Source organism: Nocardia vaccinii NBRC 15922 (genome assembly GCF_001613305.1).
Classification (GTDB): Bacteria; Actinomycetota; Actinomycetes; order Mycobacteriales; family Mycobacteriaceae; genus Nocardia; species Nocardia vaccinii.
The window spans coordinates 1-50,855 of the sequence record NZ_BDCC01000080.1; the positions used below are offsets into that span (position 1 = coordinate 1).

Here is a 50,855-nt window from a genome sequence, read left to right on the forward strand (position 1 = left end):
ACTAGCCGCGGGCACACGTCCACTCAGGACACCGGGGATCTGGCGTAGGTGAATCGCGTGTCGACCGTGACGATGTCGGCCAGCGTCAACAGCGACGCGGGAACCTCCTCGGCGGTGACGAAGTGCTCGAGGCTCGGGACGAAGACCGCGGTCGCGCCGATTCGCCCGACGACGTTGCAGAGGCGTCGGTGCGGTTCGTCGGTGTGGTTGGAGAATGCGACGATTCGCGACAGGTCGTAGCCGAATCGCCGTGCGAGAGAACGGATCTGTTCCTCGTCCCACGGTTGCCGGGTGCCCGATACGTCCCGGCGCAGGTATCCGATCGCAATCGGACGGCTCATCGGGCCGCCCACCCCTCGATGTCGTCGCCAGCCGGTCTGGACAGCCGCTCTCCACCGGCGGCGACGAACGATCGAACGACCTCCGCGGGAAGTAGATCCACCGTCGCTCCCGAAGCGAAGTGCGGACACCTGTGCTGACCTGAAAACCGTTGTGGCAATTCGTACATCACAACCTTCGCTCTCGTGCGGCCCCCTGGGCTGAAGGGCGCCCCGACCACGCATGACGAGACAGGCCGTGAACGGCCGGGGAGCCTGTTCTATGTTGCCGATGTCCCATGGTGCATTCAAGGCGTTTCTATGATGCCTTCATGCGACGCGAACGACTCATCGACGCCCGGAAAGCCGTCGGGCTCAACCAAGAACAGATTGCCGAACTGGTCGGTGTGGACCGCACCACCATCGGAAAATGGGAGCGCGGCGACTCCACCCCGCAACCCAACCAGCGCGGGGCATACGCCGAGGCCCTGGGGGTGGAGCTGCAAGAGCTCAGCGCGATGCTGACCAGTATGCCGCAGGGCGACGGCGAGATGCCAGCCTGGTTGAGCACCTATCTCGGAATGGAGCAGTCCGCGACCAGGATCGCCTCCTACGAACCACGATGCGTTTACGGGCTGCTGCAGACGCCCGCGTATGTCGAGGACATCGTCAGCCACGTCAGCTACAACGGCGTGTCCGCGGCATATATCGCCCGAACCGTCGAGACCCGGCTGATCCGGCAGAAGCGTGTCCGCTCCGGCGAGGTGCAGCTCAGCCTGGTACAGCCCGAGTCGGCGCTGCGCCTACGGATCGGCACTCCCGACGTTATGGCGGAACAACTTTCGACCATGGTGGAACTGTCCCGGCTGCCGAACGTCACCCTCCGGATCACCCGATACGAGGCCGGGCAGTACGAAGCGCGGCGGCTGGGCGCGTTCTGCGTCATGTCCCACCCCTGGGGTACGCCGCAGGTTCACATCGAAGGCTACGGAGGCGGACGCTTCATCACCGACGCCGAGGAGGTTCAGTACTTTCAAGGTGTGTACGACCATGCCGCGAACCGAATCGCACTGTCCCCCAGTGAATCCCGGAAGTTCATCACTGGCCTGGCAAAGGAATGGAGCAATAGACGATGAACAACACCGATCTGACCTGGCGGGTATCGACCTTCTCGGACAACGGAACCTGTGTCGAGGTGGCGGTGACCCCCGACGGCGGTGCGCTGGTACGCAATTCGAACGCGCGTGAGGCCGGGACACTCACGTTCACCCAGGCAGAGATGGCCGCATGGGTCAAGGGAATCAAAGCGGGCGAGTTCGACGACTGGGCGTAGGTTCCCCCGCCCATGGGCTGCGCCCCGGCGCGCCGGGGCACCATCGGGCGCCGGAACCCGATGCACGACGGTGGGCCACCTCACACCGGAACCGGTACGTATGATCCGCATCCGCCCGACGGCGACCGCGCAGCAAGCCGAACACGACGGTTCACCCACGCACGCCCGCTCGATCGGACGCCCGCACACGTTGTGATCCGGCTTTCCAGGCCCCCCGGGATGTGACACGCATTGCAGGCCCGTAACGAGGCCGGGCCCAGGAAACATACTGTCCGTGTGGACCAGGACGGGAATGCGGAGCCACGTGGTCGCGCGACCACGTCCGATTCCGGCATTCGGGGGGACCGATGACACCGAATCGCGAACGCACCGCGCGCGCTCCGCGGTGGCGGCGGCTGGCCGGGATGGTTACCGGATTCGCGCTGCTGGCCGGCGCGGGGCTCACCGCCGCCTGCGACGCGACGAGCACCGCGGAACCGCTCGCGCAGCCGGTGTGGCTGTGCCGACCGGGTATGGCCGACAATCCCTGCAACCAGGACCGGTTCGGATCTCCGCAGGTGCCGGGACAGACGTTCACGGTCCGGCGTCCGCAATCGCACACCCGCACCGATCTGGACAGCACGGTCCTCGCACGCGAAGGCGGCGCCACGGTCGAACAGCTGCCCACTCCGAGCCGTCCGGCGGTGGACTGCTTCTACGTGTACCCGACCGTCGATCCGGTGGCGAATCCGCTCGACCAGAGCGGGAATCAGCCGCCGAAGCCGACCGATATCGAGATCGATACGACCTTTGCGCAGGTCGGGCGGCTGATCAGCGACTGCCGCATGTTCGTGCCGAACTATCGGCAATTGCCGATGCCGCAGGTGTTCGGCCGGAACAGCGGTGTCCTGGACTTCTCACGCGGGGCCGGGGACGTCGAACAGGCCTGGGACCAGTACTGGGCGCACGACAACATCGATCCCACCACCGGCCGCCACCGTGGGGTGCTGCTACTGGGCCACTCCCAGGGCAGCTATGTCCTGCAGACCCTGATTCAGCAGCGCATCGAGGGAAATCAGCGGATGCGCGCACACCTGATCAGCGCGATCCTGCTCGGCGCGAACACCATCGTGCCCATCGGCCGGGACCGCGGCGCGAACGATGCCGGCTCCACCTTCCGCGACCTGCCGATCTGCACCCGCAGTGGGTCGACCGCGCCGCTGCCGACCGGTTGTGTGGTCGCGTTCTCGACCTACCGCCAGTCGCCCGGGAAGCTGCTGCCCACGACCGCCCGGTTCGGCCGCACCGACCGCACCCACCAGGTCGCCTGCGTCAACCCCGCGGCCCTGCTCCGCGGCGCACCGACGTCCGCGACGACCCCGGTGACCGCCGAACTGCCCACCACGACGGTGACCCAGCACTGGACCGGGCGGCCGTTCGACACCGGATTCGCGCGTTATCCCGGTGCGCTGACCGCACGGTGTACCGGCGGCATGGACGCCGAGGGCACCGCACACTGGCTGCAGATCGGCGGCGACACCGGACTCGCCCGCCCGACCAGCGGAGCCGGCCTGGGGCTGCACATGGACGACTGGCAGTTCGCACAGGACGACCTGGACGCGCTGGCGGTGGCCCAGAGCAAGGCATGGCTGGCGACCCACACCGGCCCGCACGTCTAGCCCGATCCTGTTGCCGTACCGGCATTTCGGATATGCCGACTCACTCGGCGAGCGTCTCCCACTCGAAGCCGTCCGGATCGGTGAACGTCCCGAGCCCGCCGCCGAGGACCACCCGATGCGATCCGGAGCCTTCCGGGGAGACACCCGCGTCCTTGGCGGCGGCGCGCCGCCCGTAGAGGGCCAGCTTGATGGAGGATGCCGGGGCGGCGAACTCGACGTATTTACTGCCGAATCCCTTCGCGACCGTCAGACCGCGCTCGATGTAGAACTGCTTGGTCGCCTTCACGTCGTCGACGCCGAGCAGGACGACGAAATCGTCCACCGTGCGGGTGGCTGTGCCGGAGTCCTTCTTCGCGGAGGTGGCGATCTTCCAGAGCGTCCCGTCCGGAGCCTGCACAACCCCGCCGTAGCCCCAGAAACTCTTCTTCGCCGCCTTCACCGTCGTCGCACCGGCCGCGAGCGCGGACTCGAAGTAACTGTCCACCGTGCTCGGTCCGGAGACCACCAGCGAGAGGGTGAAACCGCGGAACCCGCTGGTCGGCGCGTCGGAGACGCGTACCCGGAGCCGGTCGCCGAGGCCGAAGGCGGCATCGTAGAACGCCGTGGCCGCCGCGGGATCGGGCGCGGTCAGAATGACGGATTCGATACCGGTTGTGTTCGTGGTGATGTTCATATCGATGACGCTATTCGCGGACCTGTGACCAGAGCTTCTCGATTCCTGACCGGTCCGCGCGGGACGGGCGCCGGATCCCGGCCCAGCCGGGAACCGGCCACTACGGGTTAGCATCCAGCCTGTGCCCAGCATGCCGCAGTTCCCGTTCCGAGGTCTCCGACGGACCATCCCCGCCGCACGCCCCCGGATCCCGGTGCCGACGGCGCGGGCCATCGTGGACTGCGCGGTCTATCGGGACGGACGCCGGCTGCCGGGCCGATTCACCCACGCCGCGGCGCTGGAGAACGTGCGGGAGAAGGGTTCGGGATTCGTCTGGGTGGGCCTGCACGAACCCGACGACGCGCAGATGGCCGACGTGGCGCACATCTTCGGCCTGCACGAACTGGCCGCCGAGGATGCGGTGCAGGCGCACAACCGCCCCAAACTCGAACGCTACGACGACGTGCTGATCCTGATCCTGCGCACGGTGAAGTACGTCGAGCACCAGCGCAACGCGGTCAGCGAGATCGTGGAGACCGGCGAGATCATGGTCTTCCTCGGACCCGATTTCGTGATCACGGTCCGACACGGCGAGCACACCGGCCTGGCCGGGGTTCGCCACGACCTCGAGGACCGGCCCGAGCGGCTGGCGCTGGGGCCGAGTACCGTCCTGCACGCGGTCGCCGATCACGTCGTGGACTCCTATGTGGTGGTGACCGGGGAGATCGAGGAGGACGTGGACGAGATGGAGGAGGAGATCTTCAGCCCGCGCAGCCGCGTCACCATCGAGGCCGGCTATCAGCTCAAACGCGAGGTGGTCGAGTTGCGGCGCGCGGTCGCGCCGCTGGCGCTGCCGCTGCAACTGCTCAGCCACGAGTCGAATCTGCCGCTGCCCAAGGAGATTCGGCGTTATTTCCGGGATGTGGCCGATCACCACACCGCCGCGGTGGACCGCATCCGCGACTTCGACGAATCGCTCAGCGCATTGATCAACGCCGCGCTGGCGAAGGTGGGCGTGCAGCAGAACACCGATATGCGAAAGATCTCGGCTTGGGCAGCGATCGCGGCCGTGCCGACCATGATCGCCGGAATCTACGGCATGAACTTCGAGCACATGCCCGAATTGCGTTGGGTCTGGGGCTATCCGGCGGTAGTCGGGATCATCCTGCTGATCTGCACCGGATTGTTCGTCAACTTCCGGCGCAACAACTGGCTGTGAGCAGCGGGAGATGTCGATGACCGAACCCCGCCCGGCCGCGCGGCGCTCGGACGCCGAACGCAACCGCACCCGCATCCTGGACGTCGCGCGCGACGCGCTGGCCACCTCGGGCGATGTCAGCCTGCACGCCATCGCCAAACGAGCGGGCGTCGGGCAGGGCACGCTGTACCGGCACTTCCCGACCCGGGAGGCGCTGGTACTCGCGGTCTACCGGCAGGACGTGGGCGAGCTGGTCGACGCCGCGGACGCGCTGCTCGCCGAGTACGAACCGTGGGATGCGTTGTCCCGCTGGCTCGTTCGCCTCGCCGACTTCGGCCGGGTCAAGCACGGCCTCGCCGATGTGCTGCAGACCGCCACCCGCGCCGCGCTCTCGGACGAGCACTACCAACCGGTGATCGACGCGATCGACCGGCTGCTGCGCGCCTGCCGGGCGGCCGGGCGGGTGCGCCCGGACATCGAGGCCGAGGAACTGCTGCTCCTGGTCGGATTTCTGTGGCAGAGCCAGCAGGACGCCGCGTGGGAGCAACGCTCCCGGCGCATGCTGGCCGTGGTGCTGGACGGTTTGAACACCCTGGGGTGAAATTCTGCCCACCCTCAGGGCGCGGGAGTCATCACGAGGGGTGCTGTCGACGGGGCGTCCGGCCGAGGAGATTGGAGATATGCACTCCGCTCCGTCCCAGCCCAGAGGGGAATCGACCATGCCGACCAGGACCGCACCGCACGCCGACCACCCGCACATCGTCCCCGTGCCGCGGGCCGTGCCCGAGGTCGATCCGAACGCTGTCGTGCGGTCCGGGGGCGGCTGCGATCTCACCGTCGGCGAACTGGACAGCTGGTCCAATCGCCTGGCCCGACTCCTGCTGCAGGACGGCGCGGGACCCGGCACCCGCATCGTGATCGCCATCGACGCCCCGATCGAGGAACTCGTCGCCGAACGTGCGGTGACCAAGATCGGCGGCATCGCGGTGCACGACAGCCAACTGCCCGCGTGCGGGACGCATCGAGGAATCACCACCCGGCAGTCCCGACGCCGAACGGACAGTATAATCGAGTGGCTGGTCCTCGATGACCGCACGACGCTGCGACGCTATCTGTCCGGTTCGGACGCGCCGCTCGGTACGACCGATCATCCGGTGCTGCGCCGGACCGCCTGACCCGGCCCTCTCGGATGCCCCAACCGAATATCCGGGGAGGTGCAACCGAACCACATCCACCGCACATCTCTTGCCGCGCAACGATTCCCGAGTGACTCGTCGCGATGCGAACACGCCGCGCCGCGTCCCGGCATTCATCCCGTGACCCGGCCGACGGCAGAATCCAGGAACTCAGCATGCAGCAGATTGCCGCCCCGTCCGTCGAACCGGCCACACCACCGGGAACCTTCGAACTATCGGCCGCCCAGCGCGGCATCTGGTTCGCCCAGCACATCGCGGGTGATGTCCCGATATCGATCGCGCAGTACGTCGAGCTGATCGGCGAGGTGGACATCGAGCTCCTGGGGCGGGCAGCCCGGCAGGCCGGTCGCGAATTCGGCACCGGCTACCTCCGGCTGGTCGAGGTCGAGGGCCGCCCGCTGCAGCTGGTCGACACCACCCTCGACGACCGGCTGGACACCGTCGACCTGCGCGCGGAATCCGATCCGGAGGCAGCCGCGCAGGCGTGGATGCGCACGGAGTACCGCGCACCGCTGGACCCGCTCACCGATCGGCTGGTCAACGTCACGATGCTGCGCCTGGCGCAGGATCGCTGGTTCTGGTATTCGCGGATCCATCACATCGTGCTGGACGGCATGGGCGCGCTGAGCCTGGTGCAGCGCACCGGCGAGCTCTACAACGCGGCCCTCGAGGGCAGGCCCGCACCGGCGTCGAGGGCCGAGGATCTGCGCGCGGTCGTGGAGGCCGATCGCGCATACCGTGATTCGCATCGCTTCGCCGCCGATCGGGCGTACTGGCTCGATCATCTCGACAATATTCCCGATCCGGTGAGCCTGGCGGGACGGCTCGCCGAGGCCGACGCCCACCCGAGCCGGGTCACCAGCGCGCTGCCGAAAAATACCGGGGCACTGCTGGATTCGGTCGCGCAGGCGACCTCCTCCGGGGTCGCGCCGACCGTGGTCGCGGCCTTCGGGGCGTATCTGGCCGCGATGACCGGCGCACCGGAAGTCGTACTGAGCCTCCCGGTTTCGGCACGAACCACCGCGGTCCTGCGCCGCTCGGGCGGCATGATCGCCAATGTGGTCCCGCTGCGTCTGGCGATTGCGCCGCAGGCCACGGTCGGCGAACTGATCGGCGCGGCACAGCGCGAACTCACCGGTGCGCTGCGCAGGCAGCGGTACCGCCAGGAGGACATCTTCCGCGATCTGGGCCGGAAGATGGACGAGGCCGCATCGTTCGGGCCGACGGTGAATTTGATGATGGTGGACACCAGGATTCAGCTCGGCCCGGTCACCGGGCGACTGCACGTGCTGACCTCGGGGCTCATCGAGGACCTGTTCCTGAATCTGTATCCCGGCGTCGGCGGCGAGAGTACGCATATCGACTTCCAGGGCAATGCGAATCTCTACAGCGATACCGAACTGGCTGCCCAGCACCGGCGTTTCCTGGGCTTCCTGCACCGGTTCCTCGCCGCCGGGCCGGACGCGCCGCTGTCGGCGGTGAGCACGCTGTCCGAGAGCGAACGCGCCGAGTTGGTTCCGGTGCGCGGCGAGCGGGACGCCGTGATCCGGACGTTGCCCGAAATCCTCTCCGCCGGTGCGGCAATCGACTCGGAGGCGGTTGCCCTGGCCGATGCGGACACCGAGTTGAGCTACGCCCGGGTCGAGGAGTCCACGAACCGGCTGGCCCGGATGCTGCTGGACGCCGGGGCCGGGCCGGAGCGCGCGGTCGCGATCTCGATTCCGCGCTCGGCCGAATCGGTACTGGCCACTGTCGCGGTGGCCAAGACCGGCGCGGCATTCGTGCCGATCGATCCGACCTATCCGGCGGACCGGATCGAGCACATGGTTCGCGACAGCGGCGTCGTCGCGGGTATCACGATCGAATCCGCCCGAAAGTCGTTGCCGGACACGGTGGACTGGCTGATCCTGGACGATCCCGCCACCGAAGTCGAGACGGCCGCCCGGTCGGCCGCGCCGATCACCGATGGCGACCGGCCACGACCGGTGCGCCCGGACCACACCGCGTACATCATCTACACCTCCGGCTCGACCGGGTTGCCCAAGGGCGTGCTTGTTCCCCACCGCGGGCTGGCGAACCTCGTCGCGGGCTCCGGCGACCGATTCGGCATCGACGCGAATGCCGTTGTCGCGCATGCGGTGTCACCCAGTTTCGACATCTCCGTCGAGGAGATCCTGGTGACCCTGGCACGCGGTGCGACGCTGGCCGTTGTCCCGCCGACGGCGTACGCGGGCGAGGAGATGACACAGGTGCTGCTCGCGCACCGGGTCACCCATCTGGATGTCACCCCGGCGGTGGCCGGTTCGCTGCACCCCGCCGAGTTGCCACGGCTGCGCACACTGGTCGTCGGCGGCGACGCCTGCCCGCCCGAACTGGTGGCGCGCTGGTCCGGTCGCACCGTCCTGAACGGCTACGGACCGACCGAGACCACCATCACCACCACCCTGAGCGAGGCGCTGGTTCCCGGCGGCCCGATCACCATCGGCGGACCGACGCGCGGGGTGTCGGCGGTGGTTCTGGACCCGTGGCTGCGTCCCGTGCCCGCGGGCACGACCGGCGAGCTGTATCTGGCGGGTGCGGGTCTGGCGCGCGGCTATCACCGCCGCACCGGGCTCACCGCCGAACGTTTCGTGGCGAATCCCTACGCCTGCGGCGAGCGGATGTACCGCACCGGCGATCTGGTCCGCTGGTGTGTGCACGAGGGTCGCCACGAGCTGCGATACCAGGGCCGCAGCGATTTTCAGGTCAAGATCCGCGGTTTCCGTATCGAACTGGGCGAGATCGACGCCGCGCTGCTGAGTCTGCCCGAGATCGAATTCGCGCTGACCCTCGGTGCGGAAACCGGTTCCGGGGCGACCGTGCTCGTATCGTACGTACTGCCGCGCCCCGGCGCCCGGGTACATCCCGCAGAGGTGAAAGCCGCAGCGGGACGGTCACTTCCGGCGCATATGGTGCCCGCGGTGGTCATGGTCATCGATCACGTCCCGCTGACGCCGCTGGGCAAGGTGGACCGAAGGGCACTGCCGGCCCCGGACTTCCGTTCCGAGACAGGGTCCGGACGCGCACCCGCCACGCCGCGTGAGGAGGTACTCGCCGGACTGTTCGCCGATGTACTCGGCCTGCCGGCGGTGGGTGTTGACGACAGTTTCTTCGCTCTCGGCGGCGACAGCATCGTGTCCATCCAGTTGGTCTCCCGCGCCAAGGCCGCCGGGCTCGGATTCAGCGCACGGGATGTGTTCGAGCGCAAGACCGTTGCGGCGCTCGCCGCGATCGCCACGGATGTGACCGATGCCGGTGTGCGCGAACTGCCCGGCGGCGGGGTCGGCCCGATCGAGCTCACCCCGATCGTGCACGCGATGCTCGAACAGGGTGATACGTGGCGGCGGTTCGGTCAGGCCGTACTCGTCGGTCTGCCCGGGGATATGGACCCGGCACGACTGGCCGGGGCCGCGCAGGCCCTGCTGGACCGGCACGACATGCTGCGTTCGACACTTCACCGGACCAGCGGCGGCTGGGAATGGCATGTAGCAGAGAGGGGTTCGGTCGATGCCGCAACCCTGATTCAGGTCCTGCACGCGAGTTCCGGGGACGAGGCGGCGATTTCGCGCGCACTGGACGAGGCCGCCGACCTGCTCGATCCCGAGGCGGGTGTGGTGGCGCGCTTCGCCCTGATCGAGCGGACCGGCTCCACGCCGCTGTGCTGGCTGGTGCTGCACCATCTGGTCGTCGACGGGGTGTCCTGGCGCATCCTGCTTCCCGATCTGGCCGTCGCCGCACAGGGCGGGAACCTCGACCCGGTCGGAACCTCCTTCCGGCGCTGGGCACACGGGCAGGTCGCACAGGCGGGTCAACGGGCGGGTGAACTCCCTGTCTGGCAAGGTATCTCGACGCACCTGCCGGACTCCGACCGGCTCGATCCCGCGCTGGATGTCGTGGCGACCATGGCCCAGCGGCACACGGTCCTCGAGCCCGGCCTCGCCGATGCCGTCCTGGGCACCGTCCCGGATCGATTCCATTGCGGCGCTGACGATGTCCTGCTCGCCGCGCTCGCCCTCGCGGTGAGCCGCTGGCGACGCCGCACCCGCACGGTGTTCACCCTGGAGGGGCACGGTCGCGAGGAGACCGTGCTGCCCGGCGCGGATATCGCCCGGACGGTGGGCTGGTTCACCAGTGTGTACCCGGCCGCGATCGATCTGTCCGACATCGATCCGGACGACGCCTTCGCCGGTGGCGCGGCGGCGGGAACACTGCTCAAGACGGTGAAGGAACAGCTGCGTGCTCTGCCGGACAAGGGCATCGGCTACGGCATGCTGCGCTATCTGAACCCCGGAACCGCCGCTGCCCTGGCGGCGGACCCCGTCCCGCAGATCAGCTTCAACTATCTGGGCCGGGCGATCACGACGACCGACGAAAACCCCTGGGTCCCGCGGCGTTTCGCGGCCACTCAGGACCGACGCGCCCCGCTGGCCGCGGCGGTCGATGTCAACGCGGTCCGCACCGACGCCGGACTCGAGGTGACCTGGGCATATGCCTCACGCCTGTTCGGCGCGGACGACCTGGACGAACTCGCCGGGTTGTGGCACGAGGCGTTGCGCGCGCTGGTCGCGCACGCGAACACCGCGCACGCGGGCGGGCGCACGCCCTCGGACTTCACCCTGATTCCGGTGCGGCAGCGCGAGATCGACCGTTGGGAACGCGAATATCCCGAGCTCACCGACATCTGGCCGCTGTCTCCGCTGCAGTACGGACTGCTGTTCCACGCGGTCTACGACACCGACACCGCCGACGGATATACGGTGCAATCGCTGCTCACCCTCTCCGGCGTCGTCGACGCGCACCGCCTGCGCGCCGCGGCACAGGCCGTGGTCGACCGGCACGAGAATCTACGCGTCGCATTCGTGGAGACGGACGACGGCCCACGTCAGATCGTCTCCGCGCGCGCCGGAATTTGTTGGCGGGAGGTCGATCTCACCTCGATCACCGATTCCGGGTCGCGCCGGCGGGAGCTGGACCGCATCGTCGCGGTGGACGCGAACACCCGGTTCGAACTGACCCGTGCGCCGCTGCTGCGATTCACCCTCGTCCGCATCGATGCCGAAACCTACCGTCTCGTGCTCACCAACCACCATCTCGTGCTGGATGGCTGGTCGACCCCGCTGCTGGTGCGCGAACTGCTGATGCTGTATGTCACCGGCGGCGACGCCTCGGCGCTGCCGCCCGCCCATTCCTACCGGGAATTCCTGGCCTGGCTCGATGCCGCCGATGACGCGCGCTCCCTCGCGGCCTGGACCGACTACCTCGCCGGTGTGGACAGTCCGACGCGAGCCATGCCGAGCCTGGCCGATATCGAATCCCCCACAACCGGCATGGTTTCCACCGATCTGTCCCGCGAGGTCGTCATCTCGCTGGAGAAGACCGCGCGGGAGGCCGGGGCGACGGTCAACACGCTGATCCAGGCCGGATGGGCGATGGTGCTGGCCATGCTGACCGGCCGCACCGACGTGGTGTTCGGCGCGACCGTGTCGGGACGTCCGCCGGAGCTGGCGGGCGTGGAGGAAATGATCGGCCTGTTCATCAACACCGTGCCCGTGCGAGTCCGGCTCGACCCCGCCGAGCGGGTGGTCGATCTGCTCGCCCGCGTGCAGGCCGAGCAGGCGCGGCTGATGGACCATCAGCACATCGGACTCGCCGCCATCCACCAGGCGGTCGGACTTGCCGAATTGTTCGACACGCTCACCGTTTTCGAGTCCTATCCGATCGACCGCGAGGCACTCACCGCATCGCTGGACGTCGCCGGCATGCGGGTGCTGGACGTCGAGGGCACCGACGCGACGCCGTATCCGCTGAATCTGATGATCGTGCCGATTCGCGAGGACGACGGCGATGCGTTGCGCATCAGCCTGAAATTCCTTAACGGACACCTCGATTCAGCGGCGGCGAACACCTTGCTCGAACGTTTCGTGCGACTGGTGACCCAGCTCGCGCAGGACGCGCACCTGCCGGTCTCCCGGGTGCAGTACTGCGACGAGGCCGAACGTCTCGCGCTGCTGCCGGTGCGCGGCCCGGAATCGGTGCCACCGCGCACCATGCCGGAGATCCTCGTCGGCGGCGCGAACATCGATCCGTCCGCCGTCGCGATCACCTCGGGCGAATTCACCATGACCTATGGTGAGCTCGACGCCTGGTCGAACCGGTTCGCGCGAATGTTGTTGCGGCGCGGCATCGGTCGTGAGGTCTTCGTGGTGCTGGCGATGACACGGTCGCTGGAATCCGTTGTCGCGGTGTGGGCACTGGCCAAGACCGGCGCCGCCTTCGCGCCCCTGGATCCGAGTCATCCCGTCGAGCGGATCGAGCATATGCTCGCCGACTCCAAGGCGCCCATCGGCGTCACCGTGACCGAAACCGGAGAAACCCTGCCCGGCACCATCGATTGGCTGCTACTGGACGATCTGAGCACGATCCGGCGCGTCATGACCGTTTCGGACGCGCCCATCACCGATGCCGAGCGCGGCGGGCCGATCGACATCGAGCAGACCGCCTACCTGATCTACACCTCGGGTTCCACCGGCAAGCCCAAGGCCGTCCTGCTCACCCATCGAGGTATCGCCAATCTGGTTGTTTCCCAACATGACTCACTGGATGCCTCACCTCAGGCGGCGGTATTGCAGGTGGCCTCCCCCAGCTTCGACGCCTCGGTCTTCGAACTCCTCACCGCGCACGGCGCGGGCGGCCGGCTGGTGATCTCGCCGCCGGAGGTCTACGGCGGAGCCCAGCTGGAGCAGCTGCTGCGCGCCGAACAGGTGACCCATGCGGTGATCACCCCCTCGGCGCTGGCCACCATGGAACCGGCCGGTCTGCCACGATTGCGGATGCTGTCGGTGGCCGGTGAGGCGGCCACACCCGAACTGATCGAGCGGTGGTCACCGGGCCGCCGGATGGTGAATCTGTACGGCCCCACCGAATTCAGCATCTGGGCGACCGGACCCGCGGAACTCGTCGCGGGCGAACGAATCACCATCGGCGAGCCGATCCGCGGTGCGGCGGTCACGGTGCTGGACACCTGGCTGCGGCCCGTGCCGATCGGGATTCCGGGCGAACTCTATCTGGCCGGGCCCGCCCTGGCGCGCGGCTACTTCAACCGGTTCGCGCTGACCGCCGAACGTTTCGTCGCCGACCCGTACGGCGCGCCCGGCGACCGCATGTACCGCACCGGGGACATGGTGCGCTGGGTGCTCGACGCGGACCATCGGCCGGTTCTGGAATACCTGGGACGCAGCGACTTCCAGGTCAAGATCCGCGGCCTGCGGATCGAACTCGGGGAGATCGACGCGGTGCTCTCGCGCGAGGAGCAGATCGACTACGCGGTGACGATCGGCCGCGCCGGTCCCGCCGGCGCGACCGTGCTGGTGTCCTACGTGCTGCCCGCCGAGCAGGCGCGGCTGGACACCGATGACGTGCGGCAGCGGGTCGCCGCACAACTTCCCGGATATATGGTTCCCGGATATATCGTCGTGCTGGAGTCGATTCCCCTCACTCCGGTCGGCAAACTGGATCGCGCCGCCTTGCCGATCCCCGATTTCTCCGAGACGAACCGGCCCTACCTCGCGCCGCGAACCCCGAAGGAGGACAGCCTCGCCCGGGTGTTCGCCGAGGTGCTGGGCGTCGAACGGGTCGGCGTCGATCAGTCCTTCTTCGAGCTGGGCGGCAACTCCCTGAGCGCGACCAAGGTGATCTCCCGTATCAATTCGGCGCTGGGATCCACTGTCGCACTGCGGGATCTGTTCGATGCGCCGACCGTCGCGCAGCTGGCCGCGCGGGTCCTCCCCGGTGCCGAGGCATCCGGCCGCCCGGCCCTGGTGGCGCGGATCCGCCCGGACCGCATTCCGTTGTCCCCCGCGCAACAGCGCATGTGGGTGCTCAACCGGATGGATCCGAGCGCATCCGCCTACAACATCGCGGTCGCCCTCCGGCTGACCGGCGCACTGGATCTCATGGCACTGGGCGGAGCACTCGCCGAACTGGTCGCCCGGCACGAGACCCTGCGCACGGTGTATCCCGCCGATGGCGACGGTGCGCGTCAGGTCGTCATCGACGCGGCAGCGGGCACCCCGGAGATCACGGTGGTCAGCACCGAGGACGGCGCACCGCTGCGGGCGCGGATCGCCGAACTCAGCGGTGCGGGTTTCGATCTCACCGAAGAGCTGCCGCTGCGCGTGGGCGTTTTCGCCCTTCCCGCCCTGGACCGGGCTCCGATCCACGTCGTCGTACTGGTCGTGCACCACATCAGCGCCGACGGCGCGTCGATGGCCCCGCTGGCCGCGGACCTGATCACCGCCTACGTTCGGAATTCCACGGGCGCCGGTACGGTTCCCGCGCCACTGTCGATTCAATACGCCGATTTCGCGATGTGGCACCGCGACCTGCTCGGCCACGAGTCGGATCCGGAATCCACGGCCGCACAACAGATCCAATTCTGGAAGGAAACCCTCACCGGCGTGCCGGAGGTGCTGGAACTGCCCGCCGACCGCCCGCGCCCGGCCGTACAGTCGATGCGCAGCGCCGATGTCGCTTTCACCGTGGACATCGAAAAGCACTGTGCGCTGGTCGATTTCGCCGCCGAACATGCGGTGACGCCCTTCATGGTCGTGCACGCCGCACTCGCGGTACTCACCGCGCGCCTCGGGGGCACCGGTGACGTGGTCATCGGCACGCCGGTGGCCGGACGCGGCGACCGGAACCTGGATGCGCTGGTCGGCATGTTCGTGAACACCCTCGCGCTGCGCACCCGGGTCGACCCGTCCACCGGTTTCGCCGCATTCCTCGACGCCGTCCGCTCGACGGATCTGGACGCCTTCGCCCACGCCGACGTGCCGTTCGAGCGTCTGGTGCAGGTGCTGGACCCGAGCCGCTCGACCGCGTACCACCCGCTGTTCCAGGTCTCACTGAGCCTGCAGAACTACGTGGCGCCGCTCCTGGAACTGCCGGGCCTGCGCGTCGAAATCGAGGAAGTGGACCGCGACTCCGCGCAGTTCGACCTGACCTTCGATCTGCGCGAGCACTTCTCGGACAACCGACCGGCCGGACTGGACGGCGTGCTGACCTACGCCACCGACCTGTTCGACGAGACGACCGCGCGCACCCTGGTGACCCGCTGGCTGCGGATCCTCGATACGGTGCTCGCCCGGCCGCGGACACCGCTCGGGGACATCGAAATCCTCGACGCCCCGGAACGGACCGCGCTCGCCCCGATGCGCGGGGCCGAATCTGTCGGCACGACAACCCTTTCGGCGCTGTTTGCGCAGACGGTCGCCCGATTCCCGGATCACCCGGCTCTCGTCGCGAACGGGCGAACGATCACCTATCGCGAACTGGACGAGCAGGCCGATCGGCTGGCCGCGCTGCTGGGCGGAGCGGGGCCGGAAACCGTGGTGGCGCTGGGCATGCCGCGTTCCGCGGAACTGTTCGTCGCGGTCTGGGCGGCGGCGCGGGTCGGCGCGGCCTTCCTGCCGGTGGATCCCCGGCATCCCGTCGAACGCATCGATCACATGCTCGCCGATTCCGATGCGCGCGTCGGAGTCACCCTGGCGGCCTATCGCCCGCAACTGCCCGACAGCACGGACTGGATCGTCCTGGACGCGGCCGAACACACCACCGCTCCGCGAATCACACCGCGGAGCGATCGGATTCACCCGGACTCTCCGGCATGGCTGATCTACACCTCGGGCTCCACGGGTCTGCCGAAGGGCGTTTCGGTGACCCATCGCGGCATCGCCGATGTGATTGCCACCCAGGCCGACCGGCTCGACGTCCGGGAGAACTCGCGGATATTGCAGGTGGCCTCGCCGAGTTTCGACGCGGCGGTGTTCGAGGCGCTGATGGCCTTCGGATCCGGAGGCGCACTGGTGATCTCGCCTCCGGAGGTCTTCGGCGGCGCCGAGCTGGCCGCGCTGATCGAGGCCGAGGCGGTGACCCATGTGGTGATCACCCCCTCGGCGCTGGCCACCATGGATCCGCACGACGTATCCGATGTCCGGGTGCTGGCCGTCGCCGGTGAGGCGATGGGCTCCGAGCTGGTTCAGCGCTGGGCGGGCGACCGCACCCTGATCAATATGTACGGCCCGGCCGAATTCACCATCTGGGCAACGAGTTCGCCGCTGTCGACCGCGGAGCCGGTCGCCATCGGCACGCCGGTGCGCGGCGCGTCGGTGCTGGTACTGGACGATCGGCTGCATCCCGTCCCGGCCGGTGTCGGGGGCGAGCTGTATCTCGCCGGCCCCGCCCTGGCCCGCGGCTATCACGCCCGGACGGGCCTGACCGCCGCACGCTTCGTCGCGAATCCGTTCGGCGCGTCCGGTGAAAGGATGTACCGCACGGGCGATCTCGTGCGCTGGACCGGCACGGGCGCGCAATCGCGGCTGGAATATCTGGGCCGCACCGATTTCCAGGTCAAGGTGCGCGGTCAGCGGATCGAGCTGGGCGAAATCGATGCGGCCCTGAACCGCATCGACGGCGTCGACTTCGCGGTGACGCTCGGCGTCCCCGGACCCACCGGCGCGACCGCGCTCGCGGCCTACCTGGTTCCCGAACCCGGCGTCGAACTCGATATCGCACGGGTACGCTCGGCGGCCTCGCAAGCCCTGCCGGGCTACATGGTGCCCACGGCGTTCACGGTCCTGGACACCGTGCCCCTCAACGCGGTCGGCAAGCTCGATCGCCGGGCACTGCCCGAACCGCGGTTCGTGGCCGAGCGCACCGAGTACCGGGCGCCGACGACACCGACCGAGCATGTCCTCGCCGAGGTGGTCGGCGAGTTGCTCGGCCTCGAGCAGGTGGGCACCGACGATTCGTTCTTCGCGCTCGGCGGTGACAGCATCATGGCGATCCAGCTCGTTTCGCGGGCCAGACAGCTGGGAGTGAGCTGCACACCGTTGCAGGTGTTCGAACATCGCACGATCGCGGCACTGGCCGCGGCGGCCGACGCGGAGGAGGAAACCCTCACCCTCGACGAGTTGCCCGGCGGCGGCGTCGGGCAGGTCCCGCTCACCCCGATCGTGCACTACATGCTCGAAAGAGGCGGCGACTACGGACGTTTTGCGCAGACCGCGGTGCTGGAACTGCCGCTGGGCATCGAACGCGATCAGCTCGTCGCGACCCTGTCCGCGGTGGTCGACCGGCACGATATGCTGCGCGCCCGGCTCGTCGCCCATGACGCGCACCCGCACCTGATGGTGGCCGAGCCGGGTTCGATCGAGGTGGGCGCCCTCGTCCACCGGATCGAATGCGATACCGAGGACCCGGTCGAGCTCCGGGAATACGCGGCGAGCGAACTGGATTCGGCGGCGAACCGACTCGATCCAGCGAATGGTGTCGTGCTGCAGTTCATCTGGCTCGACCCGGTCGGCGACGCGGGTTCCCGGACCAAACCGGGACGGCTGATGATCCTCGCGCACCATCTGGTGATCGACGGCGTCTCCTGGCGCATCCTGGTGCCGGATCTGATGGCCGCCTGGGCTCAGGTCCGCACCGGGGTCACTCCGGTTCTGGCCGAGACCGGCACCTCCATGCGCCGGTGGGCCACCGCGTTGCACGATCAGGCCCACGCACCCGCCCGCATCGCCGAGCTCGGCTACTGGCAGAACGTTGTCGAAGGACCCGATCCGCTCATCGGATCGCGCGAGCTGGACCCGGCCGTGGATCGCGCGCACACCCTGCGCAGCATCGACCGGGAGGCCGATGCGGCGGTCACCGAAGCCTTGCTGACCAGGCTGCCCAGCCTGTTCGGCGGCGGCGTGCAGGACGCCCTGGTCGCCACCCTCGCGCTGGCCCTGCGGCGGTGGCGCGATACGGCGGATCACGACGTACTGCTTCGGCTCGAGGGCCACGGCCGCCAGCAGGAAGTGGTTCCGGGAGCGGATCTTTCGCGCACGATCGGCTGGTTCACCAGTCTTTATCCGGTGCGGCTCGACCTGGACGGCATCGATCCGGCCGAGGCCCTGGCGGCGGGACCGGCCATGGGCGCGGCCATCGCGACGGTCCGCGAGCAGCTGCTCGCCGTGCCCGACAACGGAATCGGCTTCGGCCTGCTGCGTTACCTCAACCCCGGCACCGCGGCACAACTGCCGCGGCGGCTGCCGGCCCGGGTGAGCTTCAACTATCTCGGCCGTTTCGCAACCGGTGACATCCCCGCGGGCCTGGAAGGACTGGGCTGGCTGCCCGCCGACGACCTCGGCGAGATGCATGCCGCCGAATACCCCGATGTGCCGGTGCAATCCGCCGTCGACGTGAACGCGATGGTCGCCGGGGATCGCCTCCGGGCGAGTTTCAGCTTCCCCGGAACGCTGCTGCACGACGACGCGGTCGCCGAGCTGGCCGATCTGTGGATCGATATGCTCACCGCGGCAGCGCATTTCGCCGAATCACCGGATGCCCGGGCCATCGCGGCGCAGTACGCGCCGAGGACCGAGCCCGGTCCGTCCGGCGGTCTCGGACTCGATGTGGTGCTGCCCATCCGGCTCGGCGGCGCGAAGCCGGCGCTGTTCTGCATCCATCCCTCCTCCGGAATCTCCTGGACCTACCTCGGTTTCGCGGAATCACTGGCTCCGGATCGTCCGATCTACGGACTGCAGGCTCCGGACCTCGGTGGGCGTGAACCGTCGCCGCGCTCGATCGAGGAGTTCGCCGAACGCTACGTCCGGGAGATCCGCGCGCTCCAGCCGCACGGGCCGTATCACCTGCTGGGCTGGTCGTTCGGCGGGCTCATCGCCCATGCGATCGCGGCCCGGTTGGAACGCGACGGCGACCCGGTCGGTGTGGTGGCCCTGCTGGACGCCGACTCCGCGGACATCGACGGCGACAGTATCGAACGGCTCGACGCGGGCGCGTTCGTGCACGAATTCGGCTCGGTGTTCGGCATCGAGAACGTCCCCGCCTCGGCCACCGCACAGGATGCGGCGGATCTGATCCGTGACCGGCTCGGCGGCGTCGAACTCGTGGACGCGGCCACTCTCGAACGCATGGCCGCCTCCTACAACGCCGCCGCACGCACCAGGTCCGGCTATCGGCGGCCCGTATTCCACGGCGACATCGTGTATTTCAGCGCGACCGCCGGCACATCCGAGATCTTCGGCCCCGACGGCTGGCGGCCGTACGTGACCGGCGAGATCACCACTCACGAGGTCGATGCCGCACACGACGACATGACCGCACCGCACGTGCTGCCGATCATCGCACGCGTGCTCGACGAACATCTTGGAGGCCACTGATGAATTCCGGACACGGAGTCCTGGTCGAGGGCATCGAGAAATCCTTCGGCGAGGTGACCGCGTTGCGCGGCATCAGTTTCACCGCGGAACCGGGCGAAGTGCTCGGCATCCTCGGGCCGAACGGCGCGGGTAAGACCACGACCGTCAACGTGCTGTCCACGCTGATCGCGCCGGACCGCGGACGCGCCCGGGTCGCCGGACACGACGTGGTCGCCGATCCCACCGCGGTGCGGCGATCCATCATGCTGACCGGGCAGTACGCCGCCTTGGACGATATGCTCAGCGGTTTCGAGAATCTGGTGATGTTCGGCAGGCTGATGGGCCTGCGCAAACGCGCCGCCCGTGCCCGCGCGCAGGAGCTGATCGGCGAATTCGACCTCACCGCCGCGGCGGGACGCAAGGTGGGCACCTATTCCGGCGGTATGCGGCGGCGGATCGATATCGCCTGCGGACTGGTCGTGCGGCCCGAGGTGGTGTTCCTCGACGAGCCCACCACCGGCCTGGACCCACGCAGCCGCCAGAGTGTGTGGGATCTGGTGTCGGACTTCAAGAATGCGGGCATCACGACCCTGCTCACCACGCAGTACCTCGAGGAGGCCGACGCGCTCAGCGATCGGATCATCGTCATCGATCACGGCGTGGTGATCGCCCAGGGCACCGCCGACGAACTCAAATCCCGTACCGGAGGCAGTTATTGCGAAGTGGTGCCCGTCCAGGCGGCGGATCTGCCCGCCCTCACCGACGCGCTGTCCGGGCTGCTGCCGCCGGAGTTCCGCCTCCCGGTCGAATCGGACCGGATCGCCATTCCCGCCCCCGACGGACATCGCACCCTCGCCGAGGTCCTTCGCCGGATCGATGCCACCGGACTCGACGTGGTCGACATCGCCCTGCGCAGACCTTCGCTCGACGAGGTATTCCTGCAGCTCACCGGCCACCCTGCCACCGAGGTTGCGGCCGAGCCCGCGGAGGTGACCGTATGACCGGGCCGCGAGCCATCGTCCGCACGGCGATCGCCACGGAGCCCGAGCGCGCCGAGGTGACGTCATGACCGCGCAGATCTGGCTGGCGCGCGCGAGCGCCACGCCGCGACGGACACAGCAGTGGTGGGTGCTGACCATCCGGATGATCGTTCCCGCACTGCAATCCGGCGAACTGCTGACCTCGATCCTGGCGCCCGCCGCCTTCACCGCCAGCTTCTACATTCCGCTGAAGACGATCATGTCTTTCACCGGAACCGGATTCAGCAGCTACGCCCAGTTCATGATGCCGCTGGTGATCCTGCAGGCATCGGCGTTCACGGCGGTCTCGGCCGCGTTCCGCGCGGCGAGCGACGCGGTCGCCGGACTCAACCGGCGATTCGGCTCGATGCCGATCGGCCCGCTGATTCCGGCCTCGGCGCGGTTGTGCGGCAACCTCTTCCGGTTGTCGATCGCGCTCGCGGCAGCGCTGGTCTGCGGATACGTCATCGGCTTCCGGTTCTATCTCGGCACCGCGCGGACGGTCGAATTCCTGTTGTTCTCGATACTGATCGGGATGGCGTTGATCCTGGGCGCCGATGTCATCGGCACCGTCTCGCGCAGCCCGGAGACGACCGCGCAAGCGCTGGTGCTGCCGCCGCTGATCTTCGGAATGCTCTCCACCGGCCTGGCCCCGGCAACCCAATTCCCGTCCTGGGTCCAGCCTTTCGTACGCAACCAACCGGTATCGCAGTGGGCGTCGGGACTGCGCGCACTGGCCGGGGACCGCTGGCCGCACGGCGACCCGGTGAGCATCCCGATGATGACTCCCCCGATCGTGTGGGCGGCCGCGATTCTCGTTTTCTGCCTGGGGTTTTCGATCCGTCTCGGCAAAGGAAGAGCATGACCGCACTCATCGCCGATCACGCGCCGCGGCCGGTGGCCGGGCCGGAGGGCTCGGTATCCGCGCTGGCGTTGCACACCGTGATCCAGACGCAGCGGCTGTTGCTGCGCTGGGCGCGTAATCCGGTCGCATTGCTGGAGACGCTGATCATCCCGTGTCTGCTGCTGATCATGCTGGACACCGTGATCGGCGATCAGATCCGCCGTTTCACCGGCACCGACGCCCTGAACAGCTCGGTGCCGCTCGCCGCCGTCGTCGGCGCGCTGTCCGGGGCGGTGGCGAGCGGAATTCTGCTCGGGCGCGAACGGGACGCGGGACTGCTGGCCAGATTCTGGGTGCTGCCGGTCCATCGTGCCTCGGGCCTGGCCTCGCGCATCCTGGCCGAAGGCTGCCGCATCTTCGCCGGGACACTGGCGATCGTCCTGGTCGGCTACGCGCTCGGCTTCCGATTCCGCGAAGGTGTCTGGGCCGCAATCGGATTCGTGTGCATCCCGGTGCTGTTCGGCGTGGCCTTCGCCGCGATCGTGACCGCCGTGGCGGTATTCACCGCGAAATCGACACTGGTGGAGGGCATTACGATCCTCACCTCGCTGATGATGTTCTTCAGCACCGGATTCGTCCCGCTGCTCGCGTATCCGCAGTGGATCCGGCCCGTGGTGCACAATCAGCCGATGTCGACGGCGGTCGACACCATGCACGCGCTGGCCGCGGGTGGACCGTTGGCCCGGCCGCTGACCTCGACGTTGCTCTGGTCGATCGGTGCGATCGTGGTCTTCGCGGTGCCCGCCGCCCTCGGCTATCGTCGCGCGAGCCGCCGATGACGCGCACGAGTCAGTTGCCGCGGTGCAGGATTCCGGTCAGATCCGCGGCCATGCCGTTCGTGTAGGTGAGGGTGCCGTCCGGATCGTGTTCCAGCGTGGTGACCACACCCAGGCGAGCACACGCCTTGGCCGGACTGTTCTCGACATGTCTGGCACGCAACATGATTCGCGTGGGACCGACGAGGGTCAACATCTCCTTGCGGGTGCAGGTGCCCTGTTTTGCGCGACCGGCCGTGACGACGGTGCCGATCTCCTGACCGGTCTTTCCCGGTTGCAGGGTCACCGCGACGTCGAAGGTGCCGGTGCCGTCGGTAGCACTGCCTTTCCAGGAGCCGACGTAGCCGGCCGGAAGCTGTTCGCCCCCGTGCGTCGCGGGCGACTCGGTGGGCGTGACGCCCGGATGTCCGGCCCAGGAAGTCCCGGCACCCGGATTCGCGGTGGTGACAGCGGCCCGCTGGGGGGCTCCCCCGGACCCGTTGCCGGTCACGGCGACACCGATCGCCACGGCTGCGAGCAACGCCGCGGCGGCCACACCCCCGATGACCAGCGGACGCCGCCCGCGCCGCATCCCCGGCGTCCGCTCGGTGCGCGGGCCGACGTCCGGAACCGAAGCGGTCGCGGTGCGCGGCTCACCCCATCCGGGCCTGGTACTCACCGCCGTGTCGCCGATATCGCCGCGGCGCGGCGGGATCGCCTCGAGCTCGGCCAATTCGGCCGCGCGCCGGTGGATTTCAGCCAGAATCGGTGCGGGCAACCAGTGATCCGGCCCGGGCGGACGCAGCGCGGCGAGCTGCCGGGCGATCCGCGCCGGAGTGGGCCGATCCTCCGGATTCTTGGCCAGACAGGCCGCCGCCAGCCCGCGCACCCGCTCCGGAACACCGTCCAACCGCGGCTCCTCCTGGATCACCCGCCACAGCATGGCGATCGTGTCGCCCGTGCCGAACGGTGCGGAACCGGTGGCCGCGTAGACCAGCAGGCCGCCGAGAGCGAAGACGTCACCCGGCGGCCCCGCGACGCCGCCGGTGATCTGCTCCGGCGACATATAACCGGGCGAGCCGATGATCTTGCCCGTCGTGGTGAGCGCGGTCTCGTCGTCGGTCGTGCGAGCGATTCCGAAATCGATCACTCGCGGACCGTCCTGCGCCATCAGCACATTCGACGGTTTCAGGTCACGATGCACCATTCCGGTGGCGTGCACATCGATCAGCGCACGGGCCAGTCCCGCGGCGAGCGCGATCAGCGAGGATTCGGGCAGCGGGCCGAAGCCCTCCACCGCGTCGGTGAGCGAGGGGCCCGAAACATATCCGGTGGCCAGCCAAGGGCGCGGACCGTCGACGTCGGCGTCGTAGACCGGTACCGTGTGCGGTCCCGCCACCCGCCGCGCCGCGGCGACCTCACGCCGGAATCGGCTGCGAAATGTGTTGTCACCAGCCAGATCCTGACGCACCACCTTGACCGCGACCGTACGTCCGGCACTGTCGCGCCCGAGGTAGACGCAGCCCATCCCGCCTACCCCGAGAATGCCCAGCAGGCGGTAGGGCCCGAGGGTCTCCGGATCGCCGACACCCAGGGGCCGAGTCCGGATGGGTGACCGCGCCGCGACCGTCTCACTCATCGGAGGCTGATTCATCAAGACACACTTTCCGTTCGGCCGCGGACATCGACCGGGTCGAGATCGCCCGGACGCCGACCGGCGGCGAACGTCGATCACACGCCATGACGACGAGGATAGTGGGAGGCCGAGCGCGGCCGTGCCGCTGCTCCACCGACCGCCCTGCGGCATCGTGCCGAAAATGCCTCGCGACCTGGGATTTCGTGTCGCGACAGCCCTGCTCGCCGGGTCGGGAAAAGCTGTGGCATCCGTGCGGGAGTGCGGCTACCATGACCAGCACGGGAGGGGCGGGTGCTGGTATCCGCTTGGGCTGTGCGGCCGTTCGATCCCACGGGTGAGCGGGGGTGCGATGACAACACGCGAGGAGCACGAACGCGCTGCCGCGGCAGGCAACATCGATGCGATGCACGATTTCGGCCAGTATCTCGAACGTTCGACGCCACCCGATATTCCCGCCGCGCTGGACTGGTACGGACGGGCCGCCGCCGGCGGACATCGTTGCGCGATGAACGATCTCGGTCGGCTCGCCGAAGGCGCCGACCCACCCGATCTGCGGTCCGCGCGCGAATGGTACGAGCGCGGGGCGATCGCGGGCGACGCCACGGCCATGTACAACATGGCCGGATTGCTGGCCGACCGCACGACTCCGGCGGATCCGGCGGGCGCGCGGCCGTGGTACGAGCGCGCCGCGGCAGCCCAGTACAAGGACGCCTACTTCAAACTCGCCTATCTACTCGCCGAACGTCTCGATCCCCCGGACCCGGCCGCCGCCCGCAAGTGGTACGAGAAGGCCGCCGAGCACGGCGATTCCGTGGCCATGTACAACATCGGCCAGCTGTATCGATACACCCTCGAACCCAAGGATCCGGTCGCCGCGCGCCACTGGTACGAGCGCGCCGCCGGCGGCGGATACACCAACGCGGCATTCACCCTCGGCCTGATGTCCGAGGCCGACAACGACATTCCCGACGCGATCCTCTGGTACGAGAAGGCCGCCGCGGACGGCCACGCGGGCGCCATGAACAACCTCGGCACAGTGCTCGAGGCCAAGGTGCACACACCGAATCTGCCCGCCGCCACCGAGTGGTACGAGCGAGCCGCCGTAGCCGGCAATACGAACGCGAAGACCAATCTCACCCGGCTGCGCGGCGCCGCCGACGCCGCGCCCGAACGGCCGAGCGTCGAAAGGACGGTCCTGCCGGACCGCGCGGTTCGCGCCACGGGCGCCGCACGCCCGAAATCCACGACGGACTCCTCCGGCGTCGCGGCGGCCCTCGATGCGCTGATCGAGGATACCCCATACCGGCACAACCCTTTTCGGATCGCCGGGCTGCACACCGACGCCGATTCCCGTCAGGTGCGCAAGCGCATCACCGAACTGGAGGCGGCCGAGAAGCTCGGCGCCCCCCTGGCCCGTACCACCGCGCTCCCCGTCTCCCCACCGCCCGACGCCGCCGATGTGAAGGCCGCGCTCAACCGTCTGCGCGAGCCGGTGAATCGCCTTGTGCAGGAATTGTTCTGGCTGTGGCCGTGCACCGATGACGATACCGCGCTCGCAGCGCTGTCCCGCGACGACACCGCCACCGCGGAAGGCGTCTGGCTGGACCGAATGGACCAGGACGCCATCGCCGCGCACAATATCGCGGTGCTCCGGCACATCCAGGGACTCGAGACTCCGCGCGGACAGGCCCCGGAAACCTGGCTCGACGCCCTGACCGCATGGGGTTCGGCCATGGGCGCCGAAACCATGTGGAATCGCCTGCGGGAGCGCGCATCCCGGATCGACGACCGCCGCCTGGATTCCGCCGCCGTCGCGGAGTTGCGCGGTGCGCTCCCGGCGATGCTGCTGCGCATCCAGGCCGCACTCATCGTGAATGCCACGGCGAACGACGATTTCGCGGCCGCCGACCTCCACATCGCGGTACTCGACCGGTTCGCCGAGCAGGTGACGAGCCATCCGGGCGCATTCGACACCGGCGCGATCGACGACGCCCGCGGCTGGGCGATCCGCAAGCTGGCCGCGCGCCTGAAAACGATTGCGGACGAGGCACATCGGGCCGGATCGCAGCGCCCGGCCGAGGCAGCCCAGGCCGTGCAGCGGATGCTCGATCGCGCCCGGGTGCCGCTGCTGGTCATCGACCGACTGCGCCCGCCGTCCGATCCGCTCGGCGCCGGTGCGCACGACGATATCGTCGGCACGGCGATCTTCTGCGATATCCAGCACTACAACGAGGTCAGAGATATCGCGTCGAGTGTCGCGATGCTCGAGCGGCTCGGCCCGATCGCCACGACCACGGCCATCCGCGACCGCCTGCGGAAGGAGTGGTCCGCCACGGCGACGCTCCAGGTGGACAAGCTCTGCGCCGAGGCCCGCGCCGGCACCGAGGCGAACAAGAAGCAGGGCCTGCAAGCCGCACGCGATCTGCTGGACCGGACCCGGTTGCCACTTGCGAGAATTCGCGCGAGTGACGATCCGGGCGGCGAACGGATCGCCCGCGCCCAGGACCACATCGCCACGACGGCGACCTCGTGCGCGGTGTCCTACTGCAATGAGACCGGTGATATGGAGTCCACCGAACAGGTGCTGCGCCGGATCCAGCCGCTGCCCGTCGGCGCCGAGACGCGCGCCTTCGTGCAGGAGCAGATCGCGGTCCTCGCGGGCATGCTGCGCGAGCGTGACGAGGCCGCCAGGCTACGGAACACCTGCTGGTTCTGCGAGGACCGGCCCGCGGCCCACGGCCGGCACTACCCGTTCGGCCTGCACCGCGACGTGACGTATTCCGGGAACACCAAACGCTGGCGCACGCTGACCGTCGAGGTGCCGCGCTGTGACCGATGCCGTCAGCTGCACCTGCCCGAGGAGAGCAAGCGCAACAAGCTCGGCGGCGCCGTCGCACTCGGCGTTCTGGGGGCCATCTTCAGCTTCTTCATCGGTTTGGCCGCGCATCCGGTGTTCATCGTCACGGGTATCTGCGTGTTCGTCGCGCTCGTCGCCGGTGTCGGGGTGCTGTCGATGGGCAGCGACGAAATCAAGAACCGGGCGTTGACATATCCACCCGTGACCGAATTACTGGGGCAGGGATGGCGGAGAGGCGAGCGGCCCGCGTAGCCGCCGACGAAGGGGTGAATCTGTATGGCGGACAAGGATTTCCGGCCACTGCTGGCCGATCTGGCAACGGGCGTCTGGCGGTTGAGCAACAAGCTCGCCGACGACGACGCCGGCGCGGATCCGGCGAAACTGCTGCGCGCGGTGACCCGCCAGGTCACCTCGATGGCGGATGCCCTGGCCGAGGCCGGTATCCGAGTGCAATCGCACACCGGCGAACCGTTCGACGGCGGTCAGTCGGTGCAGGTGATCGCGTACGCGCCCTCGGCCGCCGTGGACCGGGAGCAGGTCGCCGAGACGATCATGCCCACGGTGTACGCCGACGGACTCCTCGTGCAGATGGGCCAGATCATCGTGGCCACACCGGAATCGGCGGAACCGAACTCCTGAGCTCGCCGCAGCGAATCGGCACCTGTAACTACTTTGTGGCACAACCATTTTCGGAGGAGATATGGCACGGTCGACGGTTGATTTCGGAATCGATCTCGGCACCACCAACAGCGCCATCGCCGTCCTGCACGGCGTCGACGCCGAGGTGATCAAGAACAACGAGGATTCCGACACCACGCCGTCGGCGGTGTGGATCGACAAGCGCGACCGGCTACGGGTCGGACGGGCCGCGAAAGAGCGGAGCGAGTCCGATCCGGACAACACCACCTCGGAGTTCAAACTGCGCATGGGCACCGCCGGGGAATCGGTGCGTTTCGCCGCCAGCGCACGCGAACTCACTCCGCCGCAACTGTCCGCCGAGGTGCTCAAGACGTTGTGCGCGGATGTCGAGCAGCGGCTCGGCGAGAACATCGAGGCCGCGGTGATCACCGTCCCGGCCGCATTCGACATGAGTGCCTGCGATGCCACGCGCACCGCGGCCGAGGCCGCCGGACTGCGTTTCTCGCCACTGTTGCAGGAACCGACCGCGGCCGCGCTCGCCTACGGCTTCCAGGCCACCGACGACAACGCCCGCTGGCTGGTATACGACCTGGGCGGCGGCACATTCGACGCCGCGGTCATCCAGTTGCGCGACGGCGAGTTCACGGTGCTCAACCACCGCGGCGACAACTATCTGGGCGGGAAGCTGATCGACTGGCGGATCGTCGAGGAGCTGCTGATCCCCGCGGTCCGCGACGAATTCGGACTGTCCGATCTCGCCCGCGGGACCGCGCGGTGGCGGCCGGTGGTGAACAAGCTCAAACTCGCCGCGGAAAAGGCGAAGATCCAACTGTCGCGTGCGCCGATGGAACCGATCGAGATCGAACTGGACGACGGCGCGGGCGGACGCTTCGAGTTCTACTACGAGTTGCAGCGCACCGATGTGGAGCGGCTGGCCGAACCCCTGCTGACCCGCTCGGTCAACCTGTGCCGCAAGGCGCTCGAGGAAGCGCATCTGTCGCCCGGGGATATCGATAAGCTGATCCTGGTCGGCGGCCCGACCTTGTCGCCGTACCTGCGCGAACATCTCACCGATGCGACGCGCGGCCTGGGCATCGCGCTGGACACCAGCCAGGACCCGCTCACCGTCGTCGCCCGCGGTGCGGCGATCTTCGCAGGGACGCAACGGATTCCGCAGCTGTCCGCACCGGCGGCCGCACCGGGCGGATTCACCGTTCAGCTGGAGTATCAACCGGTCGGGCCCGACCGCGAACCGCTGGTCGTGGGTCGTATCTCGGGTAGCGAGGGGGCCTCGCTGGACGGTGTGGCCGTGGAGCTGATCAATGCGGGGGCGCAGCCGCCGTGGCGCAGCGGCAAGATTCCCGTCTCCGACACCGGCGTGTTCACCACGACGCTGTGGGCGGAAACCGGTCGCACCAACACCTTCGAGCTGGAACTCACCGATGCGGCCGGGCGCCGCCGGGAGATCACCCCCGGCACGCTGACCTACACCGTCGGCGCGGTGGAGACGCAGCCACCGCTGATCCATACGATCAGCGTCGGCCTGTCGGACAATACGACGATCCAGCTGATCGAGCGCAACACCCCGCTCCCGGCTCGCGCCCGCAAGCGTCTGCGCACCTCGGTCGCGGTTCACCACGGGGCCACGCGCACCGGGTTGATCCGAATTCCCGTGCTGGAGGGCGAATATGCCCGCGGCGACCGCAACCGCACGATCGGCCATCTGGATATCACCGCCGATCAGATCGAGCGCAGCATCCCCGAGGGCAGCGACGTCGAATTGACCCTGGAGATCGATGCCTCGCGCATCCTGCTCGCGCGCGCCTATCTGCCGTACCTGGACGCCGAGTTCGAGAACGTCATCGATCTGCACACCGAATCGCGGCCGGACGCGGCGAAGTTGCGTCGCAGCACCGAGGCCGAACTCCAACGGCTCGACCAGGTCCGCCAGCAGCACGGCGAGTTCGGCAACCCGACCTCGGAGCTGTTGCTGAGCCAGCTGGAGCAGGAGCGGACGGTCACCGACACCCAGCACCTGGTGGCCGCGGCGGAAACCGATCCGGATGCGGCCATCGCCGCCGAACAGCGGTTGCGTGATCTGCGTGCGGCGATCGACCAGGCCGAGGACGAGCTGCTGTGGCCGAGTCTGGTTGCGCGGGCCAAGGAGACGCTCGAGTACACCCGCGTGCGCGTCAACGAACTCGATGACGACATGTTCCGCCGCGAATTCGACCAGCACGAGGTCGCGATCCGCGAGGCGATCGACTCGCACGAGCCGGATCTGTTGCGGCAGCGCGCTTCCGAGCTGGCCGCGATGGTACGGCGAATTCTCGATCGCACCGGCGAACTGCAAATCCTCATCTTCGAGGAACTGATCAAATACCGCGCCGAGATGGTCGACATCGTGCTGGCCGATCGGCTGATCGCCGAGGGGCACACGGCGCTGGATTCGCAGGAGATCACTCGGCTGCGCAATATCAACGCCCGCCTGCGCACCCTGATGGCCGACCCGCCGCCGGAGCCGGATCCGTTCAGCACGATCCGATCACTGTGATGGGTCGACCGGTCTGCTACCGCGCCGAGCCCAGGCAGAGGTAGGTGCTGAGAAATTCGCCGGACGACTGGTTGGAGAGCCCCCGTGCTGCATTGAGCCGCTGGCGCTGATCATGCCGACACCTTCGGCACACCAGCGCAATCGGAAGAATTCGCGATCCACCTCGCCGCGAGAGATCGATGGAAAGACATTCGGTGGCAACCCCCGCGCTCTGAGCGTCACTCTACGAGTGAGCCAAGTCATCCTGATGGCACGAGAGATTACCGACCTATCGGCGAGGGCAGCCACCCAATTCCACCGGGCGGCCACCCCGGCCACTCCCCTGGCAGCCCGGCGAGCGGCACGACAGCCGTTTCCCGGATCGATGCCCTGGCCCAGCCCGTACTCTCGGACGAGGTGCGGCGGATCGCGAAAGCGCTTCCGTAGCTTCACCACCGGCGATGTCGCACGGAATGTGCCCGCCGCACCGGCTGATCGGCGGAGGAGGTACGCAGTATGCCGTCCGGATCGACGGATTCGCTGAATTCCTCCCAGTCCATGTTCGCGATCGAAAGCTGGATCACGACGTCCAGCAGGGCGTGCGGCGTGGCGCGGAAGGATCGTGGCGCTAACGACCGCGTGCCTGTCCGCAGTCGTGAGCAATGCGGCCGGTTCCGCGCCGGTATCTCACCGCCCGGCATCTGCAATACTCGTTCGGCTTCGGTCTCACGCAGATCACCGCCTCTGCAGTCGATCTCATCCGACCGGGCGCGGGCCCATGCCTGCGACGGCGACGCGGGCGTCGGCGTCGGCGGCGACCATCAGGCGGCTCGGTACGAGTGCAGGGCTTTGGCCGTGGGGGAGTTGGAGATTGCCGCGGGATCGGGGTGGGTGCCCAGCACGCGGTCGGCCGTGCCGGTGGTGGTGACGGTGAACCAGTAGTGCTCGTTCTTGAAGTGGTGTAGGCGGTGATTGTGCCTGACCGCCTTGAAGATTCGGGTCCGCGGCTGGTAGTCGGTGTGGATCAGGTAGTGGATCCACTCGTAATTCAGGCCGAGCACTCCGATCATGGTCAGGAACGTCAGGCCCGAGCCCAGCCGCGGAAAGGCCAGCAGTGCGATGGCGAGCAAGGCGGGCAGCAGCCAGAGAAAAGTCTGCCACGGGATGAAGATCAGCCCCACCTCGCGCGGATCGGCGTGGTGCTCACGATGTTTGCGGGCCAGCAGCGAGTCCACCGTGAGCCTGCCGATCCGGCGTGGCCGCCAATGCAGCACGCCGACGTGAATCAACCACTCGGTGAACGGGAACAGCGCGAGCATGACCGCGGGCACGACAACGTCGGTGTACTGCCAGTCGCCGACGACGACGCGAGCGGTCGCGGCGGCCACCAGCAGTCCCGCGATGATCCACGGTGACGGGTGGCGCGCGAACTCGCGAGCCGCGGCGGTCAGGGTGAGTTCCCGGCGGCGGCCACGGGTATCCGCCGATCGGGCAGCAGGCCCGGTGTGGCGATCGCGGTCGCCCTCCTGTGCGGCGTGGGCTTTGATCCGCGCGGTGAGGTTCATGGCGTGTTCTCCTCCAGGCGATGCATCAATGTGTCGAATTCCGTTGTCGCCGTGGCTAATAGCTGCTCGGCTGCCTGCCGGGCGGCGGCTGCGCCGCCGGCGGTGATCGCCTCGGCCAAGGCGCGATACCGGTCGACCTGGCCGACCTCGACTGCCATCAGGTGCGCCAAGGCCACCATGGCCGGTTCGTAGACGGCGCGTAGATCGTTGAACAGCAGCCGGTACACGATCGAGTCCGCGGCATCGACCACACGATCCCAGAAGCCGAGTGCCTCCAACTGCTGAGCAACCGGATCTGATTGTGCGGCAAGGGCTTCCACGGAATTACCCAGCACCTCGGCGAGGTCGGGGCCGACGCGTTCGGCGGCCAGTCCGGCGACCTCGCGGCCCATCGCCAACCGAGCCTCGAGGATGCTGCGCAACACATCGTGGTCGAGGCGGCCCTTGCGCAGGATCAGCCGAGGCAGCAAATCGAGCCCGGCAGCGCGGCGGAAGTCGCGCACGGTGGTCGCGCCACCCTGGCGCACGTCCACCAGCCCGCTGTGCGCCAGTCGTTGCATGGCCTCCCGCACTGTCGGCCGGGATACCCCCAGCGCCTCGGCGAGTTGCCGCTCGGCCGGCAATGCCGCCCCGGGCTCCAACTCCCCGTCGAGCATCTCGTCCACGAGTTGTTCGAACACCGAATCGGGCGCGGTCCTTCGATCGATCCGTCGTAATGCCACACCCGAACGGTAAGCCCAGCAGTGGTAATAGGTCAAGTGGTCAGACCAGTGCGCCGAAGCCGGAAAGGGTCGAAGCCGCGGCCGGAGCGAGTCCGTTGTCGTCGCAGGAGCGCCCGACGATCACCCGGGGTTCGCGCGGAAAGCTCGATTGCGGGCGGCACGCGGGGGTAGGGATCGTCGGCGGTGAGGCCAGTTCGAATCCGTCGGACCTCAACCCTCCTGCAGCGCGGCGATTCCGGACCGCAGCAGCGGCTCGACCGTCGCGCCGATGGTTTCGAAACCCGCGCCGACGGTCTGCCCGTTCAGGTGCCGGAAGTGGATGCCTTCGGAGATCACCGCGAGTTTGAACGAGGCCAGCGCGATATAGAAGCCGATGTGCGCGAGGTCGCGGCCGCCACGTTCGGAATAACGTTCCAGCATTTCGGTTTCGGACAGCTGGCCGGGCGCGGCGGCCGCATCGTTGACGCCGGGCAGATCGAGCGCGCTCATCCGCTTGTAGACCACCAGCAGGCCCACATCGGTGAGTGGATCGCCGAGAGTGGCCATCTCCCAGTCGATTACGGCAGCGATGCGGTCCTGATCGTCGATCAGGACGTTGTCGAGACGGTAGTCTCCGTGCACGATTCCGGTATCCGACTGCGCTGGAAGGCATTTCGCGAGCAGGTCGTGCAATTCCACGGCTGCGGGCAGATCCCGGGTGTACGAGGCGTCGAGCTGCTTCTTCCACCGCCGTACCTGCCGCTCCAGGAAGCCGTCCGGCCGCCCGAACTCCGCCAGGCCGATCGCGGCCGGATCGACCCGATGCAGTGCGGCCAGGGTATCGATCAATCCGGCCGAAATAGCCCGGGTGCGTTCGGCGCCCAGTGATTCGAGTTCTGTCGCGGTCCGGTACGGAGTGCCCTGGATCCGTTCCATCACGTAGAAGGGCGCACCGATGACATCGGCATCCTCGCACAGCGCATATGCCCTGGGCACCGGGACGTCGGTACCCGCCAGCGCGTTGATCACCCGATATTCCCTGGTCATATCGTGCGCGGTGGCCAGAACATGTCCCAGTGGCGGCCGACGCAGAATCCATACCGAGTCGCCGTCGGTGATCTCGTACGTCAGATTCGACCGTCCACCGGCGATCAACCGTCCGCTCAGCGGTCCGGCCACCAGCCCGGGCCGCGCATCGTTCAGCCAAGCGGTGAGCCGATCCGGATCCAGCCCGGGTAGTGCCGGGTCATCCTGTTCACTCATTCAGGCAGTGTAGAGGGGCCCACACGCTCCGACCGCCCTTCGGGCGCCTCAGCAGACCGCCTGGGCCGCCGCGAGGTCGCGCTGATGCGCCTGCACGATCGGGACGGCCTGCTGGGCGACGTTCTTGACGGGCTGTGAACCGCCCGTGGCGATTTCGGCGTTCCCGGCATTCGCCGCGTCCTGGTGGCCGGCCACCAAGGCCTGCAGCCACGCGGTATCGAAGTCACGTCCCATCTTGGTCGACGTGCTCGCGATGGTCTGCGTCTGCTCCGAGGTCGGCAGCATCGGCAGCGGTATATCGAGTTGACTCGCGGTGGCGGAGACCATCTGGTCCAGTCGCATGTGGTCCGCGATCAGTGTGGACGACATCTGCTCGATCTTCGGGCACGATGGCATCGCCTGCGCTCGCAGACCGAGGGCGATCTCGGTGAGATTCGTCTGGTGAGCGGCGATGAGAAAGTTCCTGTCCTGCGGTGGCACGGCGGGTTCCGCGCTCGCCGCGGCACTGGGCGATACGGCCGCCGCCGCACACGCCCCGGTGATCAGAATCCGGCGCAAGGCTGACATATCTCCTCCTCCATCGCGGATATTTCTCGCGCGACATGCCCACCCTGCGCAGGGTTATTCGCGAATCTGGCGAAGAATAGCTTCCGCGGTTCGGGGTATTGCGGCTGCTGTGGTGGAGAGCTCCACAGCTACCACCGGACCCATTCGGATCCAACCAACGGAGTCGATAATGCTGCTGCGCAGAATTGCCCGCCCCCTGCTCGCCACCGCATTCATAGTGGACGGGGCGACCATGTTCATTCATCCCGAACCACTCACCGAGAGCCGGATCGCGACGAAGTCACCGACGGACCCCGTCCGGCTGGTGTGGGGGATCGCGGCGAGCCGGGTCGGCGGCGGGATATTGCTCGCACTCGGCAAAGCACCGCGCCTCGCGGCCCTGACCTTGGCCGCCACGTCGGTGCCGGTCCTGCTCGCCGAACAGGAATTCCGCTCGGAGACCGATCCGGCTCGGCGTTCCGCTGGTGCGACCGCGTTCGTGAAAGATGCCGGACTGCTCGGTGGGCTGCTGCTCGCGGTGGCCGACACCGAGGGCAAACCCTCCCTCGGTTGGCGCGGGAGACGGGCGGCACGCGAGGCCGCGGGGACGATCTCCGCCGCTCTGCCCACGAAGGGGGCGATTGCCGGCGCACTGCCCACGAAAACGCCCCCGGCCGCGGAGAACGTCGCCCGGCAGGCGCTCGATATCCTGGAGCACCGCACACACGACGCCCTCGAGGCCGCCCGCACCCTGGCCGAGCAGGCTCGCGACGAGGCCGTGGACCTCACGAACACCGCGCGCCCGATCATCGCGGATCGAAGCAGCGAATTGGCCGAATCCGCACGCCGTCACGGCGGGCGACTGATCGAAGTCACCAGAGATCGCGGTGCCGAACTCGCCGAGGCCGCCAAACAGCGCGTGAGCGACCGTGGCGGCGAATTGGCCGAAACCGCCAAACACCGGATAGGCGACCGCGGCGCGGAATTGGCCGAAACCGCCAAACAGCGCCTGAGCGACCGCGGTGCCGAATTGGCCGAGACCGCCAAACAGGCCAAGAAACAGGCCAAGCGGCGCATCAGCAACTGACCGAACACGCGGGATCATCGGGGCACCTGGCAGCTCTGCCGGCCGGGTGCCCCCTCGGCACCCCTGGACAGCGATGCGACCGGCGGCAATCGAATATTACCGACGGCCCGGCGCTGGGCCGGAGTCACTGAATCGGGCCGCCGACCGCCCTGCGCATCCGATCGAAGCGAACGGCGATGGGATATCCGCCCTGCCCGATATCGAACTGATCCAGGTCGGCGGTCAGCGTTTCGGTGAGCGTCCGCATAACGTGCCACGCCAAGCCGTACTCATTGATCGGCTCACGCCCGACGACGGTCCCGGTGACGCAGACACTCACCCACCGGTCATCGAATGCGAAATCGCATTCGATCGACGATCCCGCGACCGCCGCATCGATCAGGATCGTCGCGATCTCGTCGATGGCGATCTGGACATCGGTGACATCGTCGAGTGCGAGATCGGCAATCAGCAGGCAGGTTTCGGTGAGCGCCCGCACCATCGTCAACTGCCCTGGTCGCGCGGGCACCCGCAAGCTCACTGTCTCCCCGTGAGACGGCTCATTACTCCGCACGTCTTACTCCTGCTCGTCTGCGAGTAGGTTCTCCGGACGCGTACCCGGCGGCCAGGTCGCGAAACTGGAACGCGCGAGTGTTTCCGGTATGAAGCAGGCCGCCCCGGATTCGGGGCGGCCTGCTTGCGCGGCTCCGAGGTCGCGATCAGTCGCCGTCGTGCTGGTGAGCACGCTGGCGAGCCTCATCGGCCGCGGCCTTGCTGCGTTCCTTCTCCGCCTCGGCCTCCTTCTCGGCCGCCGTGCGCTGGGATTCGGCCCGATCCTGCTGGGCCCGGCCCTCGCGCCGCAATTCGTCATCGTTCACCGCGGCGCCGGCGACCTCCTTGGCCCTGCCTTTGACGCCTTCGACGACGCCCTCCAAACCCTCACGGGCACCGCTCTTTTCGTGCTCGGACAAGACATCCACCTCCAGATTGCCGGAATCGCTGACAACTGCGCCCTACCCGGGCTCAGTGCGCCGAAACGCCCTCGTCCACTCGCCGGTGCGAGACTCGCAGCACTTTTCGATCGTGCGCGCAATGGGTACTCCAGAGACGTCGCATTCACGTGGCAACGAGAGGATCCCCAATGGTCCACGACCCGATCGTGGCCGAGGCCGGGCCTCCCCGGTCCCGTCACGGCCCCAACAGCTATGACGACATCGATGCCTGGTTCGAAAAATTGGCCGGATGCGCCACCGACGATCAGCACCGCGAGGAGCTCCGCACCGAGATCATCCGGCTGTGCCTCCCGCTCGCGGAGCATATCGCGTTGCGCTACACCGGCCGCGGCGAGAGTTATGAGGACCTGTACCAGGTCGCCCAGCTCGGGCTGGTATTGGCCGTGGACCGTTTCGACGTCGCACGCGGAACATCGTTTCTGTCATTCGCGGTTCCGACCATCATGGGAGAGGTGCGACGGTATTTCCGCGACAGCACCTGGGCGACCCGGGTGCCGCGCCGGCTCAAGGACCTCCAATCGCTGGTCGGTCCGGCCACCGAGCGGCTGGCGCAGGACCTCGAGCGGATGCCGAACGCGCGAGAACTCGCGACCGAACTGTCGGCCGATCTCGTCGACGTCTCCCAGGCCCTGGTCGCCGGCAACGCGTACCGGTCCAGTTCGCTCGACGAGGTGGTCATCGACGACGACAGCGACCACAACCCCGAGGGCGCCCGCCTCGGGGTGGAGGAGCGCTGCTACGAGCTGACCGAGGATGCGATGGCCGTGCGTCCGTTCATCGCCGACCTGCCGCGCCGCGAGCGCCGCATCCTGGTGATGCGCTTCTTCGAGTACAAGACGCAGACCCAGATCGCGCGAACGCTGAACATCTCCCAGATGCAGGTGTCGCGCATTCTCACTCGTACCCTGCGTCAGCTGCGCGAACAGGCGTTCCCGGACCCGGCGTGACCCCCCGCCGCGACCGCTCGCAATAGGTGATCACCGCCAGCCAGGCCGATACGACCACAGCGAACAGCGCGACGACGAGCAGCAGAGCCGTGGGCGAATATCCGGTGTGCGCCGTCGTGATCGACAGCAGGAACGGGAAGGCGAAGCCCAGATAGGCGAGGATCTGATAGGCCGCCGTCGCGGTGCCGAGCGATCGCGCCGGCACGGCCTGCTGCACCTCGGCCAGACCGCAGAATTGCGTGACACCGTAAGCCCCGCCCAGCAGTGCGGATGCGACGAGCACCAGTGACGGAGACCGCAGCTCGGCGGCCCACGCCGCCGCACCGATCGAGACGACGACCGCGGCCATGGAGACCATCAGCAGCCGCGCGGAGCCGGGCCGATAACCGCGCCGAATCAGCGGCTGCACAACGATTCCCGCCAACGCCGTGATTCCGGTGGACACCGCGCTGAAGGCCATGGCATGACCGGCCACATCCGGGGCGATCAGGGTCGGCAGGTATGCCAGGGCGATCGCCGCGGTGCCGAATACCCACGGCGAGAACGGAATCAGCACCAAGAGAAAGACCCGCGCGACAGCGGGGCGCGGTGATGCCGGAACCATGTCGGGTTTCGTTGCACCACTGACGATTCGGTGCGGATCGGGCGCACGGCGCACGGCGTACGCGGCGATCGCCAGGAGCACGAGATGCGGCAGATACGGCACCACGGTCGGCGCCGGGACCCATTGAGCACAGATCCCGGACACGAACGGCCCGGCGCAGAATCCGATCGTCATGGCCACCGTGGCGCGGCGAGCTCCGGCGCCGACGTCGCGTGTGGTCCGTGACAGCTCCCCGACCCAGGCCGCGCCGGTCCCGAAGGCCAGCCCGTTCGCCACACCCGACAAGGCACGGCCCACCACCAGTGCGGCCACCGCATGACCACCCAGGATCAACAGACAGGTGCCCGCGGCCGAGATCGCCAGCGATACCGAAACGACGGGACGCCTCCCGATCCGGTCGGACAGCCGACCACCGATGAACAGCGCCGGTATCAACCCCAGTGCGTACAGCCCGAATACGCCGTTCAGCACCGCGTCGGTCAGGCCGAGCCGATGTTCGTACAAAACGATCAGGGGCGGGAACTGATTGGCGCCCCAACCCATCACGGTCAGCGCCGATCCTGGTCCCAGCCAAGACCTTTGGTGAATATGCGACCGCGCTGTGCGTGCATCCGTGGATACCATGACCTCAGTTCAGCCCGCATCCCCGGCGGTCACAAGTGACCGATCGGACACTATAGGTACACTTTCGGACATGCCGCACGTTCTGGCGCTCGCGGTGAGCGAGCAGGTAGGGATCTTCGAGCTGGCTGCCCCGTGCGCGATCTTCGGAACGGACCGGTCCGAATTCACCCGGGGCCGGGGCTGGTACGACTTCCGTGTCTGCGCGTCCGGAACGACCGCTGTCGACCAATGGTTCGTCACCGCAACGCAACACACGTACGAGCAACTGATCGAGGCCGACACCGTGGTCGTACCGGCCTGCCACGACCTGGATCTCACTCCACCCCCCGACCTGGTGGACGCGTTGCGACAGGCGCACCGCCGCGGCGCGCGGGTCGTGTCGCTGTGCACCGGCGCGTTCGTACTCGCCGCCGCCGGCCTGCTCGACGACCGACGCGCCACTACGCACTGGCTGCATGCCGAAACCCTCGCCCGCCGCCACCCACGCGTCGAGGTCGACCCCAACGTCCTGTACGTGGACGAGGGCCGGGTGCTGACCTCGGCGGGCAAGTCGGCGGCAATGGACCTGTGCCTGTACCTGGTCGCGAAGGACTACGGCGCCACCGTCGCCAACACGCTCGCGCGCCGACTGGTCACTCCACCGCACCGCGACGGCGGCCAAGCCCAGTACATCCCGCCTCCGGCGATGCCGAGCACACCGGGATACCTCGACCGGGCCGTATCCTTCGCGCTGGGAAATCTGCACCGCCCCATCGGCATCGACGACCTCGCCCGGCACGCCGGGGTGAGCGTGCGAACCTTGCACCGCCGCTTCCGATCCCAACTCGGCACGAACCCGCAGACCTGGCTGCACCGCCAACGCCTGGCCCGCGCCCAGGAACTCCTCGAGCGGACCGATCACACGGTGGACCGCATCGCCCAGGACTCCGGATTCGGCACCGCCCACGCCCTGCGCCGCCACTTCCACGCCGTCCTGCACACCACTCCGGATGCGTACCGCAAGACGTGGGAGGTCGGCAGATGACCAGCCTCGCAAGACCGCGGCAACCGCGCCGACCTGCCAGTTCCCCGGAAATCCTTTCGCGGGCAACCGATTCAGCCGAGAATGTTATCGGGCAAAACGGAACAGCGAGGAGGGTCCATGACCAGGTATGCGCATTTTGTGGGGAGTGTTCCGAAGGAGTTGATGACCGGGGATGGTGCGGTGCTGCGCTGGTTCGCGGACAACAGCGGTGGCCATCCGACGGGGTTGCCCTGCGACCTGGATCCGGACTGGATCATGCAGTATCTGCGCGATCGCGGCAAACACGATGACGTCTTCGAGATCGTCCGTGGCGGCGAATACGCCGACTACAGCGACTTTCCCAGCTACGGCCTGCGCCGTGGGACGAAGCTGGAGCCGCGGCACGTGTCGATGGACCGGCTCGAGCGCATCGGGTCCGTGGTCGCCGCCTTCGATGCGCTACGCGCCGCGCGCCCGGAGTTCGCGCAGACGAAATTGCAACTGAGCCAACCCAATCCGTTGGATCTCGCGATGTTCGTATTCGCCGGCGCCGCGGTGTCGACCGGATTTCCACTCGGTCCGGCGCTGCGGCGGTCGAATCTCATCATGGCCGCGCTGCGGGCGCTGCCGGTGTTCACCGAGGCCGTGATCGAGGAGATCCGGGCGGTGAACGAGCGCTACGGCGACCGGGTGGTCTGGCAGGTGGAATCGCCATTCGCGTTGCTGGGCATGGTCAAGGCCGAACAGCTGGGGTCGAAGTGGGCGGCCGCACCGCTGCTGTCCCGCCAGCTCGCCGGACTGCTCACCGGAATCCACGAGACCGGTGCGCACAGTGTCGTACATCTCTGCTACGGCGATTACCAGCACGAGTCGCTGCTCAGCCCGCGATCGCTCGCCCCCGCGGTCACGCTGCTGAATCACACCGCCCGGCACCTGCTCACCAGTGGAACTCCCTTTCCCGCCGTGCACATTCCGTGCGCGTACGGCAGTGCACCGGCTCCGCAGGACCCCGGGTTCTACGCACCCCTGCGGCGACTCGACCCGGAGTGGAAGATCATCGCCGGTGTGGTGTCGCCGCAATCCGATGCCGACAGCGCTCACGGGCTGCAGCTGTTCGAGGAGGCGGCGGGCCGCCCCGCCTACGGGGTCGCGACCGCATGCGGCCTCGGCCGCTGCAATGTTGCCGAGGCACAGCGGGCCGCGAGAACGATGGCGCAGTTGACCGCCGGGGCGTCCACCGGATAATTTCTCGGGCTCCGCCCGCGGCGGAGGCACGTCAGAGGTCCTGACCCGCCTCCGCCGCACACCGGGATTCGCGGACGCACGGCAATCACCCTCCCCCGCAAGGGATCTACTCGGCCACCCGACCAGCGCAGACATCCCCGCACGCGTCCGAATTCCGCGCTGCGCCATCCGGAAACGGGCATCCGTCGTACTATGGATGAGCTGGAAAGCGGGGTGACGTATGGCGTACCGATCGTGATCGCGGCCTCTTCCATGAGCCTCCTGCGCGCTCGTATCGAGCGATTCTCGGAAATCACTACTGCCACAAAGTAATTCACTGATCACCGTCGTGACGCTCTGTTCGCGTGTCAACGCCGGTCGTTCCGCTATGCCCTATGAGCTAATTCTCAGCTATCATTCGTACATTTGCGATTGCAACATAAATCACTGTTTCCCTAGCAGTTTCAAGACCACCTGTTAGGCTGATTCCCCGTGCGCCGTCGAGCAGTTAACCAACGGCAACGGAGGTTGTGGATTCCGTCTTCCGACAAATGACTCGGGTTCGATTCCGCCGCTACCCGCGGCGCACGATCTTGTTCGCACGTTCCAGGGAGTTGTCATGGGGAACAAGGAAAATCCACACGTTCTGGTGGTCGGCGGAGGTCCGGCAGGTTCGACCGCCGCCGCGCTGCTCGCGCGGTCGGGAGTGGAAGTGACTCTCCTGGAGCGGGATACCTTCCCGCGGTACCACATCGGAGAGTCACTGCTTGCCTCGTGCCTGTCCACCCTCCGGGTGTCCGGCGCCTACGACAAGGTGGCCGCACACGGCTTCCAGATCAAGCGGGGCGGATACTTCCAGTGGCAGAACGACACCTGGTTGTTGGACTGGTCCAAGTTGGTCGACGCCGAGGCGTGGTCCTGGCAGGTCGACCGGGCCACGTTCGACGATCTGCTGCTGCGCAACGCCTCGGACCAGGGTGCGCGGGTCATCGAGCAGGCGAAGGTCACCAACATCGTGTTCGACGGTGAACGCCCGACCGCGGCGGAATGGGTGCGGGCCGGCGACGACACCGTCCACACCCTCGAATTCGACTTCCTCGTCGATGCCACGGGCCGAGACGGCGTGCTGGCCAAGCATTTCGACATCCGCCGCCAACATCCCGCATTCCGCAACGTCGCGGTCTGGTCGTACTGGACCGGCTCGCAGCTGCATCCCGACAGCCCCGAGGGCGCGATCAACGTGGTCTCGACCGAGGAGGGTGGCTGGTTCTGGCACATCCCGCTCGCGGGGGGCCGCAACAGCGTCGGGTATGTGGTGTCCGCGCGATTGGCCGCGGAGAAGTTGCGCGGCAGCGACTCTCAGCAGTTCTATCTGGACTCCATCGCGGCCAGCAAGCCGATGAGCGAGATGCTCGAAGGCGCGACGCAGGTCGCCGAGGTCAAGGCCGAACAGGACTACTCGTATGTCGCGGACCGGTTCTGCGGACCCGGTTACGTCCTGGTCGGCGACGCGGCCTGTTTCCTGGACCCGCTGCTTTCCACCGGCGTGCACCTGGCGACCTACTCCGGTCTGGTGTCCGCCGCGGCGATCGCGACCACACTGCGCGGGGAGATGAGCGAAACCGACGCCCTGGCGTACTACGAGTACACCTACCGCCGCGCCTACACGCGCTTCCTGTCGCTGGTGTCACGCATGTACGAGCACTACATCGGATCCGAGGAGTACTTCGCGCACGCGCACCGGCTCACCGATGTGCACGACGGTGATTCGCCGGAGCAATCGTTCACCCGGATCATGGCGGGGCTCACCGACGTCGGCGAGACGAGCGGCGCGCAGGAGCTGACCGGAACCGACGTCATCGTCTCCGAGGCCGAGCGGTTGGATACCGCCCCCGATGTCGACGGGGTGAACATCAAATACATGGGCGGCCTGGACATGTCGCCGGTCTGGGACCACTGGCGCGACCCGCTGTCGGACACCGATATGGGCGAGCTGCGGATCACCACCGAACCGTTCGGTCTGACCACCCACCCGCGCACCGACGCGGAGCGGGAGGCGGTGGCCCAGCCGGTCCTTCCTCCGCGCCACGACGCGGCAGACGCGCATTAGCGGCGCGGCCACCGGAATTTCCGATGCGAACCGATAGACGGAGTCGGCCGTGACGGTCACCCACTCCGCCCCCGGCCCGCTGGGCGAACCGACGCCCAGCGGGCCGGGGTCCCGGATGAACACCGCAGCGTCGATCGAGCGATTCCACCACCCGATGACGCGGGCACTGCTCACGAGCGAGGGCATCACGACCACAGCGCTCGAACGCCACCTGGCAAGCGATCTGAGCGTGCTGGTGATGCGCCAGGACGAGATCCCGGCCATCACGCTGCCGGCCCTCATCATCGATGTGCTGCGGCTGCGCGCAGCCGACCGAGCTCTGATCCGGCACTCGCGCCTGGTCAGCACCGAAAGGACGGTGTCGATCAATTACGTTGCGGCCGTGGCGCGAACGGCCGGGACGAGCGGACTGGCCGATCCGCGCACCCCGATCGGCCACGGACTGATCGCCCGCGGCCTGACCCAGCGCCGCCGGATCATGTGGGCGGGAACCCGGACGTGGCCGGACGGGCGGGCCTGCGCGGCAAGGGCATACGTGATGTCACTCGGGGACCGCCCCGCGTGCTGGATCCGCGAGGCGTTCAACCCGGACATCGTCCCGGCCGAACGCGCCATGGTGTGGCTGCCGGAACCCGAATTGCGCGACGAACCCGAATTCCGCACGACCCTCCGGCCCGAGGAGATTCCGGAGTGAATGACGTCATCGTCACGATCCTGTTGGATCTGGTCCTGATCATGGTGGCGGCCCACAGTCTGGGCTGGTTGGCCGAGAAGCTCGGCCAACCGCCGGTGATCGGCGAGATCGCGGCCGGAATCCTGGCCGGCCCCACCATCATCGGGCACCACCTGTCCTCGATGCTGTTCCCGCAGTCCGCCCGCCCCTCCCTCGTACTGCTGGCCGACATCGGAGTGGCGGTGTTCATGTTCGTCGCGGGCCTGGAACTCGACCGCGGCATCTTCACCGGTGCGCGGCGCTCGATTCCCGCGGTGTCGGCGGCGGCCTACGTGGCGCCGTTCGTTCTGGGAAGCGGCATCGCGGTCACCGTTCTGGCGCGCTACCAGACCGGCAACCGGCTGCACTTCGCCCTCTACATCGGCTGTGCGCTGGCGGTGACCGCCTTCCCGGTGCTGGCGCGGATCCTGCACGACCGCAATCTGGTGCACACCGAGATCGGCCAACTCAGCCTGGCATGCGCGGCCCTGGTCGACATCATGGCATGGGTGGTGCTGGCGGTGATCCTGGCGCTGGCCCACCCGGGCGGCGCCCCGTGGCGCCTGATCCTGCTGATCCCGCTCGTCGGGCTGATGTGGTGGGGTCTGCGGCCGATGCTGGGGCGGGTCTCGCAGGCCGGCACCGCTCAGACGATGATCGTGCTCGGCGTCGGTGGCGCGCTGGCCGTCGCGGCGATCACCGAATGGATCGGATTGCACCTGATCTTCGGCGCTTTCGCGTTCGGAGTGATCTTCCCCCGCGAACGCCGCCAGGCGGTGGAGTCCGGGGTCCGGGTGCTCAGCGCGATTCTGTTGCCCGGGTTCTTCGTCGTGGCGGGCCTGGCCGTCGACCTGAGTTCGATCGACTCGACCGCGATCGGCGAACTCGTCGTCATCATCGCCGCCGCGGTGCTGGGGAAAGTCGGTAGCGTCTACGTCGCCGGCCGCCTGACCGGAATGCCGGCGCGACCAGCGGCCGCGGTGGCGGCGCTGCTCAACACCCGCGGACTGACCGAGCTGGTGATTTTGTCCGTGGGCCTGACCACCGGACTGATCGGGCCGCAACTGTATTCACTGCTGGTGGTGATGGCGCTCGTGACGACCGCTTCGACCGCACCGATTCTGCGACTCCTCGGCACCGCCCGTGGCCCCGTCGTGACCGAAGCCGCGGTAGCTGCCATCGAGACGCCTACTCCCCCGTAACTTACTGCACAGCAGTGTGTTCCCCACCGTGTCGTCGACTCGCCCCCGAGCGTGGACCGCGAATTGTCACCGTCGTACTGCGTAATATGCTGCGACACAATCGCATACGGGCCGATCGCGGCCGCGGGCAAGGATGTCCTCGCGGTATCGGCCTGCCCATCGGCCGTGGATTCCATTGCCGCCTCGGCAAGCCCGCCGTTGTCGTCGCTGCTATGTTGCTTGGGTGGGCGAAGCGCCAAGTACCGCAGAATGGTTCAGCACTGCTGTCGATGGGTGCCGGTACGCGGTAGTCCTCGCGCTACCCACGTGAGCGCGGCGGCCCGTCGCGCTCGGGGGGGATATCGCCATATTTCCGTTAATCGCCCGGAGTCACGTCTTTGACCACACCGCAATCGCCCGCCCCCGATCCGTACACCACGGCTTCCGGAATGTGTCCTGTTCACCGCGGTCCGTCCCCGGACGCCGACTCGGACTTCCGATTCCCGATGTACACCCCCGATTTCGTCAGCAAGCCGGACGACACGTACGACCGGATGCGCCAAGCGCATTCCACCCTGGTCCCCGTCGAACTGGCCCCCGATGTGCCGGCCACTCTCGTCATCGGCTACAGCACCGCGGTCCAGATCCTCAACGATCCCGACCACTTCCCATCCGATCCACGCGTCTGGCAGAAGTCCATCCCCGCGGATTCGCCGGTCCGGCCGATGATGGAGTGGTTGCCGGCGGCCCGCTACAACACCGGCGCGACCCACCGGCGCTATCGCGACCCCTCGGTCATCGCGATCGACAACATCGACCAGAACTCCATCCTCGACATGGTCGAGAATGCCGCGATCCCGCTGATCACCTCGTTCTGCGAGAGCGGATCCGCCGATCTCGTGATGCAGTACGCATTCCCGCTGGTACTCGAGGTGCTCAACCAGATGTGCGGCTGCCCTGCCGATATCGGCACACGGGTGGCCCTCGGCATGGCCGATCGCTTCGATTCCGACCGTGTCAAGGCCAAACAGGGCATGGTGGACATGCGGGGGGCGCTGATGGAGTTGATCACGCTCAAGCGCGAGCAGCCCGGCGACGACGTCACCTCACACCTGGCCCACCACCCCAATGGCCTCGACGACATCGAGGTATTCGCGCAGCTGATGAGCTTCTACGGCGCGGGATTCGAGGCCCAGCGCACCTTCATGGCCAACGCTCTGCTGCTGATCCTCACCGACCCGCGATTCCAGCCCGACAGCGGCCGCAACCTGTCGACCACCGACGCGCTCGATGAGGTGCTGTTCAACAATCCGCCGATGGCGAACTTCTGCACCACCTACCCGCGGCAACCGATTCAGATCGACGGCGTATGGCTGCCCGCCGATCAACCGGTACTCATCAGCCTGGCCGCGTGCAACAACGATCCGCGCATCCGGGGCGATGCCACCAGCAGCATCGGCAATCGCTCACATCTGGCCTGGAGCACCGGCCCGCACGTGTGCCCCGCCAAGGACGTGGCCTACCGGACCGTCGAGAGCGCCATCGACCAACTCTTCGACCGCATCGGTGAAATCCAGCTGGCAGTTCGGCCCGAGCAGCTGACCTGGCGTCCCGGCCCGTTCCACCGCGCCCTGACCGCGATGCCGGTGGTCTTCGCGCCACTTCGTCCGCACCAGGTGGCGATGTAGGCACCACCGCCCGTAGCACCCGCTCGAACGGCCCGGCCGGCCCGGACAACGCCCGCCGGGCCGTCGGCGCCACCGCTCACACGGGAACGCCGGGCGCCGCCAAAAGCGTGCGGTCGCCGTCGAATCCGTGGGCCATCACATGACGGACAGCCCGGCAACCGGGTAGGTATCGCGGAACGCCTCGCGCACCACAGCTGCCTCGGGCACTGCCCGGCGTTCGATCCCCGCCACCACTTCAGCAACCCGCCAGCAGTGGCTGGGCACCGAGTTGCCGGAGATCACAACCGAGAGCGCCACATTCGCCGCCTCGTCCACGGTGTGTCCCGAAGGAACACACCGTGGACGGGATATCGAGCTCAGCCACCGTCGTCATATTCCGAAAATCTCGGTGCGCCTTCATAACTGGCAACAGTTATCACGTATCGCGAAGCGCCCCGGTGGGGCTGCCGTTGCCGGCGGGGCACGACCGGACCGGTACCGAGTAGCAGCCGAAAGGGCTCCCGGTGCCGCAACAGGGCCTCAGCCGTGCTGGGCGACCGGCTCGGAATTCGCTTCGAGCACATCGAGAACCGCGTCGCCGTTCGCCCTCGCCACCTGGACAGCAGGTGGATCGGATCGATCAGCGTCGCTCCGAGTGAGGTGAGTTCGTACTCGACGCGACGCGGCACCTCGGCATACACCTGGCGGCGGACGAATCCGTGCGCCTCGAGCCGCCGGAGCGTCCGGATGAGCACCTTGCGGGAGATGCCGCCGATCAACTCGATCAACTCGCCATGGCGCACAGGGCCTTTGCCGAGGCCGTAGAGCACGACGACCGTCCACGTGTCGGCGGTGAGCGGTCGATCGGGGCCGCGGTTGCGCAGAACCTGCGCCACGGCGCGTCCGACGTGCGCCAGGAGATCCTCGCGGAGTGCGGGGCCCAGTTTCCTCGCCGGGACGTAACGGCCGCGGGAGCAGCACGGGCATACGCGGATCCGGTGCCCCGCGAATGCCCGCGAACCGATGCCAGTGGGTATCAGGCGAACACCGCGGCATGATCGATGACGAACCGCTCGAAGCGGCGTGCGGGCCGGCCGAGGATCATGGGCAGGTCGTCGGTGAGGTAGTCACAGTCACCCTCGGCCATCAGGCTGAGCGCCGTGGCATTGTCGAGCGCGACGGCCTCGGGCAGTCCGGCGGTGAGCATCGCGTGCCGTTGCTGTTCGAAGGTGATCGGGTGGTAGGTGATCGGCCGATCGAGCACTTTCCCGAACACCTCCGCCACCTCCGCCGCGGAGAGCACCTCGGGCCCGGTGGGCCAGTACGTCTTTCCCGCATGTGCGCCGGGCTCAGCCGCGATCTCGGCGGCCACGGCGGCGACGTCGCGGGCGTCGATGTGCCCGATCCTCCCATCGCCCGTCCCGGTGCTGAAGCTGTTCGCCGTGGCGATCTCGGACGCCATCATCAGGAAGTTCTGCATGTAGGCGTTGTTGCGCAACAAGGTGTAGCCCAGTCCGGAGGCGATCAGCGACCGCTCGATCGCGTACTGGTCACGACGGCGGCGCACCACCGAATCGGCCGACGCCTTGCTGGTGATCTTCACGATGTGTCCGACTTTCGCTCGCACGGCGCTGTCGATCACTGTCAGTTCCTGGGTCGGTATCGCGGGGCTGACCAGCACCACGCTCGACACATCGCGCATCGCGGTGTCGACACTTGCCGCGTTGTCCAGATCTCCCTCGACGACGTCGGCTCCCGCGTGCGCCAAGGCGGTCGCTCTGTTTCGGTCGCGGACCAGGACGCGCACATGTTCATCGCGTTGCGTGAGCAGGCGCACTGCTTCCGCGCCTACCTTGCCCGCCGTGGTGATGAGGATCATCGAGACTCGTCTCCTTTACCGGAGCCGATTTCTACTGAAACCGGCATTTGTTGGTTCAACCAACGTTGGTAAGACCAACGTACCTTTCAATGTTGGGATAGGCAACGGTTAAGATGGCGTCATGGCGGATACGGACGACCCGGCAGATCCTCCGGCCCGGCTGCGCGAACTCGTCAGCTGGCAGGCGGGCAAGGTCTCCACCCTCGGCGCGCGGCTGTTCGCTCGGCGACTGCCGTTGGGTGCTCGTGCCGACTTCGCGGTACTGGCCACACTGGAGGAATACGGGGCTCTCAGCCAGGCGGACCTCGGCCGGCGTCTCGGGCTCGATCGCAACGATGTCAGCGGCATCCTCAACCGCCTCGAGGCAGGCGACCAGGTCAGTCGCACAGTCGATCCCGCTAACCGACGCCGCAACATCGTCGTTCTGACCGACTCCGGCCAACGCCGCCTGGAGGAGTTGCAGCAGTACGCGGACGAGGTTCACAACGAACTCCTGGCCGGCCTGAACGCGACGGAACGGCGACAGCTTCAGGTTCTGCTGGCGAAGTTGCTCGGCAACCACGCGCCACAACCGGCCTGAGTCAGCTGTTCACCCGCGTACGACAACCCGATTCACGGACGTACGCGCCGAGACCGCCGCATCATCCACGGCCCGACACACCCTGGGCACACAGACGGTGTTCAGCACCGCCCCATCGAGGTCGTGCGACGCACCCCCGACCTGGTCCAGATGACAGTCACCTACGCGGACGGACACGCCGCCAGAGTCGGCCTCGGGGTGTTCTGGCGGGGTTCCGACTCATATCTCCGGTAGCGGTTCGTGGTCGGGGTAGCTACCCGGCGGTGCGCAGTCGCGATGACCAAGAAGTACGGCCGGTACGCCGAGGCGAGTGCGCCCTTTGGGGCTCGGCAGGTCGGTCATGCCGAGTCTCCGGTTGGCTCTCGGATGCTGCATTGCGCGTCGAGCATGACGAAGTGGCATGTTGCCTGGTTCTCCCGTTGTTTTCCGCATACTCCGGCACCGGTTGAACCTGGGATACTGAATTACGAATGTCATTGCGGCGCGGATGATCTGGTGAGTGAACTATCATGCAGATCGGTGTGGCACGCGGCAATATCTACGCCGACAACATGGTGTCGAGCCCGTCGGAGCCGAGCCCAATCAGACTGTCCGGGTACACAGTCGGAAGGGGCGCTCATCACTGGCATTGCGCTGCAGCCTGACTCATCAGAATTGTGGCCGGTAGACGATGGCAACTCGCTTTTCGAGAAAGGCACCGTCAGAGATCTGCACGCCACCCTCAACCGACAACCCGAGGAACTGGACGCCGAGGAGAGCAGGCTCATCGAGCTGCTCGCCGCCACCAGCTTCGGGGTTCAAGTCGTTGTCCTCCGCCCCCACGATCTGCGCCACACCTACGCGGGCCATCTCGTCCGTGCCGGTGTCCCGCTGCAGCTGGTTCAGAAGCTCCTCGGGCATGCCTCGATCCGGACGACACAGCGCTACGCGAGCCTCGCGGACAGCCAGCGGGAGAACGTCCGGAGCATCCTCGGCTGACGCGTGTGCCCCACGAATGCCCCACGCATCCGATCGTGGGGCAACCCACAGGCTGTCTGACCTGGGAATACAGAGTGGGCGCAGAGGGGTTCGAACCCCCGACCGCTGGTGTGTAAGTGAACTGGAAATCATGCTCCAGTGTCCAGGGAGTCCGGCCCCGTCCAGGTCAGAGGGGTTGCCGCGTCCGTCACGTATTGCTCCGTCCACCCCATCCGTGCGGGTCTTGGCACACTGTCGGCACGCTGGATCCGATGCCTGACCTGCACGAAGAGTGCCCTTCCGGCACAGCAGAGCGTTCGGGAACTCCAGCAGTTCGCGGGGCGCAGGATGCCCGCAAACGGCCGGAATCGAGCGCCCGGCCCTCAGTGCCCCAAGAGCGCAAGGCGTGCAGCCCGCCGCGCCCGGATCAAGACGGAGGAACCGCAGCCGCACTTCCGAAATTGCTCGACATTCGACGGCTAGGAGTGTTCCATTGAGAGGCACACCCCCGAGCTTGGCCCCTGCGCAAACACCGATCATGACGAGGGACGCGCCCGTGCACCATGACATCTCATGCCCCAGTTGCGAACGCCTGGACTGGGTCCAGAGCATTCCCGCACTGACTTCCACTGGCGTGTCAACAGTCTCCGCCACCGGGTACTACTCTGGCGTCGGTCTCAGCTCCAGCGGTCTTGTCCCTGTCGTGGGCACTTCGGTTACCGAGCACACACGTACCTCCGAATTGGCTGCCGCGACAAGGTATGAGCCGCCTCAAGCATCAACAGTCCGTCCGCTGATTGTGGGGATGGTGATGACCGTCCCAGCGCTCGCCGCTCTGGCCATCGCCGTCAGCAACGTGATCACCCACCCTGGAGTTGATCGCCCCACTGCTATGACCACGATTGTCAATATCGTCCTCGGTATCTGCTATGTGGTGGCCCTGGGCAGCCCTGCACTCATAGCGTTCGGCTTTGTTCGCAATCGTGTGCGGCGCAACAGCCTGATCTCTCGTGGTCGCCCGGCTGCGTATGCGCTGTGGAGCGCCGGAATGTACTGCCACCGCTGCGGCTTCTGCTATTGGCCGACCACGTCGGATCCACGAATCCCAGCGCGCCAGCCCCTGTCCACAGACCAATTTCGGTGGGCCGTGTGGAATGCCGGGGGCTACGCCCAAATCTAGAGCACCTCGACTGATGCCTTCTGCAGGAAACGCGCGGCGCTGACGATGAAGTGATCACCGATCTGTTGGGAGGCCGATCACCGGCTCTGACGGAC

The 50,855-nt window shown here is 67.6% G+C and carries 38 protein-coding genes; 24 read left to right on the forward strand and 14 right to left on the reverse strand.

What is annotated here, in order from left to right; genetic code table 11:
- Positions 1–23 precede the first annotated feature (23 nt).
- Complete coding sequence (locus NV1_RS38260; protein ID WP_067903348.1) at positions 24–341, reverse strand: hypothetical protein; 318 nt, start codon at positions 339–341, stop codon at positions 24–26.
- A 308-nt stretch (positions 342–649) separates the two neighbouring features.
- Between NV1_RS38260 and NV1_RS38265 the strand changes: the two genes are divergently transcribed.
- From NV1_RS38265 to NV1_RS38275, 3 genes are all read left to right on the forward strand, one after another.
- Entirely contained in the window at positions 650–1,453 is an 804-nt protein-coding gene (locus NV1_RS38265; RefSeq protein ID WP_169813517.1) for a helix-turn-helix domain-containing protein, read from the forward strand.
- Positions 1,450–1,650, forward strand: coding sequence for a DUF397 domain-containing protein (locus tag NV1_RS38270; RefSeq protein ID WP_067903354.1), 201 nt, complete (start codon positions 1,450–1,452; stop codon positions 1,648–1,650). Before NV1_RS38265 ends, NV1_RS38270 begins: the two co-directional genes overlap by 4 nt.
- Before the next feature lie 347 nt (positions 1,651–1,997).
- Complete coding sequence (locus NV1_RS38275; protein WP_067903357.1) at positions 1,998–3,308, forward strand: DUF3089 domain-containing protein; 1,311 nt, start codon at positions 1,998–2,000, stop codon at positions 3,306–3,308.
- A 40-nt stretch (positions 3,309–3,348) separates the two neighbouring features.
- On the opposite strand, the gene NV1_RS38280 is transcribed toward NV1_RS38275, so the two are convergent.
- Positions 3,349–3,981: a VOC family protein gene (locus NV1_RS38280; protein ID WP_067903360.1), complete on the reverse strand. Its 633-nt coding sequence runs from the start codon at positions 3,979–3,981 to the stop codon at positions 3,349–3,351.
- A 130-nt stretch (positions 3,982–4,111) separates the two neighbouring features.
- On the opposite strand from NV1_RS38280, the gene NV1_RS38285 reads away from it, so the two are divergent.
- From NV1_RS38285 to NV1_RS38315, 7 genes are all read left to right on the forward strand, one after another.
- A complete protein-coding gene (locus NV1_RS38285) occupies positions 4,112–5,179 on the forward strand; it encodes a magnesium and cobalt transport protein CorA (protein ID WP_157117652.1) in 1,068 nt (355 codons plus the stop codon).
- Positions 5,180–5,195: 16 nt separating this feature from the next.
- Positions 5,196–5,759 (forward strand): TetR/AcrR family transcriptional regulator, encoded by a 564-nt coding sequence (locus tag NV1_RS38290; protein ID WP_157117648.1) that lies wholly within the window; start codon positions 5,196–5,198, stop codon positions 5,757–5,759.
- Positions 5,760–5,877: 118 nt separating this feature from the next.
- Positions 5,878–6,333 carry an AMP-binding protein gene (locus tag NV1_RS38295; protein ID WP_067903369.1) on the forward strand — a complete coding sequence of 152 codons (456 nt, stop codon included), beginning with the start codon at positions 5,878–5,880 and terminating at the stop codon, positions 6,331–6,333.
- 176 nt (positions 6,334–6,509) lie between these two features.
- The gene (locus NV1_RS38300; protein WP_067903435.1) at positions 6,510–19,616 is read left to right on the forward strand and encodes a non-ribosomal peptide synthetase; all 13,107 of its coding nucleotides are present in this window, start codon (positions 6,510–6,512) and stop codon (positions 19,614–19,616) included.
- Complete coding sequence (locus NV1_RS38305) at positions 19,616–20,596, forward strand: daunorubicin/doxorubicin resistance ABC transporter ATP-binding protein DrrA (RefSeq protein WP_067903372.1); 981 nt, start codon at positions 19,616–19,618, stop codon at positions 20,594–20,596. The genes NV1_RS38300 and NV1_RS38305 overlap by 1 nt, the downstream gene beginning before the upstream one ends.
- 64 nt (positions 20,597–20,660) lie before the next feature.
- On the forward strand, positions 20,661–21,479 hold the full coding sequence (locus tag NV1_RS38310) for an ABC-2 transporter permease (RefSeq protein WP_067903375.1): 819 nt from the start codon (positions 20,661–20,663) through the stop codon (positions 21,477–21,479).
- Complete coding sequence (locus NV1_RS38315) at positions 21,476–22,297, forward strand: ABC transporter permease (RefSeq protein WP_067903378.1); 822 nt, start codon at positions 21,476–21,478, stop codon at positions 22,295–22,297. The genes NV1_RS38310 and NV1_RS38315 overlap by 4 nt, the downstream gene beginning before the upstream one ends.
- Positions 22,298–22,307: 10 nt before the next feature.
- Here the strand turns inward: NV1_RS38315 and NV1_RS38320 are convergent, their stop codons facing one another.
- A complete protein-coding gene (locus tag NV1_RS38320; protein ID WP_067903438.1) occupies positions 22,308–23,912 on the reverse strand; it encodes a serine/threonine-protein kinase in 1,605 nt (534 codons plus the stop codon).
- Between the two features lie 346 nt (positions 23,913–24,258).
- Between NV1_RS38320 and NV1_RS38325 the strand changes: the two genes are divergently transcribed.
- The 3 genes from NV1_RS38325 (at position 24,259) to NV1_RS38335 (ending at position 29,959) form a co-directional block, all read left to right on the forward strand.
- Positions 24,259–27,018, forward strand: a complete 2,760-nt coding sequence (locus NV1_RS38325; protein ID WP_067903380.1) for a tetratricopeptide repeat protein — start codon at positions 24,259–24,261, stop codon at positions 27,016–27,018.
- Positions 27,019–27,042: 24 nt separating this feature from the next.
- Complete coding sequence (locus NV1_RS38330; RefSeq protein ID WP_067903383.1) at positions 27,043–27,405, forward strand: hypothetical protein; 363 nt, start codon at positions 27,043–27,045, stop codon at positions 27,403–27,405.
- A gap of 61 nt (positions 27,406–27,466) precedes the next feature.
- On the forward strand, positions 27,467–29,959 hold the full coding sequence (locus NV1_RS38335) for an Hsp70 family protein (RefSeq protein WP_067903386.1): 2,493 nt from the start codon (positions 27,467–27,469) through the stop codon (positions 29,957–29,959).
- A gap of 428 nt (positions 29,960–30,387) precedes the next feature.
- Here the strand turns inward: NV1_RS38335 and NV1_RS47150 are convergent, their stop codons facing one another.
- From NV1_RS47150 to NV1_RS38360, 5 genes are all read right to left on the reverse strand, one after another.
- Positions 30,388–30,639, reverse strand: a complete 252-nt coding sequence (locus NV1_RS47150; protein WP_067903389.1) for a DUF6924 domain-containing protein — start codon at positions 30,637–30,639, stop codon at positions 30,388–30,390.
- A 120-nt stretch (positions 30,640–30,759) separates the two neighbouring features.
- On the reverse strand, positions 30,760–31,503 hold the full coding sequence (locus NV1_RS38345) for a sterol desaturase family protein (protein WP_084526517.1): 744 nt from the start codon (positions 31,501–31,503) through the stop codon (positions 30,760–30,762).
- A complete protein-coding gene (locus NV1_RS38350; protein ID WP_067903445.1) occupies positions 31,500–32,225 on the reverse strand; it encodes a FadR/GntR family transcriptional regulator in 726 nt (241 codons plus the stop codon). Before NV1_RS38350 ends, NV1_RS38345 begins: the two co-directional genes overlap by 4 nt.
- Before the next feature lie 210 nt (positions 32,226–32,435).
- The gene (locus NV1_RS38355; protein WP_067903391.1) at positions 32,436–33,467 is read right to left on the reverse strand and encodes a phosphotransferase family protein; all 1,032 of its coding nucleotides are present in this window, start codon (positions 33,465–33,467) and stop codon (positions 32,436–32,438) included.
- Positions 33,468–33,515: 48 nt separating this feature from the next.
- Positions 33,516–34,034, reverse strand: a complete 519-nt coding sequence (locus NV1_RS38360) for a DUF4142 domain-containing protein (RefSeq protein ID WP_067903394.1) — start codon at positions 34,032–34,034, stop codon at positions 33,516–33,518.
- Positions 34,035–34,203: 169 nt separating this feature from the next.
- Here NV1_RS38360 and NV1_RS38365 point away from each other — a divergent pair, with 169 nt between their 5' ends.
- Positions 34,204–35,100 (forward strand): DoxX family protein, encoded by an 897-nt coding sequence (locus NV1_RS38365; protein WP_067903397.1) that lies wholly within the window; start codon positions 34,204–34,206, stop codon positions 35,098–35,100.
- Positions 35,101–35,224: 124 nt separating this feature from the next.
- Here the strand turns inward: NV1_RS38365 and NV1_RS38370 are convergent, their stop codons facing one another.
- Together NV1_RS38370 and mbp1 are read right to left on the reverse strand one after the other, a co-directional pair.
- Positions 35,225–35,608 (reverse strand): ATP-binding protein, encoded by a 384-nt coding sequence (locus tag NV1_RS38370; RefSeq protein ID WP_169813518.1) that lies wholly within the window; start codon positions 35,606–35,608, stop codon positions 35,225–35,227.
- A 190-nt stretch (positions 35,609–35,798) separates the two neighbouring features.
- The gene (gene mbp1 / locus NV1_RS38375; RefSeq protein ID WP_067903449.1) at positions 35,799–36,050 is read right to left on the reverse strand and encodes a microaggregate-binding protein 1; all 252 of its coding nucleotides are present in this window, start codon (positions 36,048–36,050) and stop codon (positions 35,799–35,801) included.
- Between the two features lie 170 nt (positions 36,051–36,220).
- Between mbp1 and NV1_RS38380 the strand changes: the two genes are divergently transcribed.
- Positions 36,221–37,039, forward strand: a complete 819-nt coding sequence (locus NV1_RS38380) for a SigB/SigF/SigG family RNA polymerase sigma factor (RefSeq protein WP_067903402.1) — start codon at positions 36,221–36,223, stop codon at positions 37,037–37,039.
- Here NV1_RS38380 and NV1_RS38385 read toward each other — a convergent pair.
- Positions 36,987–38,189, reverse strand: a complete 1,203-nt coding sequence (locus NV1_RS38385) for an MFS transporter (RefSeq protein ID WP_169813519.1) — start codon at positions 38,187–38,189, stop codon at positions 36,987–36,989. The two genes, NV1_RS38380 and NV1_RS38385, sit on opposite strands and share 53 nt — an antisense overlap.
- Before the next feature lie 148 nt (positions 38,190–38,337).
- On the opposite strand from NV1_RS38385, the gene NV1_RS38390 reads away from it, so the two are divergent.
- The 6 genes from NV1_RS38390 (at position 38,338) to NV1_RS38415 (ending at position 46,185) form a co-directional block, all read left to right on the forward strand.
- Positions 38,338–39,291, forward strand: a complete 954-nt coding sequence (locus tag NV1_RS38390; protein ID WP_067903407.1) for a GlxA family transcriptional regulator — start codon at positions 38,338–38,340, stop codon at positions 39,289–39,291.
- 117 nt (positions 39,292–39,408) lie between these two features.
- Complete coding sequence (locus NV1_RS38395; protein WP_169813520.1) at positions 39,409–40,515, forward strand: hypothetical protein; 1,107 nt, start codon at positions 39,409–39,411, stop codon at positions 40,513–40,515.
- A gap of 598 nt (positions 40,516–41,113) precedes the next feature.
- Positions 41,114–42,604, forward strand: coding sequence for a flavin-dependent monooxygenase QhpG (qhpG, locus tag NV1_RS38400; protein WP_067903413.1), 1,491 nt, complete (start codon positions 41,114–41,116; stop codon positions 42,602–42,604).
- Positions 42,605–42,653: 49 nt separating this feature from the next.
- Entirely contained in the window at positions 42,654–43,298 is a 645-nt protein-coding gene (locus tag NV1_RS38405) for a hypothetical protein (protein WP_157117650.1), read from the forward strand.
- Entirely contained in the window at positions 43,295–44,518 is a 1,224-nt protein-coding gene (locus NV1_RS38410; RefSeq protein ID WP_084526521.1) for a cation:proton antiporter, read from the forward strand. The genes NV1_RS38405 and NV1_RS38410 overlap by 4 nt, the downstream gene beginning before the upstream one ends.
- Before the next feature lie 485 nt (positions 44,519–45,003).
- Positions 45,004–46,185, forward strand: a complete 1,182-nt coding sequence (locus NV1_RS38415; protein WP_245714147.1) for a cytochrome P450 family protein — start codon at positions 45,004–45,006, stop codon at positions 46,183–46,185.
- A gap of 135 nt (positions 46,186–46,320) precedes the next feature.
- On the opposite strand, the gene NV1_RS38420 is transcribed toward NV1_RS38415, so the two are convergent.
- From NV1_RS38420 to NV1_RS38430, 3 genes are all read right to left on the reverse strand, one after another.
- Complete coding sequence (locus NV1_RS38420) at positions 46,321–46,500, reverse strand: hypothetical protein (RefSeq protein WP_067903422.1); 180 nt, start codon at positions 46,498–46,500, stop codon at positions 46,321–46,323.
- 41 nt (positions 46,501–46,541) lie between these two features.
- Complete coding sequence (locus NV1_RS38425; RefSeq protein WP_218027346.1) at positions 46,542–47,060, reverse strand: winged helix-turn-helix transcriptional regulator; 519 nt, start codon at positions 47,058–47,060, stop codon at positions 46,542–46,544.
- A 140-nt stretch (positions 47,061–47,200) separates the two neighbouring features.
- The gene (locus NV1_RS38430) at positions 47,201–48,043 is read right to left on the reverse strand and encodes an NmrA family NAD(P)-binding protein (RefSeq protein WP_067903425.1); all 843 of its coding nucleotides are present in this window, start codon (positions 48,041–48,043) and stop codon (positions 47,201–47,203) included.
- A gap of 121 nt (positions 48,044–48,164) precedes the next feature.
- Here NV1_RS38430 and NV1_RS38435 point away from each other — a divergent pair, with 121 nt between their 5' ends.
- From NV1_RS38435 to NV1_RS44210, 3 genes are all read left to right on the forward strand, one after another.
- Positions 48,165–48,623, forward strand: a complete 459-nt coding sequence (locus tag NV1_RS38435) for a MarR family winged helix-turn-helix transcriptional regulator (protein ID WP_067903428.1) — start codon at positions 48,165–48,167, stop codon at positions 48,621–48,623.
- A 387-nt stretch (positions 48,624–49,010) separates the two neighbouring features.
- The gene (locus tag NV1_RS42910) at positions 49,011–49,601 is read left to right on the forward strand and encodes a tyrosine-type recombinase/integrase (protein ID WP_245714148.1); all 591 of its coding nucleotides are present in this window, start codon (positions 49,011–49,013) and stop codon (positions 49,599–49,601) included.
- 790 nt (positions 49,602–50,391) lie between these two features.
- Positions 50,392–50,760: a hypothetical protein gene (locus tag NV1_RS44210; protein WP_169813521.1), complete on the forward strand. Its 369-nt coding sequence runs from the start codon at positions 50,392–50,394 to the stop codon at positions 50,758–50,760.
- Positions 50,761–50,855: the final 95 nt, after the last annotated feature.

Coding starts and splice junctions, on each gene's coding strand:
- NV1_RS38260 (WP_067903348.1), bottom strand. CDS start 341: ATGAGCCGTCCGATTGCGATCGGATACCTGCGCCGGGACGTATCGGGC.
- NV1_RS38265 (WP_169813517.1), top strand. CDS start 650: ATGCGACGCGAACGACTCATCGACGCCCGGAAAGCCGTCGGGCTCAAC.
- NV1_RS38270 (WP_067903354.1), top strand. CDS start 1,450: ATGAACAACACCGATCTGACCTGGCGGGTATCGACCTTCTCGGACAAC.
- NV1_RS38275 (WP_067903357.1), top strand. CDS start 1,998: ATGACACCGAATCGCGAACGCACCGCGCGCGCTCCGCGGTGGCGGCGG.
- NV1_RS38280 (WP_067903360.1), bottom strand. CDS start 3,981: ATGAACATCACCACGAACACAACCGGTATCGAATCCGTCATTCTGACC.
- NV1_RS38285 (WP_157117652.1), top strand. CDS start 4,112: ATGCCGCAGTTCCCGTTCCGAGGTCTCCGACGGACCATCCCCGCCGCA.
- NV1_RS38290 (WP_157117648.1), top strand. CDS start 5,196: ATGACCGAACCCCGCCCGGCCGCGCGGCGCTCGGACGCCGAACGCAAC.
- NV1_RS38295 (WP_067903369.1), top strand. CDS start 5,878: ATGCCGACCAGGACCGCACCGCACGCCGACCACCCGCACATCGTCCCC.
- NV1_RS38300 (WP_067903435.1), top strand. CDS start 6,510: ATGCAGCAGATTGCCGCCCCGTCCGTCGAACCGGCCACACCACCGGGA.
- NV1_RS38305 (WP_067903372.1), top strand. CDS start 19,616: ATGAATTCCGGACACGGAGTCCTGGTCGAGGGCATCGAGAAATCCTTC.
- NV1_RS38310 (WP_067903375.1), top strand. CDS start 20,661: ATGACCGCGCAGATCTGGCTGGCGCGCGCGAGCGCCACGCCGCGACGG.
- NV1_RS38315 (WP_067903378.1), top strand. CDS start 21,476: ATGACCGCACTCATCGCCGATCACGCGCCGCGGCCGGTGGCCGGGCCG.
- NV1_RS38320 (WP_067903438.1), bottom strand. CDS start 23,912: ATGAGTGAGACGGTCGCGGCGCGGTCACCCATCCGGACTCGGCCCCTG.
- NV1_RS38325 (WP_067903380.1), top strand. CDS start 24,259: ATGACAACACGCGAGGAGCACGAACGCGCTGCCGCGGCAGGCAACATC.
- NV1_RS38330 (WP_067903383.1), top strand. CDS start 27,043: ATGGCGGACAAGGATTTCCGGCCACTGCTGGCCGATCTGGCAACGGGC.
- NV1_RS38335 (WP_067903386.1), top strand. CDS start 27,467: ATGGCACGGTCGACGGTTGATTTCGGAATCGATCTCGGCACCACCAAC.
- NV1_RS47150 (WP_067903389.1), bottom strand. CDS start 30,639: ATGCCGGGCGGTGAGATACCGGCGCGGAACCGGCCGCATTGCTCACGA.
- NV1_RS38345 (WP_084526517.1), bottom strand. CDS start 31,503: ATGAACCTCACCGCGCGGATCAAAGCCCACGCCGCACAGGAGGGCGAC.
- NV1_RS38355 (WP_067903391.1), bottom strand. CDS start 33,467: ATGAGTGAACAGGATGACCCGGCACTACCCGGGCTGGATCCGGATCGG.
- NV1_RS38360 (WP_067903394.1), bottom strand. CDS start 34,034: ATGTCAGCCTTGCGCCGGATTCTGATCACCGGGGCGTGTGCGGCGGCG.
- NV1_RS38365 (WP_067903397.1), top strand. CDS start 34,204: ATGCTGCTGCGCAGAATTGCCCGCCCCCTGCTCGCCACCGCATTCATA.
- NV1_RS38380 (WP_067903402.1), top strand. CDS start 36,221: ATGGTCCACGACCCGATCGTGGCCGAGGCCGGGCCTCCCCGGTCCCGT.
- NV1_RS38390 (WP_067903407.1), top strand. CDS start 38,338: ATGCCGCACGTTCTGGCGCTCGCGGTGAGCGAGCAGGTAGGGATCTTC.
- NV1_RS38395 (WP_169813520.1), top strand. CDS start 39,409: ATGACCAGGTATGCGCATTTTGTGGGGAGTGTTCCGAAGGAGTTGATG.
- qhpG (WP_067903413.1), top strand. CDS start 41,114: ATGGGGAACAAGGAAAATCCACACGTTCTGGTGGTCGGCGGAGGTCCG.
- NV1_RS38415 (WP_245714147.1), top strand. CDS start 45,004: ATGTACACCCCCGATTTCGTCAGCAAGCCGGACGACACGTACGACCGG.
- NV1_RS38430 (WP_067903425.1), bottom strand. CDS start 48,043: ATGATCCTCATCACCACGGCGGGCAAGGTAGGCGCGGAAGCAGTGCGC.
- NV1_RS38435 (WP_067903428.1), top strand. CDS start 48,165: ATGGCGGATACGGACGACCCGGCAGATCCTCCGGCCCGGCTGCGCGAA.
- NV1_RS42910 (WP_245714148.1), top strand. CDS start 49,011: ATGACGAAGTGGCATGTTGCCTGGTTCTCCCGTTGTTTTCCGCATACT.
- NV1_RS44210 (WP_169813521.1), top strand. CDS start 50,392: ATGACCGTCCCAGCGCTCGCCGCTCTGGCCATCGCCGTCAGCAACGTG.